We start from the raw sequence: 56366 nt of genomic DNA, 5'->3' as shown, positions 1-56366 counted from the left end.
TCGGTCTGTTTCGACGCCTCCGTGAGGCAGTTGCTCGCCCCTCTGCTGAGCGGGGCCACCGTGCACACCCTCTCGCGCGACCTGCTGCGCGACCCCGAGGCGCTGCTCGACCATGTCGTCGCGGACGGGATCACGGTCTGGAGTTCGGTTCCGACGCTCTGGGAACGCCTGCTGACCGCCGCCGAGGATCGCTTCCGCCGCACGGGCACGGCCCCTGACCTCTCCGCCCTGCGCTGGGTCCACGTGGGCGGCGAGGCCCTGCCCGCCGCTCATGTACGTCGCTGGTTCGACCTCCTCGACGCCCCGGCCGACAAGCCCCGCACCCCGCGGCCGCATCGCATCTCCAACCTGTACGGTCCGACCGAGGCCACCATCAACGCCACCTGCCACATCATCGACACCCGGCCCGCCGACGACGTACGCCATCTCCCCATCGGCCGCCCCGTCGCCGGAACCGAACTGATGGTGATCGACGAGGACGGCCGCGCGTGCGCCCCGGGCGAAGCCGGTGAACTCCTCATCGCCGGTACCGGCCTCACCCCCGGCTACCTGGGCGAGCCCCGGCTCACCGCCGCCGCCTTCACCGAACGCGACGGCCGCCGCTGGTACCGCAGCGGCGACCGCGTCCGCCGCCGGGCCGACGGGGTACTGGAGTTCCTGGGCCGGCTCGACGACCAGGTCAAGGTCCGCGGCCACCGCGTCGAACTCGGCGAGGTCGAGGCCGCGCTGCTCACTCACCCCGGCGTCGCCCGCGCGGTCGTACTGCTGCGCGACGGGAGGCTGGTGGCGTACGCCGAGCCCCGGACCGCCGCGCACGCCCTCGACCCGGGCGAGGTGCGCGGCTTCCTCTCCCGCACGCTCCCCCCGTACATGCTTCCCGCTCGCATCCACTCCTTCCCGGCGTTGCCGCTCACCGGCACGGGCAAGATCGACCGCAACCGGCTGACGCCCCCAGGAGACCCCGCCGACACCGGGCCCGGGTACAGCGAACGCACCACCACCGAGCCCCGAATCACCGAGCGCGCGAACACCCAACTCGCCCACTCCCAGGCCCAGTCCGAGAACATCGAGCCTGCGCGCACCCCCGCGTCGACGCCCACCGAGCACCTGCTCGCGAAGGCCTGGTCCGAGCTGCTGGACGTCCCGCAGTCCGGCATCAGCCGCCGGGACGACTTCTTCGCACTCGGCGGCGACTCCATCACCGTGCTGGAACTGTTCGCCCGCCTGCGCCACGAACGCCCGGCGCTGCCCCGCCCGACCGCCGTCTACACGCACCGAACCCTGAGCGCCCTGGCCACCGCGATCGACGCCGCCACCGACGCCGCCGCACGCACGGACGACGGCACGGAGACCGGCACGGCCGCCGCCGAGCCGACCGCACCCCAGGGGCCCGGCCGAGGGGCCGCCGCGGACCTCCTCACTCCCTACCCCCTCACCCCCTCACAGCAGGGCTTCCTCCTCGCCGACGCCCTCGCCTCCGCCACACCCGGCATCGCCGATCCGTCCGGCGCCTCCAGCGGCAACCCGGCCTGGTCCGCCCGTTTCCGCATCCGCGGCCCCCTCGACCCGGAGATGTTCCAGCGCGCCGTCGACGTGCTCGTGGCGCGGCACCCGATGCTCCGCACCGTCTTCCCGGCCGGCGCCCGCCCGCCCGTGCAGCAGGAACTCCCCGCCTCGCTCCGCCTCCCTGTCGCGACGGAGGTCCTTGGCCACTCCGCACTGCTGGAGCCGCGCGTGGCCGAGGAGACGAGCCGCCGCTTCGAACCCTGGGCATGGCCCTTGCTGCGACTGCGCCTCTTCACGGTCGCACCGGACGAACACGTCCTCCTCGTCCACGCCCACCACCTCATCGGCGACGGGTTCAGTGCGGCGCTCCTCACCCGCGAACTCCTCGCGGTGTACGGCCGTTTCGCACGCGGCCTCCCCCACGGGCTGGAGCCTCTGCGCTCGACTTTCCGCGACCACGTCCTGCATCGCACCGCTCAGCGCCGGCCGACGGCCCCACAGCCTCCGGACCCCCAGACCGAGGAGTACCGCACCCGGCATCACACGCCGTACACCGCGCCCGTCCTGCGCGCCCTCCGCCCCGAGGACGCCGCCCCCGGCTTTCACACCGTCTCCTTCACGCTCGGCGCGGACCGCACTCGAGCCCTGCGAGGCCTCGCCCGGAGCTGCGGCACCACGCTGCACGCCCCGGTCCTGACCGCGTACTTCCGTGCCCTCGCCGCCCTCACCGGACGCCGCGACCTGGTCCTCGGCATGGCCGTCACCGGACGGGACGACACCACACAGGACGCCCACCGCGTCTTCGGCCCGTTCAGCGAGGCGGTGGCCCTGCGCCCAGGACTCGACCCCGCAGCGTCGCTCTCCCCCCCCTGCTTCGAGGAGGACCTGCGCCGTGTCGCCGCGGAGTCGATCGCGGCCCGCGCCTCGGGTCCCCTGTACCTGCGCAGACCCCAAGGGCTCCCCCGCACCGCCCAGTTCTTCTTCACCTTCCTCGACTTCACCGCTCTCGGCACGCTCCCCGACACGGCCCTCACCCTCCAACCCGACGACGCCGACACCGAACTCACCCCGCCTCCGCTGGGCACCGACGTCTTCCTGGCCGTACGGCCCTCCGACGACGGCGAGGGCCTGCGCGTCACGGCCCGTGCGTCGGCGACCGCCCTCACCGAGGAGCAACTCGCCGACTTCGCGGTCGAGTTGCAGGGCCAGCTGGCGGAACCCGCCCCCCGCGAAAGGATCTCCGCCCCGTCCTCCACCCCTCGCCACGGCACACTCGACGCCGCGCTCGTCGGATACCTGCCCGCGCCTCACCACCTGGCCGCATTCGCCGGGCTCCCCGCACATCTGGCGCCCAGACGCGAGGACATCCGGGCCCTCCTGTTCCCCGACGGCAGGCCCAGACTCCTGGAGCACCTCACCACTCCGCTGGGCAGATCCGGTTTCGTGTCCCTCCCGCTGTTCGCCGACGAGTTGACCGGCCCGCTCCCCTCCGGTGATCCGGCCACGTTGGCCGGCCTCACCGCGCGCGCCGTCGACCACGCCGCGTCCCTCGGCGCCCGCTGCGTCTCGCTGGCCGGCATGATCCCGTCCCTGACCGGCTACGGGTACGACGTCCTGCGCGAAACCCAGGCGGCCGGCGCCACGCCGACACCCGCCTCCCTGACCACCGGGCACGCGACGACGACCGTCGCCGTCGTCAAGACGGTCCACGCCGCCCTCGCCGCGACCGGCCGCGACCTCGGCGAGCTCACCCTCGCCGTCGTCGGCTGCGGTTCCATCGGCACGTCGTCGCTACGGTTGCTCCTGGCTCGCAGCCCCCGCCCGCCGGCCCGCCTCCTGCTCTGCGACCTGCCCGGCAGTGCGCCCCGCCTGCGCGAACTGGCCGCCGAAGTGTCGGCCGGGCACCCGCTGACCCCTGTGCGGGTCGTCGAGGCAGACGTCGCCAGGACCCTCCCCACCGAGATCTACGAGGCGGCCGACGTCATCGTCGCGGCGGTCAGCGGCAGCACGACGCCCCTGCTGGACGTGGACCGGCTGAGGCCCGGCACGATCGTCGTGGACGACTCCTTCCCGCACTGTTTCGACACCGCGCGCGCCCTGCACCGTATGCGTGACGCCGGGGACGTACTGATCCTCGGAGGCGGCCTGCTGGCCCTGGACGCCACCGAGACCCACCTGGCGCCGGGCATCCCGGCCGCCGCACTCACCGGCCACGCAACCGCCCGCACCCAGCACCATCCCACCCTGCACCTCCCAGGCACCCTCGCCTCCTGCCGCCTGGAGTCCCTCCTCCACGCCCACCTCACCGACCGGCGCCCCGACGGAGCTCAACTCCCCCTGGTCCACGGTCTCGTCGATCTGCCACGCGCCCTCGCCCACTGGGACGCCGCCGAAGCCGCAGGAGTCCGCCCCGCCCCCCTCCACCTCCTCGACCACACCGTCCCACCGGAGGCCCTGAGCGCACTGCCCTCACCGCAGCGATCCCGCTGAGCCGCCCCGGCCCCCGCCCGCGTGCTCGGGGCAGCGTGATCAAGGTCGGATCGTTTCGGGTCGCGTCGGTGACGGTGGCTGACGCGGCCTGCGCCGGCGCACCGGTGGCCAGGAGCCCGGACACAGGAAGCTCCGAACCGGAACCGCAACACCTCGGCCCTCACACCATTCACCCAGCCCGTCACCCGCTCGCCGGGACCGCCGCACTGCGGCGCGGTATCCGCCGGTCGAGGTCCGGCATGGCTGAGGGGTACGGACGCCTGGCGGTGAAGAACTCCTCGGACACCGCCCGGGTGGCGTTGACCACCAAGGGTGCGACGCGTTCCACGGCGGCGCGCGCGTCGCCGACGACCGAGATGGCCGCGACCGGCCCCTCGGGACCGCGGATCGCGAGGCCGAGGCAGGTGATGTCCGTGAAGCACTCACCCTGGTCGACGGCCAGTCCGCCGCGGCGGCGGATCGCGCCGAGTTCCCGGTGCAGGACGTCCAGGCAGTCGATGCTGTGGTGGGTGCGTCGCTCCATGACCTGCGCGTAGCGCGCGTCGATCTCCTCCGGGCTCAGCCAGGCGAGCATCGCCTTGCCGAGGCCGGTGCAGTGTGCGATCGCCCTGCCGCCGACCCGGGAGGGGACGTCGACGGCCGCGCGGCCTCCGACTTTGTCGAGGTAGTAGATCTCGGGTCCGTCGAGCACCGCCAGATGTACGACCATCTTCGTGCGCACGGCCAGTTCCAGCAGCTGGGGGGCCGCGGCGGCACGCAGGGCGCTGTGGCCGATCTCGCGTCCGCCGAGCCCCAGGGCCCGTGGACCCAGGGTGTATCCGGATTCCATGTGCTGGAGCCAGTCCAGCCGGACGAGTTGATCGAGTATCCGGTGGGCGGTCGAGCGCGGCAGACGCGTCCGGCGGGACACCGTTTCGAGCGTCAGGCGCGTCTGGGGGTGCTCGAAGAGGTCCATGATCAACGTCACGCGCTCCATCATCGACGGAGGCAAAACGGGCCGTTCGGTCTCGAGACGCGAGCCGAGGTCAAGGGCAGACGTCATCGTCGGCGCCTCTCTGCTGAAACTAGAATCGATTTCAGTTTGCTACCGACGCCAAAGTACCAACGGGGCAGGTCGCGTACCAGAGGGGTGCACCGGGAAATCGACGACGGGCGGCCCGAGTTGGGCCGCCCGTGCTGCCGCGGTGCCTCAGTCGGCCGGATGGGCGAGGTCGAGGACCGCGAGGTACGCGAAGGCGACGCTCGATCCGATCGGTGTGCCCGCCCCGGGGTACACGCGGCCCGACATCGCGGCCGCGGTGTTGCCGGCCGCGTACAGGCCGGGGATGGGCCGTCCGCCCGTGTCCAGCACACGCGCGTGTTCGTCCGTGAGCAGACCGCCCTTGGTCCCGATGTCCGAGGGGAGGATCGTGGCGGCGTAGTACGGCGGTGAGTCGATCGGCAGGAGCAGGGGGTTGGGCCAGTCGGGTTCGGGGCGGGCCGGGAAGTTCTGGCGCGGGTCGGCCGGGAAGCCGACGATGTGGTGGAACATCTGGTCCCACGGGGTCTCACCGCGGTGGAACTTCTCGTCGACGCCGGTGTGCGCGTAGCCGTTGAACTCCTTGACGGTGCGGTCCAAGGTGCCGAAGGGTACGTCGATCAACCGCGCCAACTGCTCCAGCGTGTCGGCCTTCTTCAGCGCCCCCGACGCGAGCCACTCCTCGGGCAGCGGCTCGGCGGGCGGGAAACCGATGCCGTCCCGGTCGAGCTGCCGTTGGTCGAACACCCAGTGACAGGGGATGTGCCGGACACCGGTGGTCGCGTGGAGGCGGACGATCGCGTGCCCGGCCTGGTCGTAGGGGGACGTCTCGTTGACGAAGCGTTCGCCCGCGCCGTTGACCCAGATCCCGCCCCGGGTGCCCGAGTGGAAGACCGGCAGTCCGTCCGGGCGGACCAGACCCGGCACGAACCAGGCCTCGTCGAGCAGGTCGGTGGCCGCGCCGACGGCGATGCCCGCCCGAAGCGCATCTCCGGTGTTGCCCGGGGCGCCGTTGGACCACTCACCGGTGAGCCGCTGGTGCCGCTCGCGCAGTTCACGGTCGCGCTCGAATCCGCCGGCCGCGAGGATCACTCCGCGCTCGGCGCGGAACGAGACGCGTTCGCCCTCGCTGACAGCCTCCACCCCGACGACCCGGCCGTCCTCGACGACGAGGTTCTCCAGCGCGGTGCCCAGCCGCAGCGTGCCGTTGCCCGTCTCCAGGAACGCCGCGAGCGCACGGCCGATCAGGGCGCGCCCGCCGCTGACCACCGGCCCCTCGTCGAAACCCCACCGCTCCGTGGGCAGGGAGCCGCGGACGAGCCGGAAGTCGTCCCCGGCCTCGGCGACCGGAAGGGGCGGGGGGAAGAGGGTCCGTCCGCTCGCCGTGGCGCCGGGCCGCTCCGGGTAGTAGTCCGGCACAGGCCCGTGCACGAAGGACTGGAACCACGGGTTCTCCTCGAGTTCCTCGATGAGCCGGGGGCCTGCCCGGAGGTAGGCGTCCTGGAGTCGTTCGCGCGAGGTGTCGGCGACGACGTCCTGCAGATACGTCCTCGCGTTCTCGATGTCGTCCTCGATGCCCGCCCGCTCGATCGGGGCGGCGCCCGGGAACCACAGGCCGGCTCCGGAGTAGGCGACCGTGCCGCCCACCCTGTCGGTCTTCTCCAGCACGAGGGTGCGCAGGCCGCGCGACGCGGCCACGTAGGCGCCGACCAGGCCTCCGCCCGACCCGACGACGATGACGTCGTAAGTGTCCTGACTACTGGGCATTTCGGCCTCCACCCGTCGGCTGTCCGTCGTCGTCCCACGGTCATCCGGTTCGACGGGCGCCTCGCTCCCGAGTCCCGGTGAGCGGAACGGTGCCTGGCCGTGGCCCGGCGCGAGCACCGACGCTGAGGTCCACGAGGAGTTGAGGACGCGTATGACAGAGGTGTGGGGGCCGATGGCTGTCGTGAACCGGGAGGCAGCCGTGACGGAGGCGGCCGGGCGACTGGAGCGGGCCGCTCGTGACCGACGGCCGTGCGCCCCCGTGCGGGACGTGCTCGGCTCGACCGACATCGCTCTCGCCTACGCCGTCCAGCAGCGCCTCGTCGACGGCCGGACCGGGCGCGGGGCGCGGGTCGTCGGCCGCAAGATCGGGCTGACGTCGGCGTCGGTGCAACGGCAGGTCGGGGTCGATCGTCCCGACTTCGGTGTGCTGTTCGACGACATGGACGTCAGTGGTCTGTCGGCCGTGCCCAGTGAGCGGCTCCTTCAGCCCAGGGCGGAGGCGGAGATCGCGTTCGTGCTCGCCGCGGATCTGGCGGACGGCGAGCTGTCCCTCGGCCTGGTGCGCTCGGCGGTCGGATACGCGGTGGCGGCGCTGGAGATCGTGGACAGCCGGGTGGCCGACTGGGACATCGTGATCACGGACACCGTCGCCGACAACGCGTCCAGCGGTCTGTTCGTCCTGGGCCGGGACCGGTTGACGCTGGAGGAGTTCGAACCCCGGGACGTGACCATGCGGTTGGACGCCGACGGCGTGCCGGCGTCCGAGGGCAACGGCTCGGCCTGTCTCGGGGATCCGCTGGAGGCACTGCTGTGGCTGGCGCGCACCGCGCGGGAGTTCGGCGATCCGCTGCGCGCCGGCCAGGTCGTGCTGTCCGGCGCCCTGGGTCCGCTGGTCCCGACGCCGCCAGGAATCACCGTACGGGCCGAGATGTCGAGCCTCGGTTCGGTCACCGCGACGTTCTCGCCCAAGGAATCCAAGGAACCCGAGGACCAAGGATGACGAAGACCAAGGTGGCCGTGATCGGCTCCGGCAATATCGGCACCGACCTCATGGTCAAGATCATGCGGCTGTCCGACAGCCTGGAGATGGCCGCGATGGTGGGCATCGACCCTGACTCGGACGGCCTGGCGCGCGCCGCGCGTCTGCACGTTCCCACGACGCACGAGGGCGTGGACGGGCTGATCACGATGGACGGTTTCGAGGAGATCGGGATCGTCTTCGACGCCACGTCTGCGAAGGCGCACGTGGAGAACGCCAAGCGGCTCGCACCGTACGGCAAGCGCCTCGTGGACCTCACTCCGGCGGCCATCGGTCCGTACGTCGTGCCGCCGGTGAACCTGGACGAGCACCTGGCCGGTGATGTCGACAACCTGAACATGGTGACCTGCGGAGGCCAGGCGACGATTCCGATCGTGCACGCGGTCAGCCGCGTCACGCCGGTCCCCTACGCCGAGATCGTCGCCTCCATCGCCTCGAAGTCGGCCGGGCCGGGCACGCGGGCCAACATCGACGAGTTCACCGAGACCACCGCCCGGGCGATCGAGAAGGTGGGCGGCGCCCAGCGGGGCAAGGCGATCATCGTCCTCAACCCGGCCGAGCCGCCCCTGATCATGCGGGACACGGTGTTCTGTCTGATCGGCGAGGCAGATCACGAGGCGGTCCGCGCGTCCGTCGAGGACATGGTCGCCACGGTGGCCGAGTACGTACCCGGGTACCGGCTCAAACAGCGGGTGCAGTTCACCCCGGTCGTGCTCGGCGAGCCGGTGCACACCCTGCTGGCCCCCGGCGCTCCCCAGGTGTCCACGAAGGTCTCCGTGTTCCTGGAGGTCGAGGGCGCCGCGCACTACCTGCCCGCGTACGCGGGGAACCTGGACATCATGACCTCGGCCGCCCTGCGGGTCGGCGAGCGTGTGGCCGGGCGATTCTCCGACGAGGCCGAGGTGACCTCCCGATGACCCAGCTGTATGTGCAGGACGTGACCCTCCGGGACGGCATGCACGCCATCCGGCACCGGATCACGCCCGAGGACGTGGCCCGGATCTCGTCGGCCCTGGACCGGGCCGGCGTGGACGCGATCGAGGTGGCCCACGGTGACGGCCTGTCCGGCGGCAGCCTCAACTACGGGCCGGGCAGCCATACCGACTGGGAGTGGATCGAGGCCGCGGCGGACGGCGTCGACCGGGCCGTCCTGACCTCGCTGCTACTGCCCGGCATCGGCACCATCGCTGAGCTGAAGCACGCCCACGGGCTCGGGATCCGCTCGGTACGCGTGGCCACCCACTGCACGGAGGCGGACGTCGCGGCGCAGCACATCGCCACGGCGCGGGAGCTGGGCATGGACGTCGCCGGGTTCCTGATGATGAGCCACATGGCGGAGCCCGCCGAACTCGCCCGCCAGGCCAAGCTGATGGAGTCCTACGGCGCCCACTGCGTCTACGTCACCGACTCCGGCGGCCGGCTCACCATGGACGGAGTGCGGGAGCGGATCCGCGCCTACCGGGACGTACTCGACCCGGCCACGCAGCTCGGCATCCACGCCCACGAGAACCTCTCCCTGTCGGTGGCCAACTCCGTGGTCGCGGTCGAGGAGGGCGTGACCCGGGTGGACGCGTCCCTGGCCGGGCAGGGCGCCGGCGCGGGCAACTGTCCGATCGAGGCGTTCATCGCCGTGGCGAACCTCCAGGGCTGGGAGCACGGGTGCGACCTGTTCGCCCTCCAGGACGCCGCCGACGAGTTGGTCCGCCCGCTCCAGGACCGACCCGTCCGGGTGGACCGGGAGACCCTCACCCTGGGGTTCGCCGGGGCCTATTCGAGCTTCCTGCGGCACGCGGAGGCGGCGGCCCTGCGCTACGGCCTCGACGCGCGCACGATCCTGCTGGAGGTCGGCAGGCGGGGGCTGGTCGGCGGGCAGGAGGACATGATCGTGGACATCGCCCTCGATCTGGCCTGAGCCCTCGACCGCCTGCCCCTTGGACCGGGAGGGCCGCTGCTGTTGGACCGGGAGCGCCGCTGCTGTGGTCGCCGGTCGGTCCCGGCGAGGTTGCCACGAGCCGACCGGAGCCCGCCTGGCAGGGGGCGGGCCTGCGCTCAGCTGTTCTCGTACGGCGCGAGGATGAGCCTGGCCGCGAGCCGCAGGTCCGACTCCGCCTGCGGGGCGGTGATCTCCTCGGTGAGCATTGCCACGAACAGCCCCCACCAGCTGTAGATGAGCAGCCGCACCACGCTGCGGTCCTGTTCCCCGGCCTCACGGACACCCAGTACCCGCAGCAGCGTCCGCCCGAGGCAGCTGTCGAGGATGTCGAACCGGGTCGGGATCATCGCCGAGTACTCGCTGAACGCCGACAGCGCCGCCGCCGAGGCCAGCAGCGGGCTGTCCAGCAGCTTGACCATGAGTTCGACGAGTGTGTCCGCCGCCTCGGTCGCCCGGTCCGCCGTCCCGTCGGCCACGGATTCCTCGGCGTGACCGTCGAGGATCGTCTCGATGTGCCATTCGAGGACCGCGGTGAACAGGTAGGGCTTGGACGGGAAGTAGCGGTACAGCGTACCGAGGGCGACCCGCGCCTCCTTGGCGACGTCCTGCATCTGGACGCCGGCGAGCCCGTCGCGGGCGGCGAGTTCGGATGCCGCGCGCAGGATGCGGACGCGCCGGGCGATCTGCCGGTCCGAGACGGGAGCGGCCGGCTGCCTCGGCTCGGCGACTCTGCCCACGTCTCCCCCATGCAGTCGGCTGCGCCCGCCCACGTTCCTCAGGCCCCGGGGCGGGTCAGGAAGGCCAGGACCACGCTCTCCCAGGCCGCCTGCTGCTCGATCATCGCCCAGTGGCCGCAGTCCGGCAGGACGTGCAGTTCCGCCTTGGGGATGGTGCGCATCGGCAGCAGCGCGTTGTCCAGGGGGGTGACCCGGTCGTCCCGGCCCCACGTTAGCAGCGTGGGTGCGGTGATCTTGTGGAGTGCGGCCCAGATCGGCTGGTCCGAGGCGGACTGCGCGGCGAGGATCGCGGCCATGGCCTGCCGGCCGTAGATCCGGCGTGAGGCCTGGAGCGTCTGGGGCTCGGTGGCGCTGCGCCACCGCTCCTCGATCAGCTCCTCGGTGAGCACCTCCGGGTCGTGGACCATGGACCTGAGCCACTGGACGAGGTTCTCCCGGGTCGGGCTCTCGGCGAACTCCACGAGCAGGTTGAGGCCTTCGCTGGGCGCGGGCGAGAGGATGTTGCGGCCCACGCCGCCGATGGTCACGACCCGGCGGAAGAGGTCCTTGCGGGCGACGGCGAGGTGGGCCGCGACGAATCCGCCGAGGGAGTTGCCCACGACGTCGACCTGGTCGAGCCCTAGGCCCTCGAGGAACCGCAGCACCGCCTTGGGGGCCGCCGCCATCGGGTTATCCGTGGTCGGGTCGCTCACGCCGAAGCCGGGGAACTCCAGGACGAGGCAGCGGAAGTGGCGGGCGAACGCCGGCAGATTGCGCTGGTAGTTGCGCCAGCCGGTGACCCCCGGTCCCGAACCGTGCAACAGCAGCAACGGTGGTCCGTCACCCGCCTCGTGGTAGCGCAGAGTCCCCTCGTCGGTGGGCAGTTCACGCAGTGTGTCCTCGCGGGTGAACGTCATGACGGTGTGACCTCCGGTCTCTGGGGGCAGGCGGTGCCGGCTGCGGTCTCGGCACCTGCCGAGCCGATGCTGCCGCGTGCCGTGGGCCGACGCCGATCGCCGTCCCACCCAGTAGGAGCGAGCCCCTCGTCCCTCTCCCAATCAGTGGGACCGTTGCCGCAGGCGGGCGCGGTCAGCTGGCTACCGTCGCGATGGCGCGGGAGGGGGACCGCCGCGGCCATGACCGACCACCGTGATGGGAGAGATTCGGATGGGTGTGCACTCGCTCGGGTACCTGCGGCTGGAATCCACCGACCTGGACAAGTGGCGGCTCTTCGGTACGGACTTCCTCGGGCTGATGCCCGTCGAGGGCCCGGACGCGGACTCGCTGTACTACCGCATGGACGACTACCCGGCCCGTATCGCGGTGGCTCCCGGCGCGCAGGACCGGATGACGGCGCTCGGCTTGGAGGTCCTCGACGAGCGCGAGCTGACACGACTGGCCGCGGCCGTGGAGAAGACCGGTATCAAGGTGAGCGCCGGCACCGAGGCCGAGTGCGCGCAGCGGCACGTCACCGGCTTCGTCCGGTTCCACGACCCGGGCGCCAACCCGGTCGAGCTGTTCTACGGCACCGTCCTCGACCACGTGCCCGTGCGCACCCCGCTGGTCTCCCGGTTCGTCACCGGTGGCATGGGCATGGGCCATGCAATCGTCTCCGCCGAGGACGCGCGGGCCACCTTCGACTTCTACGTGCACACCCTGGGCTTCATGGAGCGGAACACGATGCGCTCCCCCGGCGGCACGACCTGGTTCATGGGGTGCAATCCGCGCCACCACACGCTCGGCGTCACGCCGATGCCCGGCCCCGGCCGCCTGATGCACTTCATGGTCGAGGCGGCGACCCTGGACGACGTCGGGCTCGCCCTGGACCGGGCCCACAAGTACGAGGTCCCGATGATGCACTCGCTCGGCAAGCACACCAACGACCACATGGTGTCGTTCTACGTCTGGTCGCCGGAGAACTATGCCGTGGAGTTCGGCTGGAACGGCCTCCAGGTCCCCGAGCCGGTACCGGTCTACGAGATCACCGACGGCGCCTTCTGGGGACACCGGTTCACCCCGCCGCCCCAGCCGGCGGGGTGAGTGAGGTCACTCGATCCTGATGGCCCGCTCCGGGCAGGTGCGTTCGCCGGAGCGGGCCTCTTCGTGCAGGCTCTCCGGGAGCTCCCCTTCGTACGGCAGGGCGTAGCCGTCGTCGTCGAGCCGGAAGACCTCCGGGGCCGCCGCCGCGCAGCGTGCGTGCCCGGAGCACATCGACGTGTCAATGGTGATCTTCATCCAACCGCTCCGTTCCAGGTGGGGGTTGCTCGGTGAGGCGCAGGGGACCGTTGTGCGCCGTGGCCAGCAGCGCCGACCAGTCGACGCCCGCGAGCGACGTGCAGGCCGACAGGTCCTTGCGCAGATACGGCGTGACCGCGGCGGCGAAGGCTTCGGACCCGCCGCGGGCGGCGATGTGCCGCCCCGCGGTGCTTCCGCCGCTGCCGACCGCAAGGGCTTCCAGCAAGGCGCTCTCCTCGATGCCCAGCTTCCGACCGGCTTCCAGCCCGGCCAGCGTCACCTGGGAGACCGCGGCGAACAGCAGGTTGTTGAGCAGCTTGACGTGCAGCGCCGAACCGGGTGGGCCCGTCGCGATCACGGGATCGGCATAGGCGGCCATGACGCGGCGCGCCGTCGCCACGTGCTCGGGTTCCCCGCCGGCGTACACCACCAGACAGCCGGCGCGCACCGTCTCGGGCGTGCCACTGAACGGCGCGTCGACGACGGCCGCGTGGCGTGGGTCCAGTCGGGTGAGCGTCTCGGGTGTGCCGGTCGTGTGGGAGACGAGCACCGTGCGCGGGTCCATGGCCGCGACAGCCTCGGGCAGTACGTCGATGATCTGGGCGTCGCTGTACAGGCAGCTGACGACGACGTCGGAGGCGGCGATGCCGGCGACGGTGTCAACGAGTTCGGCGCCCGCCGCCGAGAGCCGGGCTCCGATGTCCGCCCGGCGTGCGTAGAGGCGGACGTGGTGACCGGCCGTCAGCAGCCGCTCCACCATCGGCTCCCCTATGCGTCCGGCGCCTACGAAGCCGACCGTCGTGCCGGGGTTGAGGCGGGCGCGGTCATTGCCGGTCACGGTCACCTCAGTCCGCCGGCTTGCCGGTCAGGTCCTCGGCGGCCTCGCGCAGGGCGCTGAGCCGGGCCTCCAAGAGGTCCCGCTCCGTCTGCTCGGCGTCGGCCGCGAGTCCGGCCAGACGCGCGGCGGTCTCGGCGATCTTGTCCTGGAGCCTGCCGTGGGCCTCCTCCCGGGTGAGCAGGCCCAGGTCGGTCCAGTCGGACCGCTCGGACTCGGGGCGCCTGCTCATGCCGGGATGTTGTAGAGACGGCGGGTGTTCAGCTCCACGATCTTGTGCACCTCTTCGTCCGGTACGTCGGCGAGGACCTCCGCCGCGTAGGCGCGGCTCTTGGGCCAGTACGAGTCGGAGTGCGGGTAGTCGCACTCCCAGGTGATGCGGTCGACGCCGACGTGGTGGCGCACCTCCACGCCGAACCGGTCGTCGATGAAGCAGCCGTGGAAGTTGCGGCGGAAGAGGTCCGAGGGCCGCACGCTCTGGTTGACGTTCTGGTAGAAGCGGTGCCGTTCCCAGGTGCCGTCGATACGTTCCAGCAGGTACGGCATCCAGCCGATGCCGCCCTCGGAGAGGCCGATCTTGAGCTCGGGGTGTTTGTGGAGCACCGGAGAGAACAGCAGGTCGGCGGTGGCGTACATGGCGTTGCAGCCGAACAGGGCGGTCGTCACTGCGAACGGGGCCTCGGGAGCGGTCTGCGGGGGCCTGCCCGAGGTGCCGAAGTGCAGGCACAGGGGCATCCCGGTCTCCTCGGCCGCCGAGAGCACGGGGTCCCAGTGGTCGGTGTGGAAGGACGGCAGTCCGCGCGGGGCGGGGTTCTCCGGGAAGGAGATCGCCTTGGCGCCCTTGGCGGTGGTCCGGCGGATCTCGGCGACACACGCCCGGACGTCCCACAGCGGCAGGATGACCAGGGGGATGAGCCGGCCCGGCGCGGTGGCGCACCACTCGTCCAGCACGAAGTCGTTCCACGCCTGGACGCACAGCAGCGCCAGGGTGCGGTCCGTGCCCTCCATGAACACATGGCCCGAGAACCCCGGGAAGGACGGGAAGCACAGGGCCCCCCAGACTCCGTCCAGGTCCATGTCACGGATCCGGGCCTTCGGGTCGTAGCAGCCCGGGATCATCTCGTCGTAGCGGGTCGGCTCCAGGCCGAACTCCTGGGGCTCCCTGCCCGCGACCGCGTTCAGGCCGATGTAGGGGTAGATCCGGTCCTCGTAGAGCCACACCTCGGCGGGCGCCTGCCCGTCGCCGCGCGGCTGCTCCACGATGCGCGGTCCGGCCCCCTGGTACTTCGCCGGCAGGCGGTCCGCCCACAGACGCGGAGGCTCGATCAGATGGTCGTCGGTCGACAGCAACTTCATCCACGGCTGCAACGGCATCCTGATGCTCCCTAGGTCTCGCAGACTCTCTAGCAGTGAGCGCATTGTGTGCACTGATCGCATCTCACTCAGCGGAAGCGGACCGTCGAAGTCGGCGGATCAGCACGGATCATGGAGGCAGGCCCGGTTCCACTCGCCAGTATTGAGGCTACTCTTTATTGGGCCTACAGCGGAAGGAGACCCCATGGGTCGCGTGCAGGACAAGGTCGTCGTCATCACCGGAGCCGCTCGGGGACAGGGCCGGGCCCACGCGCTCCGGCTCGCCGCCGAGGGTGCCGACGTCATCGCCGTCGACATCTGCGAGGACATCGCCACCAACGGCTATCCGCTGGCCACCCGGGAGAACCTGGACGAGACCGTGCGCCGGGTGGAGAAGCTCGGGCGGCGGGTCGTCGCGCGCAGGGCCGACGTACGGGATCCCGCGGCGCTGCGGGCGGCGGTGGACGAAGGCGTGGCCGAGCTGGGGCGGCTCGACGCGGTCGTCGCACAGGCGGGTATCTGCCCGATCGGGGGCGAGAGGAGTGCCCAGGCGTTCCTCGACGCGGTCACGGTCGACTTCAACGGGGTCGTGCACACCGTCGACGCCGCCCTGCCTCATCTGCCCGACGGGGCCGCGATCGTGGCGACCGGGTCGTTCGCCGGCCTGGTCCCGGCGACGACCGACAATCCCGCGCTCGGGCCGGGTGGGCTGGGCTATTCGTTCGCCAAGCGCCAAGTGGCCGCCTTCGTCCATGACTTGGCGATCGTGCTGGCGCCCCGGCAGATCCGGGTCAACGCGGTACACCCCAGCAACTGCAACACGGACATGCTCAACAGCGACGTCATGTACCGCACGTTCCGGCCCGATCTGGAGGAGCCGACCCGCGAGGACGCCCTGTCCGCCTTCCCCGCGATGACCGGGTTCGGCATCCCCTACGTCGAGCCCGAGGACATCGCCGACACCGTCCTGTTCCTGGTCTCCGAGGAGTCCCGGTACGTCACCGGCATGCAGATGCGTGTCGATGCCGGCGGGTACGTCAAGCGGCGGCCCCAACCGCCCGCGTTCTGAGGGGCGTTCTGGGTCTTCACGGCATCGCCGGGTCGCGGGGCAGGCCGAGGACCTGCTCCGCGACGGTGTTGCGCTGGATCTCCGCGGTGCCCGCGCCGATCGTGGAGGCCCTGGTGCGCAGGAAGCCCCACACCCAGCGCCCGCGCTGTACGGCGTGCGGGTCGCGGCGGTCGAGGACGCCGTACGCGCCCAGCATGTCGAGGGCGAACTCGTGCAGGTCCTGTTCGAAGGCGACGATGTACAGCCTGGACGTCGAGGACGCCGGGCCCGGCTCGCCCTTGGCGGTGATGTCGGCGATCGTGCGCATGCCGGTGAGGCGCATGACCGACACCCGCATCTCGAAGTCCGCGAGCCGGTCGCGCACCAGCGGATCCTTCGTGGCCCCCCGCTCCCGCGCCAGCTCGATCAACTCGTCCAGGATCCGCCGGTACAGCGCGGCCTGGTTCATCGCACCCGCAGCACGCTCGTGCCCGAGGCTCGTCCGTACCAGGGGCCAGCCGCCGTTCTCCTCACCGATCCTGTGGTCGACCGGCACGCGTACGTCGTCGAAGAAGATCTCGCAGAAGTGGGCGTCGCCGGTCAGGTCCCGCAGTGGCCGTACGGTGACGCCCGGGGCGTATGCGTCGACGAGGAGGTAGCTGATTCCTTCCTGGCGCGATCCGGGCGGCCCGGTGCGGACCAGGGTGAAGAGGATGTCGGCGATGTCGGCCGAACTGGTCCACACCTTCTGTCCGTTGACCACGTACTCGGAGCCGTCGGCCGCTCTGTGTGCCGTCGTGCGCAGGGCGGGCAGGTCCGAGCCGGCCTCCGGTTCGGAGTAGCCCTGGGCCCAGACCGTGTCGCCGCGCAGCATGGGTCGCAGGAAGCGGTTCTTCTGCTCGGGTGTGCCGTACTTGATCAGGGTGGGGGCCGCGATGCCGAGTCCGGTGCCCAGGGGGCCGGGCACTCTGGCTCGCGCGTACTCCTCCTGGTAGATCACCTGGCGGGTGAAGGGCAGGTCCATGCCGCCGTACTCGCGCGGCCAGCTCGGGCCCGCGTAGCCGGAGTCGTACAGGGTGGCCAGCCACTTCTTCTGCCACGCGAGGCGCTCGGCCCGGCCCTCGGGGCGGCGGCCGGGGTGGTGTTCGGCCAGGAAGGCGCGCAGGCGGGTGCGGAACTCCTCGTCCGTCCCGGAGTCCCGCGTCATCGCGGAGCCATGCGGATCGCGCCGTCGAGGCGAACGGTCTGGCCGTTGAGGTAGGGGTTCTCCAGCATCTCGACGGCCAGGCGGGCGAAGTCGTCCGGATCGCCCAGCCGTTTGGGGTGCGGGACGGAGGTGGCGAGGCCCTCGCGGATGTCCTCGCGGAGGCGGCCGAGCATGGGGGTGTCCATGATGCCGGGGGCGATGGTGTTCACGCGGATCCGCCAGCTCGCCAGGTCGCGGGCGGCGACCAGGGTCATGCCGTGCACGCCGGCCTTGGCGGCGGTGTAGGAGGTCTGGCCTATCTGGCCGTCGAAGGCCGCGACCGATGCGGTGAGCACCACGGCGCCGCAGTCGCCGTCGACGACGTCGTTGCCGGCCAGGCGGGCCGCGGCCAGGCGCAGCACGTTGTACGTACCGATCAGGTTGACGCGTACGACCTCGGCGAAGGTGGCCAGTTCGCCGGGTGTGCGGTCGCGGTCGATGATGCGGGTGCGGTCGCCGCCGCGGCCCGCGCAGTGCACGACGAAGTGCAGGGGTCCGTGCCGCTCGGCGGTGTCGAGGGCTTCGGTGACCGCGACTTCGTCGGTGATGTCCGCGCGGACGAACCGGGCCGCGTCGCCGAGGTCGGCGACGGCCTTGGTGCCCTGTTCCTCGGAGAGGTCGGCGATGACGACGCGGCCGCCGCGTTCGATGATCCGGCGCGCGGTGGCGAGTCCCAGTCCCGAGGCGCCGCCCGTGACCAGTGCCGATGAACCGTCTATGCGCATGGCCCAACTCCTCACACGACGCCTCATCGGGCCGTGACGATACTGATGAGCCTATTCAGTATACGCAATTATCCTCCCGGGCACGCCCGAGGGGAGGAATTGTCAATGCCACCAGGGAATGAGTGCATCCAAATGGCGTCGCATGCGGTGCTGTGCGACCCCGGTATCCCCCTGGAGGATCGCGTCGAGGATGCGCTGGTGCACATGCTCGACCTCTTCGGCCGCCGTGTCGCCGGGCAGCGGCCGGTCGTGGCCGGCCGCGTGCCGACGGAACAGCTCTGTGATGATGGACAGGAACAGGGACAGCACCGGATTGTGGGCCAGGCGGGCCAGTTCGGAGTGGAACAGGTCGGCCTTGCGCGGGTCTTCGGGCGGTCCCTCGGTCGTCCATCGCACGGCCTTGGCCAGGCGTTCGGCCACCTGCTCGTCGCCCTCGGCATGCCGGGCGGTGACCCGGGCGACACCGCCGAGTTCGATGGCGCCCCGGACGATCCGCAGATCGTCGGCCGTGACGCCCTGGTACTCCAGGAAGAGCGCCATCGTGTCGATGCTGGCCTGCGGTTCGGGTTCCGCGACGACCAGGCCGCCGCCGGGGCCGCGGCGCATCCGGGCCACCGAGTGGTATTCGAGGAGACGGACGGCTTCGCGCAGGACGGCGCGGCTGATTCCGTAGCGGGCGAGCAGATCGGTCTCCGAGCCGAGCACCATGCCGATCTGCCAGCCGCGCGCGGCGATGTCGTCGTGGATGCGGGCGGCGACCACTTCGGCGAGCTTGGCCCGCGGCCCCTCGACCAGTTCGGGCTCGACCACCTGCCCGGCGATCCGCGGCCCGCGCCGCACCCGGTGCTTCTCGATCCAGGCGGCCACCGACTCCAGGTGTGCGGCCAGCGCGGTCTGCGCGCGGGCGCCGTCACCGGCGATCACGGCGTCGACGACGGCGCGGTGCTCGCGGTGCGAGGTGTCCTTCGCCGTGTGCAGCTCGGCCTTGGAGATCCGGCGGGAGGTGTGCGCGTACCGGGCGGTCAGGCGGGTGAGCACGTCGATGAACAGGTGCAGCACCGGGTTCCCGGACAACTGTCCGAGCACCGGATGCAGCGGGTCCTGGGAGTGGGCGCCCAACTCGTCCCAGTGGGCGTGTTCGTCGTCGAGGGTGGCGCGGAGCGTGCCGATGCCGTCCTCGGTGATGCGGTCCGCGGCCAGTCCTGCGGCGATGGGTTCGAGCAGGAGGCGGGCCTGGAGCAGGTCCGTGATGCTCGTGCCGACGTACTCCAGGTAGATCACCACGGCCCGGGTCGCCGGTCCCGCGTTCGGCGCGCAGACGATCAGTCCGCCGTTCGGGCCGCGCCGCATCCGGGCGACCTGGTGGTGCTCGACCAGCCGTACGGCCTCGCGCAGCACCGCACGGCTCACGCCCAGACGCTCGCGAAGGTCGACCTCGGAGCCCAGCGACTGGCCGACGGGCCAGCCCTGCCGGATGACGTCCGCCTCGATGCGCTGCGCGGTCTGCGCGGCGAGCTTGCCGACCGGGGCATCCGACTCGCGGTCGACAGTGGTCGCCATGGGCCAACTCCTCTGGACGTATTGCGGGTCCCCAGTCTACGGGGCACCCCCGCGGGGACCTGTCGTTCACCGCCTCCACCGCATTTAGAGTATCCTCAATTCTTCAAGGCGCCTCTCCGTACGAGGACAAGGAGCCCCATCCATGCGACTGGAGTCCACGCCCGAGCTCGACGCCTTCCGAAGGAAGGTGCGCGCCTTCGTCGCGGAGCACGCGCCCGGCGTCAAGGCCCACAGCGGAGTACGCGCGCCCGAGCCCGGCCTCATGCCGGCGATCAGGGAGTGGACCGCCAAGCTGTACGAGGCCGGCTTCCTCGGTATCGACTGGCCGGCCGAGTACGGCGGCCGGCCCGACGCCCATCCGCTCGAACCCTTCGTCGTCGCCGAGGAGATCGCCCGCGCCCGCACCTGGCCGCCCGTGGGGGCGGCCTCGCTGGCCTCGGCAGCCCTGATCGAGTTCGGCACGGAGGAGCAGCGCGCGCGCTTCCTTCCGCGTATCCGGGCGTGTGAGGACGTGTGGTGTCAGTTGTTCAGCGAGCCGGATGCGGGCAGTGACCTGGCCGCGCTGCGGACCCGAGCACGGCGGCAGGGCGCCGATTTCGTCGTCGACGGGCAGAAGGTGTGGACCACGAACGGTCAGCATGCCGACATGGGATACCTTCTCGCGCGCACCGACCCCGACGCTCCCAAGCACAAGGGCATCACCGCGTTCGCCCTGGACATGCGGAGTCCGGGGGTAGAGGTACGGCCGTTGCGCGAGATCACCGGAACCAGCGACTTCAACGAGGTCTTCTTGGACGGTGTGCGCGTTCCGGCCTCGCAGGTGATCGGTCGCGTCGATGACGGCTGGCGGGTGGCGATGAGCAGCCTCGGGCGCGAGCGGTCCGGGGTGGCGGCGCGGGGCGTGGAGTTGTTCGCCGTTCTGGACGACCTGCTGCGGCTGGCGGAGCCGGTGCTCGACGACTCGGCGACCCGGCAGGAGGTCGGGGAACTCGCGGCGCGGGTGCATGTGAACGCGGCGATGGTCTCGATGGCTCAGTCCCGGATGCTGGCAGGTGGCGAGGGGACCGCCGATGCGCTGCTGGGGAAGGTGTTCTTCAGCGAACTGAACCACGATCTGGTGGAGTTCGGGCTGCGGTTGCAGGGGACGGACGGGTTGCTCTCCGAGGGGGACGAGGGAGTGGTCGCACAGGGGTGGTGGCAGGACGCGCATCTCTATTCGCGGGCTTACACGATCGCCGGTGGGGCGAACGAGGTCTTGCGGACGCAGATCGCGGAGCGGGGCTTGGGTTTGCCGCGGTAGAGCTCCGGTGCCGGATCAGGCGTCTGGCGTCTGCGGGCGTCCGAAACGGGGAGCGGTCCGCCAGGACCGCCCCCCGTTATCTTCTTCGCGGTCCTGCAAGAGGGCCGCTGGCCTCCGGGCCCGGTATGACTGTTGCCCCCCTGTCGAGTGGATGACCTGGGGGGTGGTGTCGCCGGGCCCGAGGGGTGCCGTCGGAGACGCTGATCAGAGGTCCGGCCACCGCCCGGCCCGGCGCAATGCCGGGCCACTTGCGGGCGGCAGGTCTGCATAACGTGGATGCGCGCGAACGGCCCCGGCACCAAGGCCGGCACGGCATCGACGCATGTGGGGGCACGGTGATCGACATCGACGAGACGGGCGTCTTCCTCGGCCTGGACGTCGGCAAGAGCAACCACCACGGCCATGGACTCACCCCGGCCGGGAAGAAGGTCTTCGACAAGGCCCTGCCGAACGGCGAACCGCAGTTGCGGGCCGTCTTCGACAAGCTCATGGCCAAGTTCGGCACCGTCCTGGTGGTCGTGGACCAGCCCGCCTCGATCGGCGCCCTGCCGCTGACCGTCGCCCGTGACGCCGGCTGCAAGGTCGCCTACCTGCCCGGGCTCGTGATGAGCCGGATCGCCGACCTCTACCCGGGTGAGGCCAAGACCGACGCCCGCGACGCGGCCGTCATCGCGGACGCCGCCCGCACCATGCCCCACACCCTGCGCTCCCTCGAACTGGCCGACGAGATCACCGCCGAGCTGACCATGCTGGTCGGCTTCGACCAGGACCTGGCCGAGGAGGCCAACCGCACGTCCAACCGCATCCGCGGCCTGCTCACCCAGTTTCATCCCAGCCTCGAACGCGTCCTGGGCCCCCGCCTGGACCACCCCGCCATCACCTGGCTCCTGGAGCGCTACGGATCCCCGGCCGCCCTACGCAAGGCCGGCCGCCGCAAACTCGTCGAGGTCGTCCGGCCCAAAGCGCCCCGCATGGCTCAGCGGCTCATCGACGACATCTTCGACGAACAGACCGTGGTCGTCCCCGGCACCAACACCCTCGACGTGATCATGCCGTCGCTGGCCAAGTCACTGGCCGCCGTCCACGAACAACGCCGGGCACTGGAGGCCCAGATCGAAGCCCTGCTGGAGGCCCACCCTCTTTCCCAGGTCCTGACCTCGATGCCCGGCATCGGCGTCAGGACCGCCGCAGTCCTCCTGGCCACCGTCGGCGACGGCAACTCGTTCCCCAGCGCCGCCCACCTGGCCTCCTACGCCGGCCTCGCCCCCACCACCCGGCAGTCGGGGACCTCGATCCACGGCGAACATGCTCCGCGAGGCGGGAACCGACAGCTCAAACGCGCGATGTTCCTCTCCGCGTTCGCCGCCCTCCACGATCCCGCCTCGCGCAGCTACTAGGACCGCTGCCGGGCCAGAGGCAAAACCCACACCCAGGCCCTCCTCCGCCTCGCCAGACAACGGATCAACGTCCTATTCGCCATGCTCCGCGACGGAACCTTCTACGAACCCCGAACCCCACACCTCGCTTGACGAAAGACATAGAGGCCCCCCCGTCTCACCGCCGACTGCACTCCCGGCGACACCTCCAACCAGGTCAGGCCGGATAGTGAACCGCTGCTGGAGTACTGAGACGCTTCACCTGGCGCTTCTCAGAAGCATCGCTCCCGACGGCACTCCCCCGCCCGCCGTCACCACCGCCACCCCGGCGCCCTCGACCTGACGTCCCCCTGCCTCGCCGCGTAGTTGCAGTATCGCCTCCCGTACGAAGCCGTAGCCGTGCAGGCGGCCTGCCGAGAGCTGGCCGCCGTGTGGGTTCAGTGGCAGGTCGCCGGTGAGGGCGATGGTCTTGCCGCCGGCGATGAAGTCGGTCGCCTCGCCCGGGCCGCAGAAGCCGAGGCCCTCGATCCAGGACAGGGCGTTGAAGGTGAAGCCGTCGTAGAGGAGGGCCACGTCGACGTCGGAGGGAGTCAGGTCGGTGCGGGTCCACAGGTGCGCGGAGGGCCCCAGGGACTGGGGCAGGTGGGTCAGCGTGTCCTGGTCCCAGCTCAGGCGTTCGAGGATCGCCGTGCCCACGGCCTCCACCAGGACGGGCGGCCGGGGGCGGTCGTACGTCGTCTCGATCGCCGACACGACGACGGCCACCGCGCCGTCGCAGGGGACGTCGCAGTCGTAGAGCCCGAACGGCGTGGTGATCACGCGGGCGTTGAAGTAGTCGTCGAGGGTCATCGGGTCGCGGTGCAGGGCTTCGGGGTTGCGGGCCGCGCCCGCGCGTGCGGTGACGGCGATGGCGCCGAGGGCCTCACGGCCGACGCCGTAGCGGTGCATGTAGTGCGAGGCGTTGCAGCCGATCCACTGCGCGGGCGACACGGCACCGAAAGGGGCGCGGAACTCCGTCATGCCGGTGGCGCGGCCGGCGGCGGTCCGCCACTGTCCCGAACGGACCAGGGCGGCGTGGGAGGACTCCCAGACCGTACGGAAGCACAGCACATGCCGGCAGAGGCCGGCGGCGACCGCCAGCATGGCGGCGGTGATCGAGCCGATCTGGCCCGGTACCTCGCGTCCCCCGTTGATCCAGGTGGGGCGGAGTTGGAGGGCCTCGGTCAGGGCGGTGACACCGCCTTCGGTCATGCCGTCGAGGTCCGGGCCTGGATAGGTGGACAGCCCGTCGATGTCGTCGGGGTCGAGTCCCGCGTCGGCCAGCGCGGCCAGGCAGGCGTCGACCGTGAGGGAGAGGGGGTCCGTCATCAGGCGTCGGCCGACGCGGGACTGGCCCACGCCGGTCAGCGCGACCCGGTCCTCGTACTTGCGCGGGGACGCCATGGGACGCAGCGCGGTGCGGACGTCGCGCGGTTCGGGCAGGCGGGCGGGGCCCTCGGCGGCCTCGCTCTCCGGGTCCGGCTCGAAGACGGGGAGGTGCACGTCCCCGTGGTGCTCGAAGCGGACGCGGACCCGCATGCCGACGCGCACCTCGTCGGGCTCGCAGCCGACGACGTTGGTCGTCAGCCGGGCCCGGTCGTCCTCCGCGAGCGCGACCACCGCAACGACGTACGGCGGGGGGAAGGCCGGCAGCCACGGCTGGTGGCTGACGCTGAAGCCGACCACCACCGCCTTCCCCGAGACGGCATCGAGAGCCACCGCGCGGCTGCGGCAGGACGGGCACAGCGGCAGCGGCGGGTGGAAGTGGCGGTCGCAGTCGGCGCAATGGGTGATCCGCAGCACGCCGTCGGTGCCTGAACGCCAGAACTCGGCGCTGGCGAGCGTGGGTTGAGGCAGGGGGCGGGTGACCGCGGTCATGCCAGGAGCTCGATGATCGTGGCGTTCGCGGTGCCGCCGCCCTCGCACATCGTCTGGAGTCCGTAGCGCAGGTTCTCGCTCCGCATGCGGGCCAGGAGGCGGGTCATCAGGATGGCCCCCGAGGCGCCGAGAGGATGCCCTACGGCGATGGCTCCGCCGAGCGGGTTGAGCCGCTCGGGGTCCGCTCCGGTCTCGGCGAGCCAGGCCAGCGGCACCGGTGCGAACGCCTCGTTGACCTCGTAGACGCCGATGTCGTCGATCGACAGGCCGGATCGCTGGAGGACCTTCTGCGTCGCGGGGATCGGGCCGGTGAGCATCAGGACCGGGTCGGCGCCGCTGACCGCGCCGCTGTGATAGCGCGCGACGGGGGTGAGGCCCAGGTCGCGGGCCCGTTCCGGGGTCGTGATGAGCAGGGCGGCGGCGCCGTCGGAGATCTGGGAGGCGTTCCCGGCGTGGATCACGCCGTCCTCCTTGAACGACGGTTTGAGGGCCGCCAACTTCTCGGCCGAGCTGCCTCGGCGCAGTCCTTCGTCCGTGGTGAATTTGGTGCCGTCGACCTCGACGGGGACGAGGTGGTCGTCGAAGACTCCCGCGTCGATCGCCGCGGCGGCTTTCGCGTGGGAATCCGCCGCGTACTCGTCGAGTCGGGTACGGCTGAACCCCCAGCGTTCGGCAATGAGTTCGGCTCCGACGCCCTGGTTGAACTCGACACCGCCGTAGCGGGCCAGGACGGTGGGGCCGTACGGCCGGCCGGTGGTTCGGTGGGCGCCGAGCGGGACCCTGCTCATGGTCTCCACCCCGCCGGCGACGACGAGGTCGTACTGCCCCGCCATCACGGCGTGGGCGGCGGAGTCGACGGCCTGCTGGCTGGAGCCGCAGGCCCGGTTGACGGTCACTCCGGGGACGTGTTCGGGCCAGCCCGCCGCGAGCACGGCGATCCTGCCGATGTTGCTCGACTGGTCGCCGATCTGGGTCACACAGCCCCAGACCACGTCGTCGATGGTGCCGGGGTCCACGCCCGTGCGCTCGACCAGGGCACGGAGCACGTGCGCCGACAGGTCGGCCGCGTGCACGCCGGCCAGTGTGCCGTTGCGTTTTCCGATGGGGGTGCGTACGGCGTCGACGATGACTGCGTCTCGCATGGCGGTCCTCTCGGTGGGTTCTCAGTCGGGGAGTTGCATGGCGGCCCCGGCGTCCAGCAGCTCGTCGATGTCCCCGACCCGCCAGTCCCGGAAGACGGCGCGTGTGTCCGCGCCCACCGCGGGCGGGGTGCCGCCGGGGCTCGACGGCGTCGCCGAGAAGCGGGGCGCCGCGGCCGGCTGGACGACGCCGTCCCGGACGGTCAGGCTGCCGCGAGCGGCCAGGTGGGGGTGGGCCGCGGCCTCGGCGAGGCCGAGGACGGGTGCGACGCAGGCGTCGGTGCCGTCGAAGAGTGCCGTCCACTCGTCCCGGGTGCGCTCCGCGAACCGCTTCTCCAGCAGGTGCCGCAGCTCGGGCCAGGTCGACCGGTCGTGCTGCCGGGCGGGATCGACGCCGAGTTCGAGCAGGTCGACCAGTCGCCGGTAGAACTTCGGCTCCAGCGCGCCCACCGCCATGTGCCGGCCGTCCCTGGTCGCGTAGACGGCGTAGAACGGCCATCCGCCGTCGAACCGGTTGACTCCGCGCTCGTCGGTCCACGCACCGCGCCCGAGCTTGCCGAAGGTGCTGGCGAGGAGGTGCGCGGTGCCGTCCACGATGGCCGCGTCCACGACCTGCCCGCGGCCGGTCCGGCCCACGGCGTGGAGGGCGGCCAGCACGCCGATCACCAGGTAGCAGCCGCCGCCCCCGAAGTCGCCGACGAGGTTGAGCGGGATCTGCGGCGGTCCGCCCGCGGCGCCGATGGAGCCCAGAGCACCGGTCGTGGCTATGTAGGTGATGTCGTGTCCGGCCGAGGCGGACAGCGGCCCGTTCTGGCCCCAGCCGGTCATACGGCCGTACACAAGGCGCGGGTTGCGGGCCAGGCAGTCGTGCGGGCCGATGCCCAGGCGTTCGGTCACACCGGGGCGGAAGCCCTCGATCAACACGTCGGAGCGCTCGATGAGGTGGAGCAGGGCGGCGGTGCCGGAGGGGTGCTTCAGGTCGAGGGCGACCGAGCGTTTCCCGCGGTTGAGGACATCGGCGGGGCCTCCCGCGTCCGGCTCCTGCGCGCGCTCGGGCCGGTCCACGCGGACCACCTCCGCCCCGAGGTCGGCCAGGAACATGCCCGCGAACGGCGCCGGGCCGATACCGCCGAGCTCGACGACCCGGCAGCCGGCCAACGGTCCTGAAGTCATTCCGACGTCACTGTCCCTTCCAGACCGGCGTCCGCTTCTCGGCGAACGCGGCGGCCCCTTCCCTCGCGTCCTCGGACCGGAAGACCGGCGCGGCGATCTCGAACTGGCTCGCCCACCCCTCCTCCAGGCTCCAGTCGGCGGCGGAGCGGGCGATGCGCTTGGTCGCCTCGACCGCGAGCGGGCCGTTCGCCGCGATCGCCCCGGCGAGTTCCAGCGCGCCCGCGAGGGCCCCGCCTTCGTCGGTGAGCCGGTTGACGAGGCCGACCTCGGCCGCCCGTACGGCGGTGATCGGGTCGCCGGTGAGCAGCAGTTCCAGCGCCACGGCGTACGGGATGCGGCGCGGGAGCTTGAGCGCCCCGCCCTGGCGGGCGACAAGCGACCGCTTGACCTCCGGCACGCCGAACCGCGCGGTGCGCGACGCGACGACGAGGTCACAGGCCAGCAGCAGTTCGAGTCCGGCGGCCAGTGCCCAGCCCTCCACCGCGGCGATCAGCGGTTTACGCGGGGGCGTGACGGTGATCCCGCACAGGCCCCGGCCCTCGATCGAGGGGGTCTCGCCCCGCAGGAACGCCTTAAGGTCCATGCCCGCCGAGAACGTGCCGCCCGCGCCCGTGAGCACCCCGGCCCGCAGCTCGTCCAACGCGTCGAGTTCATCGACCGCGGCCGCCACCGCGGCGGCTGTCCTGGCGTCCAGGGCGTTCTTCACCGCCGGGCGGTTGATCGTGACGATCTGGACGGCGCCGCGGCGCTCCACGAGCACCTCGTCAGACACTCGGGCCTCCTCAAGTGGTGTGGCCGGCTTCCGGATCGACGGCGAACCGGGCCAGCTCGTGGGCGACCATGCCGTCGAGGTCGTCGGCGGGCGGCTCGGGCGGTTCCACGGCCCGGTCCCGGGTCGGCAGCAGGACGACGGCCGTCCCGGGCGTGGTGGCCTCGCCCCGCTGGTTCTCGCAGCGCACGTCGAGGTGCACCTCGGCGCGCCCGTCCGTCAGGCGTTTGTCGACGACCGTGCCGCGTACCCAGGTGGTGTCGCCGAGATAGTTGAACTTGCGGTGTTCGCAGCGCAGTCGCCACAGCCAGCCGTCGTCGCCGATCCAGTCGGTGAGCAGGTGGCAGAGCCAGGTCTCGCGCATGCCACCGTAGTCGTAGGGGTTCGGCAGGCCGAGTTCGCGGGCCCGTTCGGGCTCCCAGTGCAGGCGCTGCACGGTGTCCGGGACGTTCAGCGCGTTGGGCGGGTAGAGGCCCGGGGCCTTGCGCCGGACACGCGCGGCGATACCGAAGGTCCCCGGTGGCGTGAGCTGCATGCCCCAGCCCAGATGCCAGACGACCACGTCGGTGACGGTCAGGGGCCCCTTCACCCGGGGTTGCAGTTCGTCGCCGACCTCGACGTCCTCCCAGTAGCGGGGCTCGGCGCCGCGCCGGGACTCGGCCACGTACGCCGCGTCGATCTCGGCCAACTGCTCGGGTGTGTAGGGCTGTTGCTCGTACTGTTCCTTGGCGCGCCGCTTCGACGTGTGGCGTTCGGCGTTGATCCAGGTGCCGCGGCGCAGGGCGCACATCTCGCCGCGGCCGTTGGCGTAGAGGTAGTCGCGGACGACGTGAGCGGTGCGCCCGCCGAAGCTGCTGGGCTTGAGCCGGACTCCCACCTGGGTCTGCAACACCCGGCAGCGGTCTCCCAGTTGGAGGGGCCGCCACCACTCGTACTCCATCGCCGCCTGGTAGGAGCCCAGCCCGGCGAAGGGGTCTTTCCTCAGGAGCGCCTTGGTCTCCTGGTCCGGCTCCGGCGCGGCGTCCTCCCCCATCGTGTAGAGGAAGGTGGGGGGCGCGACGAGAGAACCCCAGCGGGTCGCGGCCGCGTACTCCGGGTCGCAGTACAAGGGGTTGTCGTCGCCGTAGCCGTACGCGAAGTGGCGGACTCCGTCCCAGGTCACCTCGTAGTTGTGCGGCGGGTTGCGCTGGGGCTGGGGGATGCCGAGGCGGCGGCGCGAGCGTGCCACGGCCTCATCGGTCAGTACGCCGAACCGCTCGGCGGTAGTCATCGCAGTTCCTCCCTGGCACGCGAGGCTTCGACGAGGTCCAGGAGGTCCACCCGGCTCACCTTGCTCGACGGGGTGCGGGGCAGTGCGGCGAGGACGAGGATGTACGCGGGCACCTCGTAGGGGGTGAGTTCGGTTCGGCACAAGGCCACCAGTTCGGCGGTCTGCGGTTCGGTCCGGCCGGGCTCGACCTCGACCGCGGCGACCGGCACCTCGCCGAGCCGTGGGTCCAGGAGCCCGGTCACGGCCGCCTCCCGTACGGCCGGGTGGGTTTCCAGGACGCGTTTGACCGTCTCCGGCTGGATCTTGAAGCCGCCGCGGATGATGGCGTCATCGGCGCGGCCGTCGATCCACACGAAGCGGTCGGCGTCGATACGGGCCAGGTCACTGGTCCGCACCCATGCGCCACCGCCCCGTGTGCTCTGTTCGGTACGTACCTCCAGGCGGCCGGTCCTGCCGACCGGCAGCTCGGCGCCGTTCTCGCCGGTCACTCGCAACTCGACGCCGGGGAAGGCGCGTCCGGCGCTGCCCGCCTTGCGGTCCCACCATCGGCGGTGCAGGTCCAGCGTCCAGCCGGCGACGGCTCCGGCGAACTCGGTGGCGCCGTAGGTCACGAGGACGGGGATGCCGTAGGTGTGGAAGAACGCGTCGGCGAGTTCCGGCGGGCAGGGGGCCGTACCGGAGGTGACCACCTGAAGGCCGGACAACCGTGCCTTGGGCACCTCCGCGTCGAGTACGGCGCGGATCGCCGCGGGCACCAGGTTCGCCGCACGCAGTCGGTGCCGTTCGACGGCGCTCACCCATTCATCGACGGTGAACCTGGGAAGGAGGATCATACGGCGGCCGGTGGCCAGGCAGGCGAGCGCCCGCCACAGTCCGCCGATGTGCACGAGTGGCGTGGCCACGAGCGACGCCGACGGCGAGAGCAGTCTGTCCCCCTTCGGGGTCTGCCCGCCGGAGACAAGCGCCTGGTCCAGCTGGCCGATCCGCAGGTGTACGCGTTTGGGCGGGCCGGTGGTGCCGGAGGTGAGCATCTCGACGGCCACACCGGGGTTGGCCGCCGCCTTCGTGGGTGCGCACCCGCCCACGGCACGCACCGTGCCGTGGGCGGCGAGTTCGAGTGCCAGGCCGCCGTGCGCGGTCACGGCGTCGAGGATGCCTGCGCGCGCGAGGACCTCGGTCCCGCACACAACGACGGGCGGGACGCAGTGGGAGATGTCCGCGGCGAGCCGTGCGGCGGGCTGAAGTGGGCTGAGCATGACCAGGCAGCGCCCCGAGGCGATCACGGCGGCGACGACGGCGATGTGCTCCGGACGGTTCTCCAGTACGACGCCGACCCGGGCGCCGGTGTGCAGGCCGGCTGCGGTGAGCGTCTCGTCCACACCGCGCGCGGTGGCCCGGACCTGGCCCCAGGCCCACCAGTTCCCCTGGTGCTCGATCGCCTCGGCGTCGGCCGGTGCCTCGGCGAGCAGCCTGGTCAGGCGGTCGCGAATTCCCACGTGATCAGCCTTTCGGTGCGTCATATCCCGACGAGGTCGGCGAGTCGGGCGCGGTGCAGTGCCGGGCTGCCGAAGAGATGCTCGGACGACTTGGCGCGCTTGAGGTACAGGTGGGCGTCGTGCTCCCACGTGTAGCCGAGGCCGCCGTGGATCTGGATGTTCTCCTTGGCGGTGTGGGTGAAGGCGTCGGCGCAGGTGGCCCCGGCGAGTGCGGCGGCCTCCGGCAGCCCGGCCGGCCCGTGCGCCGCGACGGACACCGCGTGGTACGCCGCCGACCGGGCGGCCTCGACCCTGAGCAGCATGTCGGCGCACTTGTGCTTGACCGCCTGGAAGGACCCGATGGGGCGGCCGAACTGGACCCTTGCCTTGGCGTGTTCCACCGCCGCGTCCAGGCAGGCCTGTGCCCCGCCGACCTGCTCGGCGGCCAGCGCCACCACGGCGAGGTCGAGCACGGTGCGCAGCGTGTTCTCGTCGCAGCCGACCCGTAGCGCCGGTGCGTGGTCGAGGTCGATCCGCGCGAGGCGGCGCGTGGGGTCGAGGGGGTGAAGCCGGGTGCGGATGACGCCGGGGGCGTCGCCGGTCACCGCGAAGAGCCCGGTTTCCGTGTCCGCGGGCCGGGCCACGACCAGGAGCAGGTCGGCGCTGTCCCCGTCGACGACGAACATCTTGGTGCCGGACAGTGTCCAGCCGCCGTCGCCGCGCGTCGCCGTGGTCCGGGCTTCCTCCGGCCGCCACATGGCGCTCTCCTCGGCGAGCGCGAGCGTGGCCGTCAGTGTGCCGTCGGCGATCGACGGCAGCCAGCGTGCCTTCGCGGTGTCGTCGTCGCAGGCAGTGAGCGCCTGGCCGGCGAGCGCGACGGTGGCGAAGTAGGGCGAGGGCAGCAGTGCGCGGCCCGTCTCCTCCAGTACGAGGCCCAGCTCGACCGGTCCGCCGCCCGAACCGCCGTACTCCTCGGGCAACGCCACGCCGTGGAGCCCGAGTTGGCTGGCCATCTGCCGCCACAGCGCCGGGTCGTGGCGCTCGTCGGACTCCATCCAGTGGCGTACGGCCGTGCTCGGTGCCTTGTCGGCGAGGAAACGGCGTACTGTCGCGCGGAGTTGTTCCTGCTCGACGGTGAGGGTCAGGGACACGTCCGTCACCAGGCGAGGCGGAGCGACTTGATGCCGTACATGTTGCCGTGCTGCCAGAGGTCCTGGCCGGGAGCGATCCGGTAGTCGGGGATCCGTCGGTGCCATTCCTCGAGTGCCACGTTGAGTTCGAGGCGGGCGAGGTGCGAGCCCAGGCAGCGGTGCGGGCCGGAGCCGAAGGCGACGTGGTTGGTGGCACCCCGGGACAGGTCGATCTCCAGGGGGTTCTCGTACCGCTCGGGGTCGCGGTTGGTCACCGCGAGCGGCAGCATCACCATCTCCCCCGCCTTGACCGGGCAGCCGCCGACCTCCACGTCCCGGGTCGCCTTGCGTGCCGGGACGACGAAGGAGTAGACGCGCAGGGTCTCTTCGACGGCCGTGGCGACGAGTGCCGGGTCGGCGACGAGCGCCGCGCGCTGTTCGGGATGGGCCGCGAAGTGGTAAAGCGCCCAGCCGATGGCGATCGGGACCGTGTCGAAGCCGGCCTGGAACATCAGCACGCAGAACGCGTGCATGTCCCGGTCGCTCACCGGCTCTCCGTCGATCGTCCAGGTCATGGCCTGGGAGAGCAGGTCGTCGCGGGGGGTCTCGCGCCGCATGGTGATCTGTTCGGTGAAGTACTCGGACACGGCCCGCATCGCACTCAACTGGCGGGAGGCGTCCGGGTCTTCGTCGTAGGACAGGTGCAGCAGCTCGTGCACCCAGTCGAGGAAGGTGGACAGGTCCTCCTCCGGCAGGCCCATCAGGCGCATGAAGACCCGGGTGGGGAACCGGCGGGCGAACCCGTCAAGGACGTCGGCTCCGTCCTCCTTCTTCAGGCCGTCGATCAGCTCGGCGGCGATCTGCCGGATCTCCGGCTCGCGGCCGGCGACGGCCTTGGGAGAGAAGTACTGACCCAGCAGGCGCCGCCACACGGTGTGCACGGGCGGGTCGAGCATCTCCGGGATCCACAGGAACTGCGGGTCCGGTTCAAGGACTGTCACCGACGTGCTGGAGAACGTCCGCCAGTCCTGGAGTGCCTTCTGCACCTCCGCGCCGTCCGTGACCACCCAGAAGCCGCGCGCGACGGTGCTCCGGAACCCGGAGTGGTCGCGGGCGATCTCGTCCCAGCGGTGCTGATGGCTCAGGAGCGGGCCGCCGAGCCGGTTGTCGTAGTGGTAGGCGGGCACGCCCTCGTGGGCGCCGTCTGGCTCGAGTGTCGTGCTCATCACCGATCCTCTCGTCGTACGGGCTTTCGCCGTACCGGCCGTCACGTCACCGCGCCCTCGATCTTGAGAGCGATGAGCTCGTCCTCGCCGAGGCCGAGTGAGCGCAGTACCTCGTCGGTGTGCTCCGCGAACTGGGGTGCCCGTGTCAGGGTTACCGGGATCTCGTCGAACTGGACCGGACTGGCGACGAGTTCACGATCGGTGCCGTCGGCGTCGACGACCTGGGCGATGAGTCCATTGGCCCGCAAGGAGGGGTCCTGGCCGACCTCCCAGGCGTTCTGCACGGCGGCCCACTGGCCCTCTCCGCGGGAGAGGATCTCGGCCCACTCCTCGAAGGGGCGGCTGGCGATCAGCGCGGCGACGATCCCGGCGGCCTCGGACGCGTGGGCCATCAGCTTCTCGGTGCTGTCGAACCGCTCGTCGCCGGCCAGCTCCTCACGGCCGGCGAGCTTGCAGAACTCCGCCCAGTACCGGCCGGGTTGGAGCATCGACAGCTCGATCCACCTGCCGTCCGCGGTGCGGTACGCCCCGATGAGGGGGTTGGTGGCCGAGCCGTGCTTCGGGGGGACCTTCACCGGGAGGGGGCCGCCGGTCATCAGCGCGAGGTTGACGGTGAACTGTGTCGCCCACGCGCCGACACCGAGCAAGGAGACGTCCACGACGGAGGGTTCGCCGGTCGTCGCGCGCGCGTAGAGGGCGGCGGCGATGCCCCCGGCTATCGTCATGCCGCCCATCGCGTCGCCGTAGGCGCCGGCGGGCATGCGGGTCATGCGGTCGGCGTCGGGCGGAGTGACGCCGGCGGCGCTGCCCCCCCGGGCCCAGAAGGCCGTGCTGTCGTAGCCGCCCTTGCCCGCCTCCGCGCCGCGCGGGCCGAAGCCGCTGCCGCGCACATAGATGATGTCCGGGTTGACCGCCCGTACGTCCTCGACATCGATGCGCAGCCTCGCCCGTGCGTCGGGCAGGAAGTTGGTGAGGAACACGTCGCTGGCGCGGATCAGTTCGTCGAGGACCCGGCGCGCCGCCGGCTTCTCCAGGGCGAGGCCGACGCTGCGTTTGCCGCGGTTCGGTCCCTCCATGATCGGGAAGAAGGACGAGCCCTCGCTGGTCGCCGCGTAGCCGAGCACCCGCACCAACCCGCGCTGGGCATCGCCGTGTTCGGCGTGCTCGATCTTGATCACGTCGGCGCCCCAGTCGGCGAGCACGGCACCCGCCGACGGCACGAAGGTGAACTGCGCGACTTCGAGCACCCGCACGCCCTCCATCGGCCTGCGCATCGCCTCAACTCCTCACACTCATTCCACCGATGAGTCCGACCCACTGGCGTCAGGGTATGAGGTTCGCACCTAAAAAGTATACTGTTTTGCCACGACGAACGGAGTTGCCGATGGACTTCAAGACCGTTCACTTCGAGGTGCGCGACCACGTCGCCACCATCACGCTGGACCGCCCGCAGGCCATGAACAGCTTCAACCAGCCAATGCTGGAGGACTTCTCCCTCATCTGGGACACGGTCAAGGCCGACGACGACGTGCGCGTCGTGGTGTTGCGCGGCGCGGGTGAGCGCGCGTTCTGCACCGGCATGGACGTCAAGGAGGGCATCGACCGGCACCCCAACGTCTGGTCGCAGACCGACCCGGGCCAGTACTTGTCGCCGAAGCTGAACCAGGTGTGGAAGCCGCTGGTGTGCGCGGTGCACGGCATGGCGGCGGGCGGCGCGTTCTACTGGCTCAACGAGGCCGACATCCTGATCTGTTCGCAGGACGCCACGTTCTTCGACCCGCATGTGAGCTACGGACTCACCGCGGCCCTCGAACCGATCGGCCTCGCCCGGCGCATTCCCCTCGGCGAGACGCTGCGCATCGCACTGCTCGGCCTGGACGAACGCCTCTCCGCCGCGCGCGCCCTGCAGATCGGCCTGGTCAGCGAGGTACTCCCGCGCGAGGACCTCTGGAACCGCGCCGACGGGATCGCGCGCCTCATCGCCGCCAAGCCGCCGGCCGCCGTCCAGGGCACGGTCCGGGCGATCTGGGAGTCGCTCGACGCGACCCGTACTCAGGCACTGCGCACGGGCTTGTCGTACACCCAGCTCGGCAACCCCGTCGGCACGGCGGAGGTGGACCGCTCCGCGGTACCGCGGGGACAGTGGACACTCCGCTGAGACTTCCGTACGCTCCCCGCAATTGAGTGCACTTTTTCACCAGCAGACATCCGGGAGGCTCTCATGCGGTTCGGCATGCCCTGGCCCGGCCGCGACGTCGGGCGCGAGGCCGAGCAAGCGGGTGTCGGCGCCTTCTGTGCCGGGGAGTTCGCCGATCACGACGCCTACCTCACCGTGGCCGAGGTCGTCGCCCACACCGAGCACGCCCTGGCGGGCCCCGCCATCGCCTACGCGTTCGCCCGCACCCCGTACGCGCACGCGACCGCGATGCGCCAGCTGCACGCCCAGGCTCCCGGCCGGCTCTTCCTCGGCCTGGGCTCCGCGGCGTACCGGATCAACCGGGACTGGCTCGGCGCGCCCGCCGAACGGCCCGTGGCCCGGATCGCCGAGACCGTCGGCGCGGTGCGCGCCTGGCTGCACGCAGAGAACGGCGAACGGGTCCGGTACTCCGGACAGTTCCACTCGCTCGACGCGGACGTGAGGGCCCCGGTGCTCGGCAGGCTGGAGATCCCCGTCCTGCTCGCCGCGTTCAACACCCGGATGGCCGCCACCGCGGGCCGGGTCGCCGACGGCGTCATCGGGCACGGCCTGTTCACCGGGTCCTGGTGGAACGACGTGGTGCGGCCGTCCGTCGAGCGCGGCAGGAAGGAGGGCGGCGCCCCGGAGAGCGACCGGGGCGCACGGCCTCTCGAACACGGCTGGGTCATCACGGCGGTTGACGACACCGCCCCCGAACGCGCCGTCGCCGACGCTCGCCGGATGATCGCCTTCTACCTCACGGTCAGGACGTACGACCCGTTCGTCGCCCATCACGGCTGGGAGGAGCCGGTGGCCCGGCTGCGGGCGGCCTTCCGGGCCGGCGAGACCGACGCCATGGCCGAGGCCGTCACCGACGAGATGCTCACGGAGATCGCCGTCTGCGGAACCACCGCCGACGCCCGCGGGGCTCTCGCCGAGCGCGCCGGTTCCCTCCCCCGCGATGTCGGCTACTTCGCGCCGCCCAGCTTCATGGTGAGCCCACGGCGGCGCGCCGCCTACGCACGGGCGAGCCTCGCCCTCATCGACTCCGTGCCCTTCCCCGACTCTTTCGAATGAGCCCATATTAAGTACACTGAATATGGGGCAAGCGACCATCTCTGACGGTACGACGACGTGCCGCAGGCGATCAGGAGACGGCTCATGACCACGTCGTACACGTTCTCTTCGCAGCTCTACATCGACGGTCGCCGGACCGACGCCTCCTCGGACGCGCGCATCGTCGTCCGCAACCCGGCGACGGAGGAAACGATCGCCGAGGTCCCCGAGGCCTCGCCCGTCGACGCGCGCCGGGCCGTCGAGGCGGCGCGAAGGGCCTTCGACGAGGGGCCCTGGCCGCGTATGAAACCCTCCGAACGCGCCGCCGTGCTGCTGCGCATGGCCGAGGAGATGGAGCGCCGGCTGCCCGAACTCGTCGCCGTCAACATGGCGGAGGCCGGATCGGTCCGCCCCCTGGCGGAGACGTTGCAGACCCTGGTGCCGGTCGCGCATCTGCGGGACATGGCCGAGCGGGTGATGCCTGCCTTCGCGTGGGAGCGGCCGATGGAAGGCACCGCCGCACCGGGTGTCGGCAACGCCCAAGGCATGGTGCGCCGCGAGCCGTTCGGAGTGTGCGCGCTGATCGCGGCGTACAACTTCCCCTTCTTCCTCAGCATGATGAAGGCGATCCCGGCCCTCGCGGCGGGCTGCACCGCCGTACTGAAGCCGGCCCCCCAGACCCCCCTGGAGTCCCTGCTGCTCGGCGACTTCGCGGACGCCGCCGGGCTGCCGCCGGGCGTTCTGAACATCGTCACCGGTGGTGTGGAGGCCGGCCGGGAGCTGACCACGCACCCGCTGGTGGACCTGGTCAGCTTCACCGGGTCGGACACGGTCGGGCGTACGGTCTACGCCCAGGCCGCGGCCTCCATGAAGAAGGTCGTCCTCGAATGCGGCGGCAAGTCGGCCAACATCGTCCGTGCCGACGCCGATCTCGACGGAGCCGTCCGGTCCTCGCTGGCGGGCATCACGACCCACGCCGGGCAGGGCTGCTCACTTCTGACGCGGACCCTCGTGCACGAGTCCGTCCACGACGAGTTCGTCGGCCTGTTGGGCGCGGGTCTCGCCGCAGTGAGGGTCGGCGACCCCGCCGACGCCACGACCACCATGGGCCCGCTGATCAGCGAGGCGCAGCGCGACAAGGTCGAGAAGCTGATCCGCGTCGGCGAGGAGGAGGGAGCACGCCTGGCCTGTGGAGGCAGGCGTCCGGCAGGTCTCGGCAAGGGCTACTTCATGGAGCCCACGCTGTTCCTCGACGTCGACAACTCGATGACCATCGCGCGGACGGAGTTCTTCGGGCCGGTCGGTGTCGTCATCCCGTTCGGCAGCGACGAGGAGGCGGTGCGGATCGCCAACGACAGCCCGTACGGCCTGTCCGGCGGCATCTGGAGCGCCGACACCACGACCGCCCACTCCCTCGCGTCCCGCATCCGGGCCGGCGGAGTCACGATCAACGGCGGCAGCGCGGGAGTGAACCCACGGGCCGCGTTCGGCGGGTACAAGCAGAGCGGACTGGGCCGGGAGTGGGGCGAGTTCGGACTGAGCGAGTACCTCCAGACCAAGACGGTCAGCTGGGCCGCGCGCTGAGCAGCCGAGGGACGTGGACCGGGTGGTGACAGGTGGACTTCGAGCTCAGCGAGGAACAGGCCCTGCTGCGTGAGGCCTCGCGCGCCCTGCTCTCGGAGCGGGCTCCGGTGGACCTCGTGCGCGTGTGGGCCGAGCGCGACGAGGACGTCGAGCCCGCGCTGTGGCGGCTGACCGCCGATCTCGGCTGGTCCGGACTGGGCCTGCCCGAGGAGTACGGGGGCACGGGCCAGGGGCTGGTGGAGCTCGCGCTCGTCGCCGAGGAGACCGGGCGCGCGTTGGGACGGGTTCCCCTCGCACCGACGACTCTGGTGGGCCGGGCGCTCGCCGGCGCGGGATCAGCGGTGCTGCGGGCCCAGGCGCTGCCGGCGCTCGCGGCCGGATCGGTCTGGGCCGCCTGGGCGTTCGCGGAACCGCACGCCCCGTGGACGCTCGACGGCGTGCGTGCCACCGCGCGCTGCGAGGGTGACGTGATCGTCCTCGACGGCCTCAAGACCGCCGTCCAGGACGCCGGCGGGGCCCGCTGGCTGCTCCTCACGGCACGGCAGGACGGTGTCCCGGCGTCGTTCCTCGTCGACCGGGACGCCACCGGTGTCACGGTACGGCGCCAGCAGGTGCTCGACACGACCCGCGCCTTCTACGAGGTCCGGTGCGAGGGCGTACGCGTCTCTCACGACCGCCGCATCGGCAGTTCACCGGACGGTATCCAGCGTCTGCTCGACGAGGCGTCGGTGCTGCGGTGCGCGGACGCGCTCGGAGTGATGCACCGCATGCTGGAACTCACCGTCGAACACGTCAGGAGCCGCGTGCAGTTCGGGAAGCCGATCGGGACGTTCCAGGCCGTGAAGCACGCGTGCGCCGACATGGCGCTGCTCGTGCACGGTGCCCGCGCCGCCACCTACTACGCGGCGATGGCCGCCGACGCGGGCGCCCACGACGCGACTCTCGCCGCCTGTGCCGCCGCCTCCCACATCTGCGCCGCCGCCGGTGAAGTGGCGGGGCTTGCCTTGCAGTTACACGGCGGCATCGGGTTCACCTGGGAGCACGACCTCCACCTCTACCTGCGCCGTGCCAGGGCCGACAGCGTGCTCCAGGGGGACGCCGCCGTGCACCGCGACCGGTTGTGCGCCCTGCTGCGGCGGTCCTCCGTGCCCGGGTGAGTCCGTCCGAATCCGTCCGAATCCGTCCGAGCGGCACAAGCGGCACAAGCGGCACAAGCGGCACAAGCGGCACAAGGAAAGGTGTCCGATGGAGATCAAGGGCAAGAAGGCCGTGCTGGTGGGCGGTGCCTCCGGGATGGGGCGGGCCAGCGCGCAGCTGCTGGCGGCCGGGGGCGCCCACATCGCCGTACTGGACCGCCTGGAGTCGGCCGGAGCGGAGGTCGCCGCCGCGCTCGGCGGAAGCTTCCATCCCGTCGACGTGACCGACTTCGAAGCCACGGAGAGCGCGCTGGCCGCCGCCGTGCAGTCGCTGGGCGCCCTGCACGTCTCGATCACCACCGCGGGCGGCGGCACCGTGCAGCGCACGCTCGGCCGCAACGGCCCGCACGATCTGGACGCCTTCCGTCAGGTGCTCGATCTCAACGCCGTCGCGACCTTCAACATCAGCCGGCTCGCCGCCGCGCACATGAGCCGCAACGAACCCGACGGCACAGGCGAACGAGGAGTCATCGTCAACACCTCGTCCATCGCAGCGTTCGAGGGACAGGTGGGCCAGGTCGCCTACACGGCCGCCAAGGCCGCCATCGCCGGCATGTGCCTCACCATGGCACGTGACCTCGGCTCCCTCGGCATCCGCGTGCTCGCCATCGCGCCCAGTCTGTTCGAGACGGGCGCGACCGAGCGGATCTCCTCCGAGTCGCGGGCCGCGCTGGTGAAGGACGCCGCGTTCCCCCGGCGCCTGGGGCGCCCGGAGGAGTACGCGAAACTCGCCCTGGCCATCGTCGACAACCCGATGCTGAACGGGCAGTGCCTGCGGCTGGACGCGGGACAGCGGTTCGGGCCGCGGTAGGCGGCAGGGCCCGGTGTCAGCGGCTGATCACTTGAGCAGGGTGCCCGCGTCGATCGGCAACGTCACACCGGTGATGTGGTGGGCGTCCTCGGGTATTAGGACTGGGAGGCGAGGAAGAGCATGTCCTCCCCTGCCAGGCCTCGGTGGACATCTCGCCCGCGCCGCGACGATGCGCTGGCATTCCCTCTGCAACAAGGGCGCCGTTTCGTCGAGGTCCTCCGATGCCGGCGCCCTCCCCGAGCCAACCGCACGGCGCGCCCGAGGCCCCGGCCGCGCGCCGCACCGGTGATTCAAGGCGATCCGCGTTCGACACGTGACGGCATCATGACGTCGTTTCCTGGGCGAGATCCACCTGTGGTGCTTCCGGTGTTCCCGTCGTCTCCGCGAGGTCCGCCTCCTCGGCCTTGATGGCCCGCAGCAGCACGAGAGGCGTGGCGATTTTCAGTACGAAGTACGCCGTCGCGGGGATTCCGTAGGCGAGGAGTCCGTTCCAGGCCAGCGGTCCGGTCTTGTTGAGGTAGACGAAGGCTCCCGGAATGAGCAGCACCCCGCCCGCAAAGTTGAGGTATCCGAACCAGCGAGGGAAGAGCGGCGGCCGGCGCCGGTCGACGAATGATCCCAGTCCGATCGTCCAGACCTGGAGAACGTAGATGCAGGCGTTGCCGACGTACATGAGCCAGAAGATGTCGCTCATCGCCAGCAGGACGTCGCCGGAATGGCTCTCGGGACGATAGGCCGCGGCGGAGAGTATCGCGAGCGGGAAGAAGAAGCCGATCGGCGCGACGACGCCGGTGGTGAGCTGGGTCATGGACAGCAGACCCCAGCCGCCCTCGATCCGGCGGAGCTGGAGGCTGGTCACAATGACGAAGGGGTACTCGAACGGGAGGACCAGCACCATCAGCACGACACAGGTGAGAATCCCCGTGCGGTGGCCGGTCAGGAACTCGACGACCTCCTGCCGGCTGCTCGTCGGGCTCAGCGGCGGCATGAGTCCGCCGACCGCGAACGCGGCGGCGAATCCGGCCAGCAGGATGAATCCGCCCCATGCCGAGATGCGTTCCAGTCTGATGCGCAGGCTTTGTTCCATCAACGGATCTCCTCAACCACCGATCAGACGGTCCAGCACGAGCATGGAACTCGAGAGGTAATCTCCGTAGCCGCCCCTGAAGAAGAGCAAAGGGGTTCTCATCGATTCGATGCGGAGATCCCTGACACGGCCCACCACCAGGAAGTGATCTCCGATCTCGACGGTGTTCTCCACGGTGCAGTCGACCCACGCGACGATTCCGTCGAGGACCGGATTTCCGAGGGGGGAGGCAGTCCAGCCGACGCCTTCGAACCGGTCTCCTCCCGTCGCCATCTTCCGGGAGAGCCGCTCCTGGTTGCCGGCAAGCGCGTTGGCGCAGAACCGGCCCGCGTCACGGATGCTGCGCAGGGTCGACGAAGAGTGGTTGACCAGGAAGGACACCAGCGGCGGGTCCAACGACACGGACGCAAAGGTGCCCACGATCAACCCCTGCGGACAGGCTTCGGCGTCGGTGGTGGTGATCGCGACCACGCTGGTGGGGAAGTGGCCCAGCACGTCGCGGAACCGCCGCCCGTCGATCCCGTCCGCCGCCGTGCGGTGGCGGGTTCCGCTCTCGCTCATATCAGCACCCGCATCGCCTCGGGCAGTTCAAGTCCCATCTGCGCGAGGGCGTTGGCGTGATACGCGGTCCCGGGCACGTGGATCATGTGCTGGAGACCGACGTGCGCGTCCCGCCAGTACCGCTGGAGCGGGTTGCCGCGCCGGATGGCGTTCCCGCCGGACCGCGCGAAGATCTCGTCCACGGCGGAGACGGCCCGCCACGCGCAACGCACCTGATTGCGGCGGACGTTGGCCCGGTCCTCGACGGTGACCGGCTTGCCGGACTCCACCTGGTCGTACAACCTGCTGATGCCGTCGAGAAGTTGGACGCGTGAGGCGGCGATCTCCGCCGCGGCCTCGCCGGCGGAGTACAGCACGTACGGGTCGTCGCGCACCTGGACTCCGGTCACGGCGACCCGGTCGCGCTGCTGGTCGAGGTGGACGGCCAGCGCGCCCTCGCAGATGCCGATGACTGCGGCGGTGATGCCGAGCGGGAACATGGCGCTGAACGGCAGCTTGTACAAGGGGTCGGTGACCCCGACCGGCTTGGCGGCGGTCCCCTCCATGACCGTGTCCTGCCTGATGGTGCGGTACTCGGGAATGAACGCCCCGTTCACGACGACGTCCTTGCTGCCGGTACCCGCGAGACCGATCACGTCCCAGGTGCCGTCGATGATCTCGTAGTCCGCGCGGGGCAGCACGACGTGCAGCACGCTGATCGGGCCCGCCGGCCTGCCCTTGCCGTCTCCGAGGAGCGCGCCGAGGAAGTCCCAGCTGCCGTGGTCGCACCCCGAGGAGAAGGGCCACCGTCCGCTGAGGACGTATCCGCCGTCCACGGGGTCGGCGACACCGCCCGGCATGTAGGGCGACGCGATCCAGGTGTCCGGGTCGTCGCCCCAGACCTCCTGCGCGAGGCGGGCATCCATCTGGGCCAGCTCCCACGGGTGCACGCCGACGACGCCGCACACCCATCCCGCGGCCCCGTCGTGACGGGCGACCGCCATCACCGCTTCCGCGTAGTCCCGGGGGTGTGCGCCGTAGCCGCCGAACTCCTTGGGCTGGAGCAGGCGGATCACCCCGGCCGAGCGGAGCAGTCCGACGGTCTTGTCGCTCAACTTGCCGAGGGACTCGTTCTCGTCCGCGAGCGCGGCGATCTCGGCCCCGAGCCTCCCGACACGTTCGACCACTTCATGCGCCACGACGCACACCTCCTGCTGACTGGTACCTCGCGTCTGCCGCGTCCCGGCGGCAGGATGCTCTCAGTGTCCGGACCGGATCCCGCCGCCCGCTGGGTGCTTTCCGCTGACCGGGACGGAAGCCTCAGCGGACGATCCTGGGTCGTAGAGCCGCCGTGGAACGGCCCTTGGCGGCGGAGAGCCAGACACCGGTCCCGTACGCGAGGTCGTCGAGACGCCGGGCGACGCCGTAGCGGACGGGGTCGAGGCCGGCGCGGTCGCGGCGGTGTTCGAGGGTGAGGTCGGCGAGGGCGGCGACGGCCGCGGCCCGGCGTGCCCGGCGGGAAGCCGTGCAGGCGAGTGCGGTGAGCGGCCACCAGTGCCGGGTCAGCAGGGCGGAGGCCTGGCCGAGCGCGCCGACGGCTCCGATCGCCGTGAGTCGCAGAGCCAGTCGGTGGGGATGGCTGGTGCCGTCGAGCTTGCGGGCGATCCGCAACGCGGTCGCCCCGGCGACGGCCCCGGCGACGGGCAGCGACCAGCGGCGCTGGGCGAGCAGCGCCGCGAGGAACGCCGCGCTCCACGGGGCGAGCTCGGCCGGCGCGATGAACTCGGGATGCCGCTCGGCGAGCGGCTGCGCCCCGGTGCCGTACACGAGCTTGCGCAGGAACCAGTCGTCGAGGCGCGCCCGGTGTTCGTGCGCCGCCCGCGCGGACGGCTCGTAGCGCACCCGGTGTCCCTGCTTGATCAACCGCCAGCACAGGTCGACGTCCTCCCCCACCCGCAGGCTCCCGTCGAAGCCGTCCGTCAGGGCGTCGACCCTGGCCACGGCGCAGGCCGTGGAGGCCCAGGAGACGGGACTGCCCGGGCGGACGGCGGCCGGGTGGTGGCCGAGGTCCAGGGAGGAGCGGGCGTTCTCGTACCGTCCGATCCAGCCGTCCGCCGGGCCCGGCAGTCCGGTGATGCGGGGTACGGCCAGGGCGACCCGCGGGTCGGCGAAGTGCCGGAGCAGGGTCGGGACGGTGTCGGGGTGGAGGACGACGTCGGAGTCGGTGAAGACCGCGAACGGGGTGGTGACGTGCCGTAGCCCGGCGTTGCGGGCAGCGGCCGGCCCGGCGTTGACGGGCAGGGTGACGAGCCGGGCCCCGTGCAGGGCGGCGACGGCGGCGACCGCCGCCGGACGGCGCGAGGCGTCGTCGACCACGATCACCGGGTGGCCCGTCCCGACACTGCCGAGCAGCCGGTCGAGTTGACGCGGCCGGTCACGGACCGGCACGACGACGCTGTACGGCGGGTGGGGCTGCGCGGGGAGCGCGCTGACGACGGGATTGGCCATGCCGAGTTCGAGCAGCCGGTCCGCCAGCAGCGCGCTCGCCGCGTCCCGTACGGCGATCCGCCGCCCGGCGAGCAGCCGCCGGGCTCGCGGGGTGAGCCGGATCAGCCGGGTCGGAAAGCCCCCGACGAGCGCCCGACCGCCGTCAACGGCCCTGGTGTGCCGGTCGAGTTCGACGACAAAGCCGACGGGCAAGGTCATCGGCGGGGTCCCTGTGTTCCTGCGTCCGCTTTCCCCGCGTCCACGGCATCGCCCGCCGGGGGCGCGGGGCTGTGACACACGCGGCTCCGCCTCGCGGGCGCGACCAGCCCCGACGGCGCCGCAGACGACGCGCACAGCGCGGCGCCCGCGGCGATCCGGCGCACGACGGCCGACACCATCGTGTCCAGGATCCGCCGCCCCTCCTCGGCCGTCGCCCCGGTCGGGTCACCCAGTACACCGGACGGAGAGAGCGCGCGCACGCCACGGGCCATCAGCTGAGGCATCAGGGAGGCCAGCGGGCGCGTGTCGCCCGCGACGGCCGCGTCGAGCCGCACGCTCTCTCGGGCGAGGTGCAGCATCACCGACGTCTCCGTGCGGCCGGCGTGCGCGTCTGCCCCGGGCACCTCGCAGCCGGCCCAGGCGACGTCGTGGCCCTCCTCGCGCAGATGGGCGACGGCCCGTTCCAGGGTGGGGAGGTTGCCGCCGTGACCGGTGACGAAGACGACCCGCCCCGCCCACAGCGCCAGGGAGCGCGCCAGCTCCACCAGCACCGCGTCCAGGGCCTCGTGTCCGATCGAGACGGTGCCGGGAAAGCCGGCGTGCTCACCGCTGGCACCGTAGGCGAGCGCCGGTGCCACCAGCGGCGGGACACCCGGCCACGAGGCCAGTGTGTCGGCCGCCGCCCGGGCCACCGCTCCGGCGATCACCGTGTCGGTGTCGAGCGGCAGATGCGGCCCGTGCTGCTCGGTGGACCCGATCGGGACGAGGACCAGGGCACCGCCGGGGACGTCCGGCCAGGCGGTGTGCGCCAGTTGGCCGCCGGCCGGGGGGAGCGGATCGTCCGGTGCCATGGTCAGACCGCCGACGGCCGGTCAGCCGCCGCCTCGGCCGACGTGCCGACGCCCAGTGCCAGAGCGAACCCCGCCGGTATCACCAGGTCGTCCGGGCACAGCTCGCGCACGCAGGAGTGGCCGAGTCCGCGGACGGCGGAGTCGAGTCCGCCGCGCAGGATGTCCAGCACGTTCTCCACGCCCGCCTGCCCGTTCGCCGCCAGACCCCACAGAGGGGCACGGCCGATCAACACGGCCCGGGCGCCGAGCGCGAGGGCCTTGGCCACGTCGCCCCCTCGTCGTACGCCGCCGTCCATGAGGACCTCCACCTCGTGGCCGACCGCTGCCGCGATCGCCGGCAGCAGGCGGACCGCGGCCGGGGTGGTGTCCAGGTTGTTGCCCCCGTGGTTGGACACCGACAGGCCCGACACCCCGGCGTCGACCGCCCGCTCGGCGTCGTCCACCCGGGTCACGCCCTTCAGGAGGAAGGGCCCGCCCCACTCCTTGCGCAGCCACGCGATGTCCTCCCACGTCGGCGGCGCGGTCCGCATCCATTCGCCGTAGGCCCCGAAGAAGCCGGGCGCCTCGCCGCCGGGGGGCCGCATGTTGGGCACCGTGAGGTCGGGGGCGCGGCCGGACCGCGCGTACTTCCACAGCCATCCGGGGCGGGGCAGCACGTCGGGGGCGAACCGCAGGGCCGTCCGCCAGTCGAGGCGCTCGGGGATGGCCGGACTCCCCCAGTCGCGGCCGTGGGAGAAGGACCAGTCGAGGGTGACGATCAGGGCCTTGGCACCGGCCTGCCTGGCCCGGTCCATGCGCTGCACCATCGACTCACGGGTGCCGCTCCAGTACAGCTGGAAGAAGGTGTCCGTCTGGGCGGCGACGACCTCTTCCACCGGTTTGCTCGCGAACGAGCTGAGCCCCATGATGACGCCCCGCGCCGCAGCGGCACGCGCCACGGCCACCTCGCCGTCCGGGTCCACCGCCTGCACCCCGGTCGGGGAGATGAGCACGGGCAGAGCTGTCGGCACGCCCAGCACCGTCGTGGACAGGTCACGTTCCGCGTGATGGCCGACGACCCGTGGGGCGAAGCCCAGTTCGGCGAAGGCCGCGATGTTGTCGTCGATGGTGCGACCGCGTTCCGAGCCCGCGACGAGCGCGCCGTAGACCGTGCTCGGCAGCCGCTTCCTGGCCCGGCGCTGCGCCTCGGCCACCGACTCGAACCAAGGGTTCCGGCGCATCCGTCTCACCCCTCCGCACGGCGCGTGAGCACCAGGTCGACCGGGCCCGGACGCCGGGAATGGTCCACGGTGGGCCGGGGGCGAGGCTGCGGGCCTCCGGCGAGCCGCTTCTCGCCGTGCCCCTGGACGCATTCCGGGTCGGGGCCGTCCAACGGCAGCCCGGTGAAGAACTTCGCCGCCATGCAGCCGCCCTTGCAGGCGTCGTAGAAGCCGCAGGAACCGCAGGCACCCGCGTGCTGCGGGCTGCGCAGCCGCCGGAACAGCCCCGAGGCACGCCATACGCCCGTGAAGCCGCCGAGGTCGCGGACGTTCCCGGCGAGGAACTCCTCGTGGAGGGCGAACGGGCACGCGTAGACGTCGCCGACCGGGTCGATCAGGCAGACGACGCGTCCGGCACCGCAGAGGTTGAGGCCGGGCAGCGCCTCCCCGTAGGCCGACAGGTGGAAGAAGGAGTCCCCGGTCAGCACCTGCTCGCCGTGCGCCAACAGCCAGTCGTACAGGACGCGTTGTTGCGCGGCCGTCGGATGCAGGTCGTCCCAGACGTCGGTGGCTCGCCCGGAAGGGCGCAGCCGGGTCAACCGCAGCTGGGCCCCGTGGCGGTCGGCCAGCGCCTTGAGTGCGTCCAGTTGCGGGATGTTGTGGCGGGTGCAGACGACGGAGAGCTTGAAGTTCTTCACTCCGGCGGCGCTCAGGTGTTCCATCGCCCGCACCGCCGTGGCGTACGAACCGGTCCCGCGCACTGCGTCGTTGACGTCGGCGGTGGCGCCGTCGAGAGAGATCTGGACGTCCACGTAGTCGTTGCGGGCCAGCCGTTCGGCGGCCCGCGGGGTGATCCGGACGCCGTTGGTGGAGAACTTGACGCCGACGTGGTGGCCGGTGGCGTACTCCAGGAGGTCCCAGAAGTCAGCGCGGACGGTGGGTTCGCCGCCGCCGATGTTGACGTAGAAGACCTGCATGGCCTCCAGTTCGTCGATGACGGTCTCGGCCTGCGCGGTGCACAGTTCGCGGGGGTCACGGCGGCCGGAGCTGGACAGGCAGTGGGCGCAGGCCAGGTTGCAAGCGTAGGTCAGTTCCCAGGTGAGGCAGATCGGCGCGTCGAGCCCGTGCTCGAAGTGATCGACCAGCCGTGACGTGGTGGTCATGAGGCCCTCCCGACGAGCATCGACGACTCGGCGAGCGCGGCCAGCGCCCGCCCGTAGCGCGGCAGTTCGCTCTCCTCCACGCCGGCGGACTGGCAGGCGGCGCGGGCCGTGGGCGCGTGGGCGAGGGACTGGACGACCGCGAGCAGACGGCGGTCCTTGAGGAAGGTGAGCCTGCGGGTGCCGAAGTGGTAGAGCAGCGCGCCGAAGGGTTCCGGACGCACCGAGACCTGCGGGTGCACGTCCCAGGGGCGGTCGAGGTCTGTCATGGGGTCCCGCCTAGTAGACGCCGCACATGCCGTCGATGGAGATCTCCTCGATGAGGTCGTCGGCCTCGATCAGTGACTCCTCCGGTACGGCGGCCTCGGGCTCGTCGGCGGGAACCGTGCAGGGTTCGGTCATACGGCACTCCCTCGGCGTCATCGGTTCGCCCGACCGTAATGACACCGCGGGCCGAAACCGAAGCACCGGTCCCGTTCACCGGAACGCGGACGTGCGGTCGCTCCTCGCCGTGCGTTGGATCGCTGCTCATGGAGCTGCCGAGCCGCCCCGATGTCGTCGTCGTGGGTGCCGGAGGCAGCGGCGCCGTGCTCGCGGCACGGCTCAGCGAGGACCCCGGCCGTACCGTGATGGTTCTGGAGTCGGGTCCGGTGCCGGAGCAACTCGCCGCCTTCGCATCCGAGTTGCTGGACGCACGGCTGGTGCCCGGGGCGCGGCCCGGCCATCTCGCCGTCCAGGCATACCCGGTACGCCTCACTGCGCAGCGGGCCTACACCGTCCCCCGTGGCCGCTTCCTCGGCGGCTCGACCACGGTCAACGGCGGGTACTTCGTGAGAGCCCGGCACGAGGACTTCGGCCGCTGGTCGGACGCGGGCGGTGCCGCCTGGTCGTACGAACGGGTGCTGCCGTTCCTGCGGGCCCTGGAGACCGATCTCGACTACGGCACCGACGAACTGCACGGCGGCGACGGGCCGATGCCAGTGCGCCGCACCGGTCTGTGCCACCCCGCCACGGCCGCGTTCCGGGCTGCCGCGAGCCAACTCGGCTTTCCCGAGGAGCCCGACAAGAACGCCCCCTGCGCGCCCGGGTTCGGCCCGGTGCCGTCCAACACGGTGGACGGAGTGCGCCTCAACACCGGTGTCTGCTACCTCCTGGCCGCGCTCGGGCGCCCCAACCTGCGGGTGGTGGGTGGCAGTACGGTCAGCCGGATCGTCGTCGAGGGCGGCCGGGCGACCGGGGTGATCGTCGAGCGTGAAGGCCACCCCGTCAGCGTTGCGGCCGGTGAAGTCGTGCTCTGTGCCGGGGCGTTCGGCTCGCCCCATCTGCTGCACCTGTCGGGCATCGGGCCGCGCTCCGACCTGGAACGGCTCGGCCTACCCGTCGTCAGGGACGCGCCCGCCGTCGGTGCCCGATTCGGCGACCACCCCCAGGTGGCCGTGGAGTGGGTGCCGCGCCGCCCCCTGCCGGAAGCCGTCGGCACCTGGCTCGGCGGCGTCCTGCACCTGGCGTCGTCCGACGGCGGGAACCCGGGCGACCTGGAGATACTCCAGTCGCTCGTCCCCCTGCCCGGGCTGCTCGGCGGAACGGTGACCGTCCCCGGCGCGCCCCACGTGTTCCTGGTCTCCGACCAGTCCCCGCGCCTGACGGGCCGGCTGCGGACCCGGTCCGCCGATCGGGCCACGCCCCCGGACATCGACTACGGATATCTGTCGAGCGGCGCGGACCGGCGACGCCTGCGCGAGGCGGTGCGGGCCACCGCGGCACTCCTCGCCACCAGGGCGTTCGGTGAGGTGTCCGCCGGGCTCGTGGAACCCGGGCCCCGGGTGCTGGACGACGACCGTCTGCTCGACCGGTGGATCCGCGCCCGGCTCGGCACGTCCCAGCACACCTGCGGCACGGTCCCGCTGGGCCCGGCCGACGATTGCCGGGCGGCCGTCGACCACTACGGCAGGGTGCACGGGATCCGCGGTCTGCGGGTCGCGGACACGTCGATCCTGCCCACGGCCCCGTCGCGCGGCCCGGCGGCGACCGCCGTCCTCGTCGGCGAACTCGTCGCCGACGCCATGCGGCGCGGTCTCGCCTGAAGCGGCTCGGGGGCGGTCCGCCCGGCTCTAGGAGAGCCAGGTGCGAGCGGAGGCCGCCGAGGACTCGGCCACCATGTGCAGGGCGTGGGTCAGGGTTGCCCCCAGGGAGGGGCCGGACGGCCGGTCGGCGCGCAGGGCCCAGTCCTCCACGGCGATGCGCAGCGCCGCGTTCAGCATGCCCGCCTCCACGCGTACGGCGAGGTCCTGCTCGGACCGGCCGGTGTCCTCGGCGATCAGCCGGGCGAACCCGGCTTCGGCGTCGAAGTGGGCGTCCAGCCAGACGGCGCGCAGTCCGGGTTCGTCCCGGCTCAGGCGTACGAGGTCCCGCAGCGCCTCCACGGGCCGCGCGGAGAGCGCGTCGGACCCGTCGACGCCCACGGTCACGTCGGCGAGCGAGCCGTCCTTTCTCCGGTGGGCCCGCAGGCACTCGGTCGCCAGCTCGATGCCCGCGGCGAGCAGCGGACGTACGCACTCCTCCTTAGAGCGGAAGTAACGCCACAGCGTGCGGGTGGAGATGCCGGCGGCCACGGCGATGTCCTCCGCCGTGGTGGCCGCCACGCCCTGGGTGACGAAGAGCCTGAGCGCCTCCTCGGCGATCTCCCCGCGCGTCATCTCCCGGCGCCGCTCCGTGAGCGGCGGCCGGCCCGCGCGGCCGGGGGCTTCCGCGACCATGTGTCCCCACCTCCACACATCCGCGTCAACCCTAACGAGCTTGTGCGCGGTTGCCAGTGACGTGGGGCGAAGTGCGCTTCTTCGTCGCTGTGTTGCGCTCACTTCATGGCATGGTGCGACTTTATGGCGCACCGCGACACGAGCTGCTACCGTGGCGCCTCGTCGCAGAAGCATGCACGCGTCAAGCACGCACGTCGCTTCGCCCGGGTGAGATCGCTTCTCCCCTTTCACTGCCGGCCCTTGTTGGGCCCGTGTTCCACGAACGGCCCACCCCCCGACGGGAGTCCCCCATGTCCCGGAATGCCTCCTCCTCCGTTCCGCCTTCCCCCTCCGGCATCAGCCGTCGCCGGGTGCTCGGTACGACCGCCGCTCTGGGCGCCGCCGCGCTGGGCGCTGTCGGTACGGCCCGAACGGCGACAGCCGGCACCAGAGCTGCCGTGACCGAGCGGCGGGTCAGGGCCGTCGTCGTGGGCACCGGCTTCGGCGGCGGCGTGACCGCGCTCCGGCTGGCGCAGGCCGGGGTGCCCAGCCTGGTCCTGGAGCGCGGACGGCGCTGGGTCACCGGCCCCAACGCGACCACGTTCTGCCGCTTCGCGAACATGGACAACCGCTCGGCCTGGCTCACCGACCACTCCATCGTCCCCGGCGTCGACAAGACCTGGACGCCGTACACCGGTGTCATCGAGGCCGTCGAGGGCAACGGCATGACCGCCAACGTCGGCGCGGCGGTCGGCGGGGGCTCGATCACCTACCACGGGATGACCCTGCAGCCGACGAAGGAGAACTTCACGCGCTCCATCCCCAGGGCCGCCGACTTCTACGACGAGCTGGACCGGGTGGCGTACCCGACGGTCTCCCGCATGCTGGGCGTCTCCCCCATCCCCGACGACCTGCTGGCCTCCGACTCCTACAAGTCCTCCCGGCTCTTCCGGGACGTCCTGCCCAAGGTGGGCCTGACGCCGTTCAAGGTGCCCCTGCCCATCGACTGGCGTTACGCCCGCGGCGAGTTGACCGGCCAGTACACCCCGACGTACACCACGAGCGACGTCGCCTTCGGGGTGAACAACGGCGGCAAGCACTCCATCGACGTCACCTATCTCGCGCAGGCCGAGCTGACCGGCCTGGTGGAGGTGGCGCCCCTGCACGTCGTCCAGGACCTCGCGATGGACGCGAACAAGCGCTGGGTGCTGTCTGTCGACCGCATCGACACCGGCGGCGCCGTCCAGGAGCGGATCCGCGTCACCGCCGACGCGGTGTTCCTCAACGCGGGCTCGCCCGGCACCACCCGGCTACTGGTCAAGTCGCGTGCCAAGGGCCTGGTTCCCGACCTGCCGGACGCCATCGGGACCAAGTGGGGCAACAACGGCGACCGGATCTGGGCCTGGCTCAACCCCAACGGCGACGCCGGCACCCGTCAGGGCGGCCCGGCGTGCATCGGCGCCACCGACTCCGGCAGTCCCATTCCGTACACCCTCATCCACGCGGGCTCGCCCGCCCCGGCCCCCGGTGTCACCGTCGTCACCGTCGTCGGCTACGGCATCGTCGACGGCGTGGGCACCTGGGCCTACGACGCGGACAAGGACGACGCGGTGCTGACCTGGCCGGTCACCGGGGACACCGTGCTCCAGGCACTGATCGCGGCCCGCATGGAGGCCATCGCGCTGGCAGGCGGCGGCCTCATGGTGGACACCAACGCCACCGCGCCCTCCACCTGGCATCCCCTGGGCGGCGTACCCATGGGCGAAGCCCTCGACCTCTACGGCCGCGTCCTCGGCCACAAGGGCCTCTACGTGCTGGACGGCGCCCGCATTCCCGGCTCGACGGGCGCCTGCAACCCGTCCTTCACGATCGCCGCACTCGCCGAGCACAGCATGGCGACCATCGTCCGCCAGGATGTCGGACGCGTCTTCTGACGCGCCTTCCGAAACGGACGCCGCCGGCCCCGGTACGGGGCCGGCGGCGTCACGCAGCTCACTCCCGGCGGGCCACCAACCGGTAGGCGTTGGACAGGCCGAGGGGCCGGGCCACGGGCTTGACGACGCAGCGGTCGAGCAGGGCGGCCAGGAGCAGGGCCGGGATACCGGCGGTCTGTGTGATGGCGCGCAGGGCGCGGCGCAGGGCCGTCGGCGGGGCCGGCCGCCAGGGCAGGTCCTCGCCCGGGGCGACCGCGTCCAGGGCCAGCCAGACGGCCGCCAGGAGGTCGACGGGGTCGTGCGGGTCGGCGTGCTGTTCGGCCACCACCGTGAAGCCGAGGTTCCGTAGTCTGCGCCGCAGGTTCTCCACCGGGACGAGGTGCAGATGCTGCGGTTGCAGCCAGGGCAGCCACCAGCGGCCCAGGAGGCGGGCGTAGCCGCTCTCGGGGTCCGGGACCTCGATCAGCAGGTGGCCGCCGGGGCGGATCACCCGGTGCGCGGCCCGCAGTTCACGGTCCGGGGCGGTGCTGTGCTCCAGGTAGTGGAACATGCTGACGACCTCGTAGCGGCCCGAGAGCTCCGGTGCCAGGTCGGGAAAGCTGCCGCGGTAGCCGCGTTCCACGCGGCAGGCCCGTTCGGCGAGTTCGGCTCCGTCGGTGAAGTCCAGCCCGTCGAAGATCGTGTGCGGGAAAACGGTCCTGGCTGCCGCGCAGAAGTGACCGTGGCCGGTGCCGACGTCCAGCCAGTTCTCGGGGGCGGAGGCGAAGGGGAGCAGGGATTCGGCACGTCGCACGTACATCCTCGTGCGGCGCGCGAAGGTGTCGCCGCGCTGCTTCTCCCCCAGGCCGTCGTAGAAGTCCCGGTAGTAGAACTCCAGGCCGGCCTCGCTGAGCCGCGGGTTCTGGAAGACGTGGCGGCAGTCCTCGCACCGGTCGAGGACGAAGCGGCCGGGCTTGTGCTGGATGAGGTCCGTGGTCCGCAGCCGGGTCGTCAGCCGGGGCGAGTCGCACCACGGGCAGGCGTCGCGCCGCGGTTCGAAGAAGCGGCTCAGGCCTTCGGCGAGGTCGGCACGGTAGACGGGCCGCAGTGCGTCGACCTGTTCGGCGCGGCTGGGGGACGGCGGCGCGTGGTCAGTTTCGGGTTCGTTGTTCATTGGTTCTCCGGAGGGAGCGCACCGCGAGCCAGTCGCTCCAGGTGGGTGGCGGCCGCCGCGCTGCCGCCGGCTGCGCGGAACGCCGTACGGATCCGGTCGGCCGCCACGCGATGGGTGGGCTCGTACAGTGCGGCGTCCAGGGCGGCGCCCAGCCGTCCGGCGGTGACTCGGCCGAACCTGACCCGGACGCCCGCTCCCGCGTCGGTCACCTGTCCGGCCACGACCGGCTGGTCGTCACGGATGGGGGCCACGACGAGGGGGACGCCATGCCAGAGGGACTCGCACACGGTGTTGTGACCGGCGTGGCAGACGACGGCGTCCGCCCTTTCCAGAAGCTGGAGTTGGGGGACGGAGGGAAGGACCAGGACGCTCTTGTCCTGGAGGGGCGGGCCGAGGACGCACCCGGGGTCCGTGATCACCGCCTGAAGCCGGTCGGTCCGTTCGCGCACCGCGGCCAGGCACTCGCTGAGGAAGCGGGCGCCGATGTCGGTGTTGGCGGTGCCGAGCGTCACGAGGACGGTGGAGCGGGAGGTGTCGAGCCAGTCCCAGGGGAAGTCGGACCCGCCGGGCCGCTCCGTGATCGAGGGGCCCACATAGCGGATCCGGGGCTCCTGCCGGGCGTCCGGTCCCACGAACTCCGGAGTGGTGAAGACGAGGACCAGGTGGGGGGAGAAGCGCGGGTCGGCGGTGCCCGCCGGGTCGCCGATCCGGGCCCGCAGGCCGTGCAGCTGGTCGTCCAGCCAGACCGCGATCTTCGGCATCCGGGCCAGGACGTCGGTGAACTCGGCCGAAGTGGTGGCCGAGGTGGCCCAGGGCACACCCAGCCGCTCGGCCACCAGCCCGCCGGCGAGGGCCTGTTGGTCGGCGACCACGGCGTCGGGCCCGAACTCCTCGACCGCGTCCCGTACACCGAGGGCCATGTCCTCGGCCAGCGGTACCAGGAAGTGCTGCCAGAGGAACTTCATGGCTTCCGGCCCTCTCAGGTCCGGCGGACGTACGCCGTCCCTCGGCACCGGCCCCGCGCACGGGAACACCACGGCTGCCGACCCGGCCAGCCGCCGGACGAGTGTCGGATCGGCGCAGGCCCAGGCCGACTCGTGGCCGCGGGCGGCGAGTTCGGCCGCCACGCCGGCCGCCGGGTTGATGTGCCCGACCAACGGCGGTACGACGAACAGGAATCGGCTCACCGGGCCGCCACCCCGGCCACGCCCTCCGCGTCGGCCGCTCCGACGAGGGCCAGGACGTGGTCACCGACCGTCCCCGGCGCCTCCACCAGCACGGAGTGCTCGTGCCCCGGCAGCACCACCGTCCGGCAGTCGGGCAGCAGCGACCGGAGCCACGGGGCCAGTTCGGCCAGGTCGGAGTCGCCGCCGTACAGGCCGAGCACCGGGCAGCCCACGGAGCGGATCTCGTCCTCCGTCAGCACCCGGCTGGCCGGGATGTCGCGGGCGAGCGTGGTCTCCCGGGCCAGGCGGGCCGCGCCCTTGGCGAGGCGGGCGGTGTTGTGGCTGCGGTGGGCGGTGATCCAGGCGAGCGCGTCGGCCTCGTTGTACGCCAGCTCGTGCATCACCCGGTGCAGAATGCCGCCGAGTTTCGGCGCCCAGGTCGCGGTGGCCGGTTCCGACTCGATCAGGGTGACGCTCGCCGCCCGGTCCGGGCGGCGAGCGGCGTAGCCGAAGGCGATCGTGCCGCCGAAGGAGTTGCCGACGAGGTGGACCGGGCCGGTGATCTCCAGCCGGGCGAGCAGGGCCTCCAGGTCGTCGATGTGGTGGTCCAGGGTGTAGCCGCTCGCCGGGCGTCCGCTGCGGCCGTGGCCCCGCAGGTCGTACATGACGACGTCGAGTCCGGCCGCGGCGAACCGCGGGGCGACGGTGAAGTAGTAGCTGGCCAGGCTGTCGGTGAGCAGCCCGTGGACAAGGACGACCGTCCCGGTGGCCGGGCGGCCGTCCCGGTGGCCCATCCGCTCTACGTTCAACCGGAGTTCAGCAGTCTCGATCAGTGCCATGGTTCAGCACGCCTCCGCTGCCTTCAGGCTCCGCACAACGTGCTCCACGAGCCGGCCGACAGTGAGCTGGATGATCTCGTCGAGCTCCATGCCGGCCAGGAACTCGGCGAGGTTGACGTGTTCGCCGTAGCGCTCGTGCAGCAGGCCCGCGAGTGTCACCAGGTCGATGCTCTCCAGCTCTAGGTCGCGGTTGAAGGTGGTCGCCATGCCGATCTCGACGTCGTCGAGGCCGTATTCGTCCTCCAGCAGCCCGGCGAGCATGCCGGTGATGGCGGCGAGGACCGCGTCCTCGTCCGTGGCGGTCGGCAGGTGGGGGGTCGGGGTCATCGGTCGTACGTCTCCTCTTCGTGCGTCGAGCCGGTCGTCCAGGCCACGATGTAGTCCCTGTCGGGCAGGCCGGGGGGATTGCCGGTGCGCGTGTGGCGCACGCTGTACACGCGCTTCAGGCGTCCCAGGACCAGCAGCCGATCCCCGTCGGCCACTTCGACGACCGCGAAGTCCCGTGGCCGGCCGCCGAATCCCGTGCCCTCCGCCTTCACGACCGCCTCCTTGGCGGCCCAGAACCGGGTGAACCACAGGGCCTCGGGCTCTCCCGTGACGGCGGACCGCTCGCGCAACAGCGCGAGTTCGCCTCCTCCCAGGGCGGTGCTGAGCGTGGCGGCGTCGCGCTCGGCGACCTCCTCGATGTCGATGCCCGGTCCCGGTCCGGGGCCGGTGGTGCGCGGCCGTACGATCGCGACCCCGGCCTCGGCCCGGTGGGCCAGCGACACGTCCAGCGCAGGCAGCGTGCGGCCGTGCAGACCGGTGACGCGGGGGCGGCCCGACTCGTCGTTGCGGACCCGGATCTCCGCCGGGAAGACCGGCCCCTCGCCGTGGTCCCACAGCCACCGCCGTACGGCGTCCTTGACCGCGATCCGGCCGAGCAGCCACTGCCGACGGCCGCGCGGGGCGTGCGCGGCGTACTCCGCGCGTTCCGCGCCGCTCAGCAGGTTGCGCATGATCAGCTCGCGTGAGGCGAGGTCGGGCCACCGCTCGTGCACGAGCGACCAGCCGCCGGGGCGGGCCTCGGAGAGCAGGTTGCGTTCCGGGAAGCGCCCGGCGGCCCGGATCCGCGGGTCGTTGTCGAAGCGGCGGTCCCGCCAGCCGGTGAGCTCCGCCCACACCTCGCCGTGGACGGTCAGCTGTACGTCGGCCTCGAGTACCGCGTCGGTGAGCGAGGTGACGCTCACCAGGCACTCCACCTCCGTACCGGGGCGCGGGTGAGGACCGTAGAACCGCAGTTCCCGTATCTGGACCGGGAAGACGACGGACCGCTCGGGACGTGTCGCCATGATCCAGTAGCCGAGGATCTGCCCGACGTTGTCGAGCAGGGCGCCCGGCGCGGGAGGCGTGGTGATCACGCCGCGCACGTGCCGCTCGCCGATGGCGGTGAGTTCGGTGACGCCCTGGAACAGCGGGCCGTGGAACATCCAGCGTTCGGTGTAGAGCTGGGCGGCGGTGTGGTCGGGGGCGCGTTCGGACGTGGGGTCCGTACGCCGGCGGGGAGGGCGTTGGGTGGGGTGGCGGTCGGCGACTTCGACCACGGCACGGGCGCCGGGGCCGAACGTGACCGCGAGACGCCCCGGGCCGTCGCCGGTCACCGTGACCGGTACGTCGACCGGCGGGGTGGCCGTCAGCCACTGGTCGAAGCGGGCCCCGTGCACGGCGACCGCCCGCTTGCCGGGGGCGGCCCGCTCCGCCGTCTCCATCATGTGGTGGACGATCGTCGTCGCCGGCACGACGGGCCAGCGGTCGGCCACGTCGGGCCAGCCGGGGCGCTGCGGGAAGAAGCAGTGGTCGAGGAGGTACGGCATGGTGTCGGGGGACACGTGGACGGTGGTGCGGTGATGTGAGGGGGGAGCAGAAGGGGCGGGGGGAGCAGAAGGGG

Annotated in this window: 49 protein-coding genes and 1 pseudogene (1 of these 50 running past the window's edge); 15 read left to right on the top strand and 35 right to left on the bottom strand. The window is 71.8% G+C overall.

The features are described 5' to 3' along the window. Positions 1-3996, top strand: partial view of a hybrid non-ribosomal peptide synthetase/type I polyketide synthase gene (locus IF54_RS0135425; RefSeq protein ID WP_030326416.1) — the 3' portion only. Its footprint begins 8871 nt before the window's first position; only the last 3996 of its 12867 coding nucleotides appear in the window; the start codon falls outside the window, past its left edge; it ends in the stop codon at positions 3994-3996. A gap of 181 nt (positions 3997-4177) precedes the next feature. On the opposite strand, the gene IF54_RS0135420 is transcribed toward IF54_RS0135425, so the two are convergent. Beyond that, positions 4178-4972, bottom strand: coding sequence for an IclR family transcriptional regulator (locus tag IF54_RS0135420; protein WP_234439137.1), 795 nt, complete (start codon positions 4970-4972; stop codon positions 4178-4180). A gap of 213 nt (positions 4973-5185) precedes the next feature. After that, positions 5186-6781 (bottom strand): FAD-dependent oxidoreductase, encoded by a 1596-nt coding sequence (locus IF54_RS0135415; protein ID WP_030326414.1) that lies wholly within the window; start codon positions 6779-6781, stop codon positions 5186-5188. Between the two features lie 172 nt (positions 6782-6953). Here IF54_RS0135415 and IF54_RS0135410 point away from each other — a divergent pair, with 172 nt between their 5' ends. The 3 genes from IF54_RS0135410 to dmpG are packed head-to-tail and all read left to right on the top strand — an operon-like array spanning position 6954 to position 9732. Continuing rightward, positions 6954-7781: a 2-keto-4-pentenoate hydratase gene (locus IF54_RS0135410; protein ID WP_199821282.1), complete on the top strand. Its 828-nt coding sequence runs from the start codon at positions 6954-6956 to the stop codon at positions 7779-7781. Beyond that, positions 7778-8737: an acetaldehyde dehydrogenase (acetylating) gene (locus tag IF54_RS0135405; RefSeq protein WP_030326412.1), complete on the top strand. Its 960-nt coding sequence runs from the start codon at positions 7778-7780 to the stop codon at positions 8735-8737. The genes IF54_RS0135410 and IF54_RS0135405 overlap by 4 nt, the downstream gene beginning before the upstream one ends. Continuing rightward, positions 8734-9732 (top strand): 4-hydroxy-2-oxovalerate aldolase, encoded by a 999-nt coding sequence (gene dmpG, locus IF54_RS0135400; protein ID WP_030326410.1) that lies wholly within the window; start codon positions 8734-8736, stop codon positions 9730-9732. Before IF54_RS0135405 ends, dmpG begins: the two co-directional genes overlap by 4 nt. Positions 9733-9869: 137 nt before the next feature. Here dmpG and IF54_RS0135395 read toward each other — a convergent pair whose 3' ends face one another. Further along, complete coding sequence (locus IF54_RS0135395; RefSeq protein ID WP_030326408.1) at positions 9870-10490, bottom strand: TetR/AcrR family transcriptional regulator; 621 nt, start codon at positions 10488-10490, stop codon at positions 9870-9872. A 38-nt stretch (positions 10491-10528) separates the two neighbouring features. Beyond that, positions 10529-11386, bottom strand: coding sequence for an alpha/beta fold hydrolase (locus IF54_RS0135390; RefSeq protein ID WP_030326406.1), 858 nt, complete (start codon positions 11384-11386; stop codon positions 10529-10531). 250 nt (positions 11387-11636) lie between these two features. Between IF54_RS0135390 and IF54_RS0135385 the strand changes: the two genes are divergently transcribed. Next, complete coding sequence (locus tag IF54_RS0135385; RefSeq protein ID WP_030326404.1) at positions 11637-12509, top strand: VOC family protein; 873 nt, start codon at positions 11637-11639, stop codon at positions 12507-12509. A 6-nt stretch (positions 12510-12515) separates the two neighbouring features. Here the strand turns inward: IF54_RS0135385 and IF54_RS0135380 are convergent, their stop codons facing one another. From IF54_RS0135380 to IF54_RS0135365, 4 genes are read right to left on the bottom strand one after another with little or no spacing between them, the layout of a single operon-like run. Then, the gene (locus IF54_RS0135380) at positions 12516-12704 is read right to left on the bottom strand and encodes a ferredoxin (protein WP_030326403.1); all 189 of its coding nucleotides are present in this window, start codon (positions 12702-12704) and stop codon (positions 12516-12518) included. Continuing rightward, positions 12688-13542 (bottom strand): NAD(P)-dependent oxidoreductase, encoded by an 855-nt coding sequence (locus tag IF54_RS0135375; RefSeq protein ID WP_078852222.1) that lies wholly within the window; start codon positions 13540-13542, stop codon positions 12688-12690. Before IF54_RS0135375 ends, IF54_RS0135380 begins: the two co-directional genes overlap by 17 nt. A 7-nt stretch (positions 13543-13549) precedes the next feature. Beyond that, positions 13550-13771: a hypothetical protein gene (locus IF54_RS0135370; protein WP_030326399.1), complete on the bottom strand. Its 222-nt coding sequence runs from the start codon at positions 13769-13771 to the stop codon at positions 13550-13552. Then, positions 13768-14913 carry an amidohydrolase family protein gene (locus IF54_RS0135365; protein WP_030326397.1) on the bottom strand — a complete coding sequence of 382 codons (1146 nt, stop codon included), beginning with the start codon at positions 14911-14913 and terminating at the stop codon, positions 13768-13770. Before IF54_RS0135365 ends, IF54_RS0135370 begins: the two co-directional genes overlap by 4 nt. A gap of 184 nt (positions 14914-15097) precedes the next feature. On the opposite strand from IF54_RS0135365, the gene IF54_RS0135360 reads away from it, so the two are divergent. Then, positions 15098-15961 carry a mycofactocin-coupled SDR family oxidoreductase gene (locus IF54_RS0135360; RefSeq protein WP_030326395.1) on the top strand — a complete coding sequence of 288 codons (864 nt, stop codon included), beginning with the start codon at positions 15098-15100 and terminating at the stop codon, positions 15959-15961. 16 nt (positions 15962-15977) lie between these two features. On the opposite strand, the gene IF54_RS0135355 is transcribed toward IF54_RS0135360, so the two are convergent. The 3 genes from IF54_RS0135355 to IF54_RS0135345 form a co-directional block, all read right to left on the bottom strand. Beyond that, a complete protein-coding gene (locus IF54_RS0135355) occupies positions 15978-17147 on the bottom strand; it encodes an acyl-CoA dehydrogenase family protein (RefSeq protein ID WP_030326393.1) in 1170 nt (389 codons plus the stop codon). Continuing rightward, complete coding sequence (locus IF54_RS0135350; protein WP_030326392.1) at positions 17144-17911, bottom strand: SDR family NAD(P)-dependent oxidoreductase; 768 nt, start codon at positions 17909-17911, stop codon at positions 17144-17146. The genes IF54_RS0135355 and IF54_RS0135350 overlap by 4 nt, the downstream gene beginning before the upstream one ends. A gap of 102 nt (positions 17912-18013) precedes the next feature. Next, the gene (locus IF54_RS0135345) at positions 18014-19471 is read right to left on the bottom strand and encodes a FadR/GntR family transcriptional regulator (RefSeq protein ID WP_030326390.1); all 1458 of its coding nucleotides are present in this window, start codon (positions 19469-19471) and stop codon (positions 18014-18016) included. 142 nt (positions 19472-19613) lie between these two features. On the opposite strand from IF54_RS0135345, the gene IF54_RS0135340 reads away from it, so the two are divergent. Together IF54_RS0135340 and IF54_RS40000 are read left to right on the top strand one after the other, a co-directional pair. After that, complete coding sequence (locus tag IF54_RS0135340) at positions 19614-20771, top strand: acyl-CoA dehydrogenase family protein (RefSeq protein WP_030326388.1); 1158 nt, start codon at positions 19614-19616, stop codon at positions 20769-20771. A 335-nt stretch (positions 20772-21106) separates the two neighbouring features. After that, a pseudogene (locus tag IF54_RS40000) lies at positions 21107-22300 on the top strand (IS110 family transposase). 105 nt (positions 22301-22405) lie between these two features. Here the strand turns inward: IF54_RS40000 and IF54_RS0135330 are convergent. The 9 genes from IF54_RS0135330 to IF54_RS0135290 are packed head-to-tail and all read right to left on the bottom strand — an operon-like array spanning position 22406 to position 33520. Then, positions 22406-24064, bottom strand: a complete 1659-nt coding sequence (locus IF54_RS0135330) for a thiolase C-terminal domain-containing protein (protein WP_030326386.1) — start codon at positions 24062-24064, stop codon at positions 22406-22408. Further along, positions 24061-25206: a thiolase family protein gene (locus IF54_RS0135325; protein ID WP_030326384.1), complete on the bottom strand. Its 1146-nt coding sequence runs from the start codon at positions 25204-25206 to the stop codon at positions 24061-24063. Before IF54_RS0135325 ends, IF54_RS0135330 begins: the two co-directional genes overlap by 4 nt. Before the next feature lie 21 nt (positions 25207-25227). Then, entirely contained in the window at positions 25228-26376 is a 1149-nt protein-coding gene (locus tag IF54_RS0135320) for a CaiB/BaiF CoA transferase family protein (RefSeq protein WP_030326382.1), read from the bottom strand. A gap of 7 nt (positions 26377-26383) precedes the next feature. Continuing rightward, a complete protein-coding gene (locus tag IF54_RS0135315) occupies positions 26384-27148 on the bottom strand; it encodes a crotonase/enoyl-CoA hydratase family protein (RefSeq protein ID WP_030326381.1) in 765 nt (254 codons plus the stop codon). Between the two features lie 10 nt (positions 27149-27158). After that, a complete protein-coding gene (locus IF54_RS0135310) occupies positions 27159-28415 on the bottom strand; it encodes an FAS1-like dehydratase domain-containing protein (protein WP_030326379.1) in 1257 nt (418 codons plus the stop codon). Further along, the gene (locus IF54_RS0135305) at positions 28412-29911 is read right to left on the bottom strand and encodes a class I adenylate-forming enzyme family protein (protein WP_030326377.1); all 1500 of its coding nucleotides are present in this window, start codon (positions 29909-29911) and stop codon (positions 28412-28414) included. Before IF54_RS0135305 ends, IF54_RS0135310 begins: the two co-directional genes overlap by 4 nt. Before the next feature lie 20 nt (positions 29912-29931). Beyond that, entirely contained in the window at positions 29932-31041 is a 1110-nt protein-coding gene (locus IF54_RS0135300) for an acyl-CoA dehydrogenase family protein (protein ID WP_030326374.1), read from the bottom strand. Positions 31042-31046: 5 nt separating this feature from the next. Beyond that, positions 31047-32246, bottom strand: coding sequence for a cytochrome P450 (locus tag IF54_RS0135295; protein WP_030326373.1), 1200 nt, complete (start codon positions 32244-32246; stop codon positions 31047-31049). A gap of 41 nt (positions 32247-32287) precedes the next feature. Continuing rightward, a complete protein-coding gene (locus IF54_RS0135290; RefSeq protein WP_030326371.1) occupies positions 32288-33520 on the bottom strand; it encodes a CaiB/BaiF CoA transferase family protein in 1233 nt (410 codons plus the stop codon). 110 nt (positions 33521-33630) lie between these two features. On the opposite strand from IF54_RS0135290, the gene IF54_RS0135285 reads away from it, so the two are divergent. The 5 genes from IF54_RS0135285 (at position 33631) to IF54_RS0135265 (ending at position 39069) form a co-directional block, all read left to right on the top strand. After that, on the top strand, positions 33631-34404 hold the full coding sequence (locus IF54_RS0135285) for an enoyl-CoA hydratase/isomerase family protein (protein ID WP_030326369.1): 774 nt from the start codon (positions 33631-33633) through the stop codon (positions 34402-34404). Between the two features lie 63 nt (positions 34405-34467). Continuing rightward, positions 34468-35499: an LLM class flavin-dependent oxidoreductase gene (locus tag IF54_RS0135280; protein ID WP_030326366.1), complete on the top strand. Its 1032-nt coding sequence runs from the start codon at positions 34468-34470 to the stop codon at positions 35497-35499. Between the two features lie 84 nt (positions 35500-35583). Then, the gene (locus tag IF54_RS0135275; protein ID WP_030326365.1) at positions 35584-37062 is read left to right on the top strand and encodes an aldehyde dehydrogenase family protein; all 1479 of its coding nucleotides are present in this window, start codon (positions 35584-35586) and stop codon (positions 37060-37062) included. Between the two features lie 32 nt (positions 37063-37094). Beyond that, entirely contained in the window at positions 37095-38219 is a 1125-nt protein-coding gene (locus tag IF54_RS0135270) for an acyl-CoA dehydrogenase family protein (protein ID WP_030326364.1), read from the top strand. Between the two features lie 88 nt (positions 38220-38307). After that, positions 38308-39069, top strand: a complete 762-nt coding sequence (locus IF54_RS0135265) for an SDR family NAD(P)-dependent oxidoreductase (protein WP_030326363.1) — start codon at positions 38308-38310, stop codon at positions 39067-39069. A 322-nt stretch (positions 39070-39391) separates the two neighbouring features. Here IF54_RS0135265 and IF54_RS0135260 read toward each other — a convergent pair whose 3' ends face one another. The 9 genes from IF54_RS0135260 to mftA all read right to left on the bottom strand — a co-directional run bounded on the left by IF54_RS0135260 (position 39392) and on the right by mftA (position 47014). Continuing rightward, on the bottom strand, positions 39392-40156 hold the full coding sequence (locus IF54_RS0135260; RefSeq protein WP_078852219.1) for a hypothetical protein: 765 nt from the start codon (positions 40154-40156) through the stop codon (positions 39392-39394). Positions 40157-40168: 12 nt separating this feature from the next. Then, entirely contained in the window at positions 40169-40717 is a 549-nt protein-coding gene (locus IF54_RS0135255; protein ID WP_030326361.1) for a flavin reductase family protein, read from the bottom strand. Beyond that, positions 40714-41895: an acyl-CoA dehydrogenase family protein gene (locus IF54_RS0135250; protein ID WP_030326360.1), complete on the bottom strand. Its 1182-nt coding sequence runs from the start codon at positions 41893-41895 to the stop codon at positions 40714-40716. Before IF54_RS0135250 ends, IF54_RS0135255 begins: the two co-directional genes overlap by 4 nt. Positions 41896-42016: 121 nt before the next feature. Beyond that, positions 42017-43402, bottom strand: coding sequence for a mycofactocin biosynthesis glycosyltransferase MftF (gene mftF, locus IF54_RS0135245; RefSeq protein WP_030326356.1), 1386 nt, complete (start codon positions 43400-43402; stop codon positions 42017-42019). Continuing rightward, complete coding sequence (mftE, locus tag IF54_RS0135240) at positions 43399-44253, bottom strand: mycofactocin biosynthesis peptidyl-dipeptidase MftE (protein WP_078852218.1); 855 nt, start codon at positions 44251-44253, stop codon at positions 43399-43401. Before mftE ends, mftF begins: the two co-directional genes overlap by 4 nt. A 2-nt stretch (positions 44254-44255) precedes the next feature. Beyond that, complete coding sequence (gene mftD / locus IF54_RS0135235) at positions 44256-45473, bottom strand: pre-mycofactocin synthase MftD (RefSeq protein ID WP_030326354.1); 1218 nt, start codon at positions 45471-45473, stop codon at positions 44256-44258. 5 nt (positions 45474-45478) lie between these two features. Beyond that, a complete protein-coding gene (mftC, locus tag IF54_RS0135230) occupies positions 45479-46615 on the bottom strand; it encodes a mycofactocin radical SAM maturase (RefSeq protein ID WP_037821039.1) in 1137 nt (378 codons plus the stop codon). Continuing rightward, entirely contained in the window at positions 46612-46881 is a 270-nt protein-coding gene (gene mftB / locus IF54_RS0135225) for a mycofactocin biosynthesis chaperone MftB (protein WP_030326352.1), read from the bottom strand. Before mftB ends, mftC begins: the two co-directional genes overlap by 4 nt. Positions 46882-46891: 10 nt before the next feature. Next, the gene (mftA, locus tag IF54_RS40805; protein WP_030326350.1) at positions 46892-47014 is read right to left on the bottom strand and encodes a mycofactocin precursor MftA; all 123 of its coding nucleotides are present in this window, start codon (positions 47012-47014) and stop codon (positions 46892-46894) included. A gap of 128 nt (positions 47015-47142) precedes the next feature. On the opposite strand from mftA, the gene mftG reads away from it, so the two are divergent. After that, positions 47143-48696, top strand: a complete 1554-nt coding sequence (mftG, locus tag IF54_RS0135215) for a mycofactocin system GMC family oxidoreductase MftG (protein ID WP_030326348.1) — start codon at positions 47143-47145, stop codon at positions 48694-48696. A gap of 27 nt (positions 48697-48723) precedes the next feature. On the opposite strand, the gene IF54_RS0135210 is transcribed toward mftG, so the two are convergent. Further along, a complete protein-coding gene (locus IF54_RS0135210) occupies positions 48724-49368 on the bottom strand; it encodes a TetR/AcrR family transcriptional regulator (RefSeq protein WP_030326346.1) in 645 nt (214 codons plus the stop codon). 290 nt (positions 49369-49658) lie between these two features. Here IF54_RS0135210 and IF54_RS0135205 point away from each other — a divergent pair, with 290 nt between their 5' ends. Further along, a complete protein-coding gene (locus IF54_RS0135205) occupies positions 49659-51281 on the top strand; it encodes a GMC oxidoreductase (protein ID WP_030326344.1) in 1623 nt (540 codons plus the stop codon). Between the two features lie 58 nt (positions 51282-51339). Here IF54_RS0135205 and IF54_RS0135200 read toward each other — a convergent pair whose 3' ends face one another. The 5 genes from IF54_RS0135200 to IF54_RS0135180 all read right to left on the bottom strand — a co-directional run. After that, positions 51340-52434, bottom strand: a complete 1095-nt coding sequence (locus IF54_RS0135200; RefSeq protein ID WP_030326342.1) for a class I SAM-dependent methyltransferase — start codon at positions 52432-52434, stop codon at positions 51340-51342. Next, a complete protein-coding gene (locus IF54_RS0135195) occupies positions 52431-53621 on the bottom strand; it encodes a glycosyltransferase (RefSeq protein WP_030326340.1) in 1191 nt (396 codons plus the stop codon). The genes IF54_RS0135200 and IF54_RS0135195 overlap by 4 nt, the downstream gene beginning before the upstream one ends. Next, complete coding sequence (locus IF54_RS0135190) at positions 53618-54439, bottom strand: alpha/beta fold hydrolase (RefSeq protein ID WP_030326338.1); 822 nt, start codon at positions 54437-54439, stop codon at positions 53618-53620. The genes IF54_RS0135195 and IF54_RS0135190 overlap by 4 nt, the downstream gene beginning before the upstream one ends. A 3-nt stretch (positions 54440-54442) precedes the next feature. Then, complete coding sequence (locus tag IF54_RS0135185) at positions 54443-54766, bottom strand: acyl carrier protein (RefSeq protein ID WP_030326336.1); 324 nt, start codon at positions 54764-54766, stop codon at positions 54443-54445. Further along, positions 54763-56366 (bottom strand): 4'-phosphopantetheinyl transferase superfamily protein (locus tag IF54_RS0135180; RefSeq protein WP_037821041.1); only part of this gene is annotated, 1604 nt, incomplete at its 5' end. The genes IF54_RS0135185 and IF54_RS0135180, both read right to left, overlap by 4 nt.

Origin of the sequence: Streptomyces sp. NRRL B-3229, assembly GCF_000719505.1 — a bacterium.
Taxonomy (GTDB): domain Bacteria; phylum Actinomycetota; class Actinomycetes; order Streptomycetales; family Streptomycetaceae; genus Streptomyces; species Streptomyces griseorubiginosus.
The sequence above is the reverse complement of the archived record's forward strand: the minus strand, read 5'-3'. Positions and strand labels throughout refer to the sequence as shown.

What these genes read in the sequence shown, in the direction of transcription:
- IF54_RS0135190 (WP_030326338.1), bottom strand. Translation starts at nt 54,439, where the DNA reads ATGGCACTGATCGAGACTGCTGAACTCCGGTTGAACGTAGAGCGGATG.
- IF54_RS0135200 (WP_030326342.1), bottom strand. Translation starts at nt 52,434, where the DNA reads ATGAACAACGAACCCGAAACTGACCACGCGCCGCCGTCCCCCAGCCGC.
- IF54_RS0135285 (WP_030326369.1), top strand. Translation starts at nt 33,631, where the DNA reads ATGGACTTCAAGACCGTTCACTTCGAGGTGCGCGACCACGTCGCCACC.
- IF54_RS0135325 (WP_030326384.1), bottom strand. Translation starts at nt 25,206, where the DNA reads ATGCGAGACGCAGTCATCGTCGACGCCGTACGCACCCCCATCGGAAAA.
- IF54_RS0135360 (WP_030326395.1), top strand. Translation starts at nt 15,098, where the DNA reads ATGGGTCGCGTGCAGGACAAGGTCGTCGTCATCACCGGAGCCGCTCGG.
- IF54_RS0135265 (WP_030326363.1), top strand. Translation starts at nt 38,308, where the DNA reads ATGGAGATCAAGGGCAAGAAGGCCGTGCTGGTGGGCGGTGCCTCCGGG.
- IF54_RS0135365 (WP_030326397.1), bottom strand. Translation starts at nt 14,913, where the DNA reads ATGCCGTTGCAGCCGTGGATGAAGTTGCTGTCGACCGACGACCATCTG.
- IF54_RS0135260 (WP_078852219.1), bottom strand. Translation starts at nt 40,156, where the DNA reads ATGGAACAAAGCCTGCGCATCAGACTGGAACGCATCTCGGCATGGGGC.
- IF54_RS0135290 (WP_030326371.1), bottom strand. Translation starts at nt 33,520, where the DNA reads ATGCGCAGGCCGATGGAGGGCGTGCGGGTGCTCGAAGTCGCGCAGTTC.
- IF54_RS0135330 (WP_030326386.1), bottom strand. Translation starts at nt 24,064, where the DNA reads ATGACCGCGGTCACCCGCCCCCTGCCTCAACCCACGCTCGCCAGCGCC.
- IF54_RS0135410 (WP_199821282.1), top strand. Translation starts at nt 6,954, where the DNA reads ATGGCTGTCGTGAACCGGGAGGCAGCCGTGACGGAGGCGGCCGGGCGA.
- IF54_RS0135275 (WP_030326365.1), top strand. Translation starts at nt 35,584, where the DNA reads ATGACCACGTCGTACACGTTCTCTTCGCAGCTCTACATCGACGGTCGC.
- mftE (WP_078852218.1), bottom strand. Translation starts at nt 44,253, where the DNA reads ATGGCACCGGACGATCCGCTCCCCCCGGCCGGCGGCCAACTGGCGCAC.
- IF54_RS0135205 (WP_030326344.1), top strand. Translation starts at nt 49,659, where the DNA reads ATGTCCCGGAATGCCTCCTCCTCCGTTCCGCCTTCCCCCTCCGGCATC.
- IF54_RS0135385 (WP_030326404.1), top strand. Translation starts at nt 11,637, where the DNA reads ATGGGTGTGCACTCGCTCGGGTACCTGCGGCTGGAATCCACCGACCTG.
- IF54_RS0135415 (WP_030326414.1), bottom strand. Translation starts at nt 6,781, where the DNA reads ATGCCCAGTAGTCAGGACACTTACGACGTCATCGTCGTCGGGTCGGGC.
- mftF (WP_030326356.1), bottom strand. Translation starts at nt 43,402, where the DNA reads ATGACCTTGCCCGTCGGCTTTGTCGTCGAACTCGACCGGCACACCAGG.
- IF54_RS0135350 (WP_030326392.1), bottom strand. Translation starts at nt 17,911, where the DNA reads ATGCGCATAGACGGTTCATCGGCACTGGTCACGGGCGGCGCCTCGGGA.
- IF54_RS0135390 (WP_030326406.1), bottom strand. Translation starts at nt 11,386, where the DNA reads ATGACGTTCACCCGCGAGGACACACTGCGTGAACTGCCCACCGACGAG.
- IF54_RS0135405 (WP_030326412.1), top strand. Translation starts at nt 7,778, where the DNA reads ATGACGAAGACCAAGGTGGCCGTGATCGGCTCCGGCAATATCGGCACC.
- IF54_RS0135345 (WP_030326390.1), bottom strand. Translation starts at nt 19,471, where the DNA reads ATGGCGACCACTGTCGACCGCGAGTCGGATGCCCCGGTCGGCAAGCTC.
- IF54_RS0135280 (WP_030326366.1), top strand. Translation starts at nt 34,468, where the DNA reads ATGCGGTTCGGCATGCCCTGGCCCGGCCGCGACGTCGGGCGCGAGGCC.
- IF54_RS0135320 (WP_030326382.1), bottom strand. Translation starts at nt 26,376, where the DNA reads ATGACTTCAGGACCGTTGGCCGGCTGCCGGGTCGTCGAGCTCGGCGGT.
- IF54_RS0135210 (WP_030326346.1), bottom strand. Translation starts at nt 49,368, where the DNA reads ATGGTCGCGGAAGCCCCCGGCCGCGCGGGCCGGCCGCCGCTCACGGAG.
- IF54_RS0135295 (WP_030326373.1), bottom strand. Translation starts at nt 32,246, where the DNA reads ATGAGCACGACACTCGAGCCAGACGGCGCCCACGAGGGCGTGCCCGCC.
- IF54_RS0135340 (WP_030326388.1), top strand. Translation starts at nt 19,614, where the DNA reads ATGCGACTGGAGTCCACGCCCGAGCTCGACGCCTTCCGAAGGAAGGTG.
- IF54_RS0135370 (WP_030326399.1), bottom strand. Translation starts at nt 13,771, where the DNA reads ATGAGCAGGCGCCCCGAGTCCGAGCGGTCCGACTGGACCGACCTGGGC.
- mftD (WP_030326354.1), bottom strand. Translation starts at nt 45,473, where the DNA reads ATGCGCCGGAACCCTTGGTTCGAGTCGGTGGCCGAGGCGCAGCGCCGG.
- mftB (WP_030326352.1), bottom strand. Translation starts at nt 46,881, where the DNA reads ATGACAGACCTCGACCGCCCCTGGGACGTGCACCCGCAGGTCTCGGTG.
- dmpG (WP_030326410.1), top strand. Translation starts at nt 8,734, where the DNA reads ATGACCCAGCTGTATGTGCAGGACGTGACCCTCCGGGACGGCATGCAC.
- mftA (WP_030326350.1), bottom strand. Translation starts at nt 47,014, where the DNA reads ATGACCGAACCCTGCACGGTTCCCGCCGACGAGCCCGAGGCCGCCGTA.
- IF54_RS0135185 (WP_030326336.1), bottom strand. Translation starts at nt 54,766, where the DNA reads ATGACCCCGACCCCCCACCTGCCGACCGCCACGGACGAGGACGCGGTC.
- mftC (WP_037821039.1), bottom strand. Translation starts at nt 46,615, where the DNA reads ATGACCACCACGTCACGGCTGGTCGATCACTTCGAGCACGGGCTCGAC.
- mftG (WP_030326348.1), top strand. Translation starts at nt 47,143, where the DNA reads ATGGAGCTGCCGAGCCGCCCCGATGTCGTCGTCGTGGGTGCCGGAGGC.
- IF54_RS0135255 (WP_030326361.1), bottom strand. Translation starts at nt 40,717, where the DNA reads ATGAGCGAGAGCGGAACCCGCCACCGCACGGCGGCGGACGGGATCGAC.
- IF54_RS0135310 (WP_030326379.1), bottom strand. Translation starts at nt 28,415, where the DNA reads ATGACTACCGCCGAGCGGTTCGGCGTACTGACCGATGAGGCCGTGGCA.
- IF54_RS0135420 (WP_234439137.1), bottom strand. Translation starts at nt 4,972, where the DNA reads ATGGAGCGCGTGACGTTGATCATGGACCTCTTCGAGCACCCCCAGACG.
- IF54_RS0135355 (WP_030326393.1), bottom strand. Translation starts at nt 17,147, where the DNA reads ATGACGCGGGACTCCGGGACGGACGAGGAGTTCCGCACCCGCCTGCGC.
- IF54_RS0135380 (WP_030326403.1), bottom strand. Translation starts at nt 12,704, where the DNA reads ATGAAGATCACCATTGACACGTCGATGTGCTCCGGGCACGCACGCTGC.